This is a genomic window from Niveibacterium sp. 24ML, from assembly GCF_026586805.1.
Classification (GTDB): domain Bacteria; phylum Pseudomonadota; class Gammaproteobacteria; order Burkholderiales; family Rhodocyclaceae; genus Niveibacterium.
This window is the reverse complement of sequence record NZ_JAPFHA010000006.1, coordinates 1-56457: the sequence shown is the minus strand read 5'-3', so window position 1 is coordinate 56457 and position 56457 is coordinate 1. Positions and strand designations below refer to the sequence as shown.

General features: G+C 65.2%; 49 protein-coding genes (1 of these 49 only partly in view). 16 read left to right on the top strand and 33 right to left on the bottom strand.

What is annotated here, in order from left to right:
* Window positions 1–455 carry the 3' portion of a hypothetical protein gene (locus tag OPU71_RS07000; RefSeq protein ID WP_267726604.1) on the top strand. It extends 298 nt beyond the left edge of the window, so only the last 455 of its 753 coding nucleotides appear in the window; its start codon lies off the left edge, out of view; its stop codon occupies window positions 453–455.
* 583 nt (window positions 456–1038) lie between these two features.
* Here OPU71_RS07000 and OPU71_RS06995 read toward each other — a convergent pair.
* Window positions 1039–1791 (bottom strand): DUF3800 domain-containing protein, encoded by a 753-nt coding sequence (locus OPU71_RS06995; RefSeq protein ID WP_267726603.1) that lies wholly within the window; start codon window positions 1789–1791, stop codon window positions 1039–1041.
* 323 nt (window positions 1792–2114) lie between these two features.
* Here OPU71_RS06995 and yacG point away from each other — a divergent pair, with 323 nt between their 5' ends.
* The gene (yacG, locus tag OPU71_RS06990) at window positions 2115–2318 is read left to right on the top strand and encodes a DNA gyrase inhibitor YacG (protein WP_267726601.1); all 204 of its coding nucleotides are present in this window, start codon (window positions 2115–2117) and stop codon (window positions 2316–2318) included.
* A 5-nt stretch (window positions 2319–2323) separates the two neighbouring features.
* Here the strand turns inward: yacG and OPU71_RS06985 are convergent, their stop codons facing one another.
* From OPU71_RS06985 to OPU71_RS06960, 6 genes are read right to left on the bottom strand one after another with little or no spacing between them, the layout of a single operon-like run.
* Window positions 2324–3139, bottom strand: coding sequence for an SDR family oxidoreductase (locus tag OPU71_RS06985; protein ID WP_267726598.1), 816 nt, complete (start codon window positions 3137–3139; stop codon window positions 2324–2326).
* The gene (locus OPU71_RS06980) at window positions 3136–4083 is read right to left on the bottom strand and encodes a Nudix family hydrolase (RefSeq protein WP_267726594.1); all 948 of its coding nucleotides are present in this window, start codon (window positions 4081–4083) and stop codon (window positions 3136–3138) included. The genes OPU71_RS06985 and OPU71_RS06980 overlap by 4 nt, the downstream gene beginning before the upstream one ends.
* Window positions 4067–4489 (bottom strand): DUF6691 family protein, encoded by a 423-nt coding sequence (locus OPU71_RS06975; protein WP_267726589.1) that lies wholly within the window; start codon window positions 4487–4489, stop codon window positions 4067–4069. The genes OPU71_RS06980 and OPU71_RS06975 overlap by 17 nt, the downstream gene beginning before the upstream one ends.
* Window positions 4486–4986 carry a YeeE/YedE family protein gene (locus OPU71_RS06970; RefSeq protein ID WP_267726953.1) on the bottom strand — a complete coding sequence of 167 codons (501 nt, stop codon included), beginning with the start codon at window positions 4984–4986 and terminating at the stop codon, window positions 4486–4488. Before OPU71_RS06970 ends, OPU71_RS06975 begins: the two co-directional genes overlap by 4 nt.
* A gap of 9 nt (window positions 4987–4995) precedes the next feature.
* On the bottom strand, window positions 4996–5862 hold the full coding sequence (locus tag OPU71_RS06965; RefSeq protein ID WP_267726585.1) for an ATP-binding protein: 867 nt from the start codon (window positions 5860–5862) through the stop codon (window positions 4996–4998).
* Window positions 5849–5986: a hypothetical protein gene (locus tag OPU71_RS06960; RefSeq protein WP_267726581.1), complete on the bottom strand. Its 138-nt coding sequence runs from the start codon at window positions 5984–5986 to the stop codon at window positions 5849–5851. Before OPU71_RS06960 ends, OPU71_RS06965 begins: the two co-directional genes overlap by 14 nt.
* 75 nt (window positions 5987–6061) lie before the next feature.
* On the opposite strand from OPU71_RS06960, the gene OPU71_RS06955 reads away from it, so the two are divergent.
* The gene (locus OPU71_RS06955; RefSeq protein WP_267726578.1) at window positions 6062–7300 is read left to right on the top strand and encodes a murein transglycosylase A; all 1239 of its coding nucleotides are present in this window, start codon (window positions 6062–6064) and stop codon (window positions 7298–7300) included.
* Between the two features lie 169 nt (window positions 7301–7469).
* Complete coding sequence (locus OPU71_RS06950; protein ID WP_267726574.1) at window positions 7470–8672, top strand: ammonium transporter; 1203 nt, start codon at window positions 7470–7472, stop codon at window positions 8670–8672.
* Window positions 8673–8806: 134 nt separating this feature from the next.
* Here OPU71_RS06950 and arsC read toward each other — a convergent pair whose 3' ends face one another.
* From arsC to OPU71_RS06935, 3 genes are read right to left on the bottom strand one after another with little or no spacing between them, the layout of a single operon-like run.
* Window positions 8807–9238 carry an arsenate reductase (glutaredoxin) gene (arsC, locus tag OPU71_RS06945; protein WP_267726570.1) on the bottom strand — a complete coding sequence of 144 codons (432 nt, stop codon included), beginning with the start codon at window positions 9236–9238 and terminating at the stop codon, window positions 8807–8809.
* Window positions 9239–9253: 15 nt separating this feature from the next.
* On the bottom strand, window positions 9254–10327 hold the full coding sequence (gene arsB / locus OPU71_RS06940) for an ACR3 family arsenite efflux transporter (protein WP_267726567.1): 1074 nt from the start codon (window positions 10325–10327) through the stop codon (window positions 9254–9256).
* 37 nt (window positions 10328–10364) lie between these two features.
* Window positions 10365–10730 carry an ArsR/SmtB family transcription factor gene (locus OPU71_RS06935; RefSeq protein WP_267726562.1) on the bottom strand — a complete coding sequence of 122 codons (366 nt, stop codon included), beginning with the start codon at window positions 10728–10730 and terminating at the stop codon, window positions 10365–10367.
* A gap of 125 nt (window positions 10731–10855) precedes the next feature.
* On the opposite strand from OPU71_RS06935, the gene OPU71_RS06930 reads away from it, so the two are divergent.
* Complete coding sequence (locus OPU71_RS06930) at window positions 10856–11140, top strand: hypothetical protein (RefSeq protein WP_267726560.1); 285 nt, start codon at window positions 10856–10858, stop codon at window positions 11138–11140.
* An 18-nt stretch (window positions 11141–11158) separates the two neighbouring features.
* Here the strand turns inward: OPU71_RS06930 and OPU71_RS06925 are convergent, their stop codons facing one another.
* The 3 genes from OPU71_RS06925 to OPU71_RS06915 all read right to left on the bottom strand — a co-directional run bounded on the left by OPU71_RS06925 (window position 11159) and on the right by OPU71_RS06915 (window position 14817).
* Window positions 11159–12799: a sensor histidine kinase gene (locus OPU71_RS06925; protein ID WP_267726558.1), complete on the bottom strand. Its 1641-nt coding sequence runs from the start codon at window positions 12797–12799 to the stop codon at window positions 11159–11161.
* Between the two features lie 105 nt (window positions 12800–12904).
* Window positions 12905–13639, bottom strand: coding sequence for a DsbC family protein (locus OPU71_RS06920; RefSeq protein WP_267726556.1), 735 nt, complete (start codon window positions 13637–13639; stop codon window positions 12905–12907).
* Between the two features lie 17 nt (window positions 13640–13656).
* Window positions 13657–14817, bottom strand: coding sequence for a UbiH/UbiF family hydroxylase (locus tag OPU71_RS06915; RefSeq protein WP_267726553.1), 1161 nt, complete (start codon window positions 14815–14817; stop codon window positions 13657–13659).
* 180 nt (window positions 14818–14997) lie between these two features.
* Between OPU71_RS06915 and OPU71_RS06910 the strand changes: the two genes are divergently transcribed.
* A complete protein-coding gene (locus OPU71_RS06910) occupies window positions 14998–16698 on the top strand; it encodes an alpha-amylase family glycosyl hydrolase (RefSeq protein WP_267726551.1) in 1701 nt (566 codons plus the stop codon).
* Between the two features lie 62 nt (window positions 16699–16760).
* Here OPU71_RS06910 and OPU71_RS06905 read toward each other — a convergent pair whose 3' ends face one another.
* On the bottom strand, window positions 16761–17663 hold the full coding sequence (locus OPU71_RS06905; protein ID WP_267726549.1) for a LysR family transcriptional regulator: 903 nt from the start codon (window positions 17661–17663) through the stop codon (window positions 16761–16763).
* A 158-nt stretch (window positions 17664–17821) separates the two neighbouring features.
* On the opposite strand from OPU71_RS06905, the gene OPU71_RS06900 reads away from it, so the two are divergent.
* Window positions 17822–18418: an FMN-dependent NADH-azoreductase gene (locus OPU71_RS06900; protein WP_267726547.1), complete on the top strand. Its 597-nt coding sequence runs from the start codon at window positions 17822–17824 to the stop codon at window positions 18416–18418.
* Between the two features lie 60 nt (window positions 18419–18478).
* Window positions 18479–19375, top strand: coding sequence for a pirin family protein (locus OPU71_RS06895; protein ID WP_267726544.1), 897 nt, complete (start codon window positions 18479–18481; stop codon window positions 19373–19375).
* Between the two features lie 18 nt (window positions 19376–19393).
* On the opposite strand, the gene OPU71_RS06890 is transcribed toward OPU71_RS06895, so the two are convergent.
* The 7 genes from OPU71_RS06890 to OPU71_RS06860 all read right to left on the bottom strand — a co-directional run bounded on the left by OPU71_RS06890 (window position 19394) and on the right by OPU71_RS06860 (window position 29202).
* Window positions 19394–21574 (bottom strand): TonB-dependent receptor plug domain-containing protein, encoded by a 2181-nt coding sequence (locus OPU71_RS06890; protein ID WP_267726541.1) that lies wholly within the window; start codon window positions 21572–21574, stop codon window positions 19394–19396.
* Window positions 21575–21662: 88 nt separating this feature from the next.
* The gene (locus OPU71_RS06885) at window positions 21663–22658 is read right to left on the bottom strand and encodes an L-threonylcarbamoyladenylate synthase (RefSeq protein ID WP_267726539.1); all 996 of its coding nucleotides are present in this window, start codon (window positions 22656–22658) and stop codon (window positions 21663–21665) included.
* A 176-nt stretch (window positions 22659–22834) separates the two neighbouring features.
* Window positions 22835–24010 (bottom strand): 5-(carboxyamino)imidazole ribonucleotide synthase, encoded by a 1176-nt coding sequence (locus OPU71_RS06880; RefSeq protein ID WP_267726536.1) that lies wholly within the window; start codon window positions 24008–24010, stop codon window positions 22835–22837.
* Between the two features lie 123 nt (window positions 24011–24133).
* Window positions 24134–24628, bottom strand: coding sequence for a 5-(carboxyamino)imidazole ribonucleotide mutase (purE, locus tag OPU71_RS06875; RefSeq protein ID WP_267726534.1), 495 nt, complete (start codon window positions 24626–24628; stop codon window positions 24134–24136).
* Between the two features lie 78 nt (window positions 24629–24706).
* Window positions 24707–25567, bottom strand: coding sequence for a bifunctional methylenetetrahydrofolate dehydrogenase/methenyltetrahydrofolate cyclohydrolase FolD (gene folD / locus OPU71_RS06870; protein ID WP_267726532.1), 861 nt, complete (start codon window positions 25565–25567; stop codon window positions 24707–24709).
* A gap of 310 nt (window positions 25568–25877) precedes the next feature.
* The gene (locus OPU71_RS06865) at window positions 25878–26510 is read right to left on the bottom strand and encodes a response regulator transcription factor (RefSeq protein WP_267726530.1); all 633 of its coding nucleotides are present in this window, start codon (window positions 26508–26510) and stop codon (window positions 25878–25880) included.
* Window positions 26485–29202, bottom strand: coding sequence for a PAS domain S-box protein (locus tag OPU71_RS06860; RefSeq protein ID WP_267726528.1), 2718 nt, complete (start codon window positions 29200–29202; stop codon window positions 26485–26487). The genes OPU71_RS06865 and OPU71_RS06860 overlap by 26 nt, the downstream gene beginning before the upstream one ends.
* A gap of 109 nt (window positions 29203–29311) precedes the next feature.
* Here OPU71_RS06860 and OPU71_RS06855 point away from each other — a divergent pair, with 109 nt between their 5' ends.
* The 4 genes from OPU71_RS06855 (at window position 29312) to lpdA (ending at window position 37127) form a co-directional block, all read left to right on the top strand.
* Window positions 29312–30496, top strand: coding sequence for an ABC transporter substrate-binding protein (locus OPU71_RS06855; protein ID WP_267726526.1), 1185 nt, complete (start codon window positions 29312–29314; stop codon window positions 30494–30496).
* A gap of 385 nt (window positions 30497–30881) precedes the next feature.
* Complete coding sequence (gene aceE, locus OPU71_RS06850; protein WP_267726523.1) at window positions 30882–33560, top strand: pyruvate dehydrogenase (acetyl-transferring), homodimeric type; 2679 nt, start codon at window positions 30882–30884, stop codon at window positions 33558–33560.
* A gap of 89 nt (window positions 33561–33649) precedes the next feature.
* Window positions 33650–35326 (top strand): dihydrolipoyllysine-residue acetyltransferase, encoded by a 1677-nt coding sequence (aceF, locus tag OPU71_RS06845; protein WP_267726521.1) that lies wholly within the window; start codon window positions 33650–33652, stop codon window positions 35324–35326.
* A 16-nt stretch (window positions 35327–35342) separates the two neighbouring features.
* The gene (gene lpdA / locus OPU71_RS06840; protein WP_267726519.1) at window positions 35343–37127 is read left to right on the top strand and encodes a dihydrolipoyl dehydrogenase; all 1785 of its coding nucleotides are present in this window, start codon (window positions 35343–35345) and stop codon (window positions 37125–37127) included.
* A 409-nt stretch (window positions 37128–37536) separates the two neighbouring features.
* Here lpdA and holA read toward each other — a convergent pair whose 3' ends face one another.
* The 5 genes from holA to OPU71_RS06815 all read right to left on the bottom strand — a co-directional run bounded on the left by holA (window position 37537) and on the right by OPU71_RS06815 (window position 42844).
* The gene (holA, locus tag OPU71_RS06835) at window positions 37537–38565 is read right to left on the bottom strand and encodes a DNA polymerase III subunit delta (RefSeq protein ID WP_267726517.1); all 1029 of its coding nucleotides are present in this window, start codon (window positions 38563–38565) and stop codon (window positions 37537–37539) included.
* Window positions 38566–38570: 5 nt separating this feature from the next.
* Window positions 38571–39101: an LPS assembly lipoprotein LptE gene (lptE, locus tag OPU71_RS06830; RefSeq protein ID WP_267726515.1), complete on the bottom strand. Its 531-nt coding sequence runs from the start codon at window positions 39099–39101 to the stop codon at window positions 38571–38573.
* Window positions 39098–39628: a GNAT family N-acetyltransferase gene (locus OPU71_RS06825; protein WP_267726514.1), complete on the bottom strand. Its 531-nt coding sequence runs from the start codon at window positions 39626–39628 to the stop codon at window positions 39098–39100. The genes lptE and OPU71_RS06825 overlap by 4 nt, the downstream gene beginning before the upstream one ends.
* 1 nt (window position 39629) lies before the next feature.
* A complete protein-coding gene (leuS, locus tag OPU71_RS06820; RefSeq protein WP_267726512.1) occupies window positions 39630–42344 on the bottom strand; it encodes a leucine--tRNA ligase in 2715 nt (904 codons plus the stop codon).
* 194 nt (window positions 42345–42538) lie between these two features.
* Window positions 42539–42844, bottom strand: coding sequence for a hypothetical protein (locus tag OPU71_RS06815; RefSeq protein WP_267726510.1), 306 nt, complete (start codon window positions 42842–42844; stop codon window positions 42539–42541).
* 254 nt (window positions 42845–43098) lie between these two features.
* On the opposite strand from OPU71_RS06815, the gene OPU71_RS06810 reads away from it, so the two are divergent.
* The 3 genes from OPU71_RS06810 to OPU71_RS06800 are packed head-to-tail and all read left to right on the top strand — an operon-like array spanning window position 43099 to window position 45532.
* Window positions 43099–44148 carry an oxidoreductase gene (locus tag OPU71_RS06810; RefSeq protein WP_267726508.1) on the top strand — a complete coding sequence of 350 codons (1050 nt, stop codon included), beginning with the start codon at window positions 43099–43101 and terminating at the stop codon, window positions 44146–44148.
* An 8-nt stretch (window positions 44149–44156) separates the two neighbouring features.
* Entirely contained in the window at window positions 44157–44648 is a 492-nt protein-coding gene (locus OPU71_RS06805; protein WP_267726506.1) for a heme-degrading domain-containing protein, read from the top strand.
* A gap of 56 nt (window positions 44649–44704) precedes the next feature.
* A complete protein-coding gene (locus OPU71_RS06800; RefSeq protein WP_267726504.1) occupies window positions 44705–45532 on the top strand; it encodes a MipA/OmpV family protein in 828 nt (275 codons plus the stop codon).
* A gap of 64 nt (window positions 45533–45596) precedes the next feature.
* Here OPU71_RS06800 and OPU71_RS06795 read toward each other — a convergent pair whose 3' ends face one another.
* The 7 genes from OPU71_RS06795 to OPU71_RS06765 form a co-directional block, all read right to left on the bottom strand.
* Complete coding sequence (locus OPU71_RS06795; protein WP_267726502.1) at window positions 45597–45812, bottom strand: hypothetical protein; 216 nt, start codon at window positions 45810–45812, stop codon at window positions 45597–45599.
* A 509-nt stretch (window positions 45813–46321) separates the two neighbouring features.
* The gene (locus OPU71_RS06790) at window positions 46322–47725 is read right to left on the bottom strand and encodes an efflux transporter outer membrane subunit (protein WP_267726500.1); all 1404 of its coding nucleotides are present in this window, start codon (window positions 47723–47725) and stop codon (window positions 46322–46324) included.
* Entirely contained in the window at window positions 47718–50849 is a 3132-nt protein-coding gene (locus OPU71_RS06785; RefSeq protein WP_267726498.1) for an efflux RND transporter permease subunit, read from the bottom strand. The genes OPU71_RS06790 and OPU71_RS06785 overlap by 8 nt, the downstream gene beginning before the upstream one ends.
* Window positions 50850–50859: 10 nt before the next feature.
* Window positions 50860–52008: an efflux RND transporter periplasmic adaptor subunit gene (locus OPU71_RS06780; RefSeq protein ID WP_267726496.1), complete on the bottom strand. Its 1149-nt coding sequence runs from the start codon at window positions 52006–52008 to the stop codon at window positions 50860–50862.
* A 125-nt stretch (window positions 52009–52133) separates the two neighbouring features.
* Window positions 52134–52787, bottom strand: a complete 654-nt coding sequence (locus OPU71_RS06775) for a DUF3313 family protein (protein WP_267726494.1) — start codon at window positions 52785–52787, stop codon at window positions 52134–52136.
* A gap of 128 nt (window positions 52788–52915) precedes the next feature.
* Window positions 52916–53485: a glycine zipper 2TM domain-containing protein gene (locus tag OPU71_RS06770; protein ID WP_267726492.1), complete on the bottom strand. Its 570-nt coding sequence runs from the start codon at window positions 53483–53485 to the stop codon at window positions 52916–52918.
* Window positions 53486–53522: 37 nt separating this feature from the next.
* Complete coding sequence (locus OPU71_RS06765; protein ID WP_267726489.1) at window positions 53523–54356, bottom strand: hypothetical protein; 834 nt, start codon at window positions 54354–54356, stop codon at window positions 53523–53525.
* Between the two features lie 169 nt (window positions 54357–54525).
* Between OPU71_RS06765 and OPU71_RS06760 the strand changes: the two genes are divergently transcribed.
* Entirely contained in the window at window positions 54526–56067 is a 1542-nt protein-coding gene (locus OPU71_RS06760; protein ID WP_267726487.1) for a tetratricopeptide repeat protein, read from the top strand.
* Window positions 56068–56457: the final 390 nt, after the last annotated feature.

The following is a 56457-nucleotide window of genomic DNA, read 5'->3' as shown; positions in this document are numbered from 1 at the left end:
CCGGGGGTGAGGCAGCAAGTTCTTTTCGCGCCGTTTTTTCCGAAGCTGATCGCTGCGACCTTCGCCATGAGTTCAACCCTGCCGCTTTGGTGATGTGCTTTCACCTAATGAACAGAGAGGGCGTCAGCAATGAGGCGCTTGGCGGTGCGTTGCGCGCACTGTCGCTTCTCCGCCCGATTGAACAGCAGGTGACGTTGTCGCGGCGTTGTGCAGCGGCCGGTTTGGATGGCTGGCGCTTGCTGTCCTTTGATGCTCCAGGAGAAGAACGCGACTGCATGGGATGCGCCAACCTCAGGAGCGTGTCGGGGCGTCTTACTGATGATGACCGGCGAATGTTCCGATGGGGCTGTGCCTTGGGGTATCCGGTGCGAGAGGTAGCTCGAGCGTCTGAACGAATCATTACAGCACCACCAGACTGCACAAGCTGGGTGCGCTACAAACCGCTGCCAAGGTGAGCTTCGCGGGTCCTTCTGGCGACCGCCATTACGGGACGTGACGAGCCCGAACTTTAGCCAGTTCTGGCGGCGCGTCGGAGGTAAGTAAGTTGCGATGGTGTGGGGAGCAAGGGAAGGGCGTAGCCGGTGTGCGTTGGATCTACAAATAGTCTAGATGCTCTGCGTGATAGATCGCCTGGCACGTTGGTTGTTCACGCCGGGGTCTCTGGCGGGGTTGTCCGGCTCGGAGGCAGCGCCCCTTTGCGGGTCCTCCTGGCAAATCGCAAATACGGGTAATGCGAACCCCGATCTTTCGCTACTCACTGGCCTCGCCTAAGGGGGTTATGTGATATGCACTATGGGTGATGGGGCTTGCGGAATCCGGAATCCCAGGGTGGGCGTATTTTGTCTAGCTGGCGGTGATCCGCGTGTGATCGCTACTGCTGTTGGCTTGTTGCGCCAGTGACCGGAAAAGCCCGATTACCTGCTGAAACGATTTCTAGACACGGAAGTTTAGATATCGGATACACTCAAACCGTGGTCTAAACCCGACCCTGTGGTCGGGCTAGGACTGCCCCAGCCCGCCCTTCCAGGCGGGCTTTTCTTATTCAGGAGGCCAAACGACAACGCCGGGGAGCCCTCCGCGAACCTTGTTTACTTCAAGCAAGCGCGCGTCGCCAAGCGTATCCCAGACGCTTGTATCGAAGTTGGCGCCTGGAAACGCTCTCCGGAAGGCTGCGTAAGCGTTCAAGTCGGCGAACTGAGTGAAGAAAGAGTCCTGCGATCGGCGATCGGACGGGTCCTCCACAATATTCTCCGCCTTGCGATCGAGTGCTCCGTCACCCCATGCGGACGGAACTCGACTAAAACGGCGCATTGCGCGGATCTTCTTTACGATGAAGTCCTTGTGCCCCTCATCCGGAAGAACGTGAACGTTGTCCTTTTGTGCCGTTCCGAAGCGTTCCAGTCTCTGAAGGGCATACTTCCACGCCACCTCACGGACGTCTGTGGATCGCAGCTGAATCTGCCTTTTGTTGACGACCACAGCGAACACCTTAACGAAGCCGACCTTCCGCTGAAATCGCATCGCAGCGTTGAATACAGCCATGCGAGCTTGAAAGGAAAGCCCGAGTTTTCGGATTGGCCCCTTGTTATTCACCAGCCAAGACGCCTTGAGCTCAAGGCGGGGCGAGATGCCGAACTGATCTTTCAGGTAGCGCCTAAAGGCTACCGTCTGATCCAGTGCTTCTAGCCAATGCTTGTCATGGATGAGCAGGCAGGCTAGCGTGAATGTTCCGGTAGGCGAAGTATCATCCATACCGGTGTCACCGGACTCATCGAAGTATGCGAAATACATCGCGCGTTCCTTGTGGTTTGTCGTTCCTTTGGCCGAAATCGCATTGTATGACTCAGTACATCCTCGGTGTCTCGCGGTCAGCCTGCAGCTGTTCCATGGCAAAAACCGGCTGGTGCCCCTCGTGTGGTAATTTGAGTAGCTAGATGAGTAGCTAGACCATTTTTTAATTAGGGTGGATGGCGTATTTAGGCGCTTTTGGCGACTATTTGCCCTTACTTTCTGCAATCTTTGATTGGCTACGGGCGCATCGCGCGCCCGGCAATCAGCACTTCATTTCAGGTGGCCTGTCTGGTAGGACGGGCGCCCGGTCGAGTCCCTGCCCCATGAGTACGCCCAGTCCCCGCATCGTCAAATGCCCGACCTGCAGCAAGCCCGTCGAATGGCTGCCCGAGAATCGCTGGCGGCCGTTCTGCTCCGAACGCTGCAAGCTGATCGATCTGGGCGCCTGGGCGGATGAGACCTATCGCGTGCCGGGGCAGGCGCCCCTGGCAGATGACTTGCCGCCGGGTAGCGATCCGCGGAGCTGAGTCGCTCAGCCCCGTCGCCGCGTTCTTGCCAGCTTGCGGCGGGCCAGCGCATCGACCAGATCGGGGAGCAGTTGCTTGAGCCACAGCCCCAGCTTGCCTTCGGCGGTCATCACGCAATTGCGGCTACGTCGGCTCATCGCCCGCAGGATGAGGTTGGCGCAGGTCTCCACTGACATCGCCTTGCCTTCGTCCAGGCCGCTTGCCCCTGCGGGCCGCCCGTCCGGCCCGAAACCCCGATGGCGGATTTGTGTTGCAACCACGCCGGGATAGGCAATCGTCACGCCAATGCCCTGCGGTGCCAGTTCGATGCGCAGCGCTTGGAGGAAGCCGGTCATCGCGAACTTGCTGGCGCAGTAGGCGGTCCGGCCGGGCACGCCGAACAGCCCGGCGAGGCTGGAGACGCCGACGATCTGGCCACGGCGCGCAAGCAGATGCGGGAGTGCGTGGCGCACGCACCAGAGCGTACCGAAGTGGTTCACCCGCATCATCTCTTCATACCAGCCGAAGTCACTCACTTCACTGAACATGGCGTGGCCCGATACGCCGGCGTTGGCCACCAGCACATCGATGCCGCCGAAGCGTTCGACCGCTTGGCGCGCGAGGGCGGCGCAATCGGCTTCGACGCTCACATCGGTCGGCACGCAGAGCACCAGTGCGCCTTGCACGCTGCACTGCTTGGCCACTTTGGCGAGCGCATCGGCATTGCGCGCCGCGAGCACCAGCTTTGGCCTTTGCGATGCGAGCTGGCGCGCCAGTTCAGCACCGATGCCGTCGCTGGCGCCGGTGATGACGACGACCTTGTCGGTGTAGCGCGGTTTCATGCCTTGCCCGGGCCCCACACGCTGCGGATTGCGGCAATACCATGCGCACCGTAGCCGCGCGCGGTATCCATGTCGGCGGCGCGCAAACCGCCAATCGCAAAGACCGGCATTGGCAGATCGCGGCTGAGCATGTGGAAGGCGCCCCAACCGATGCCGCTGGCGCCGGGGTGCGTGGCGGTCGGAAGCACCGGGCCGAGCAGGGCGTAGTCCAGTTCGAGACGGGCGGCGGTTTCAAGGTCCGCGCGCGTGTGGCAGGACGCGCCGACCCACTCGAAATCGGGGCGAGCAGTCAGGCCGGCAAGCTGGCCGGCGCGCAGATGCAGCCCGTTGGCGCTGACGGCCGCTGCCAGTGCGGCATCGCCATTTACCACCGCGATGGCGCCATGTGCATGGCAGCGCGCCACGGTTTCACGCGCAAGCTGTGTGCGGGCGTCTGCGGCGAGGTTTGCATCGCGGATCTGCACCAGGCGCAAGCCGGCGCCGAGCGTGGCATCCAGTGCGGTGAGCTGGGCGTCGACGCCGATTTCTGCCGCATGGGTGATGCCCATCGTGCGCGGCAGGCGCAGCGATTTGAGGATCGGCCCGTTGGCCGGCAACATCGGCGAGACGCTGGGGGCATCGCCCTGTTGCCATTCGAGCGCCGAGTGCACATGGTCGTTCGGTGTGCCGGACCAGTCGCAGACCTCGAAGAAGTGCAGCCGCACATGCGCGTGCTCGTACAGGTGCTCGCGCGTGATCCACGGGTGGGCGCGATGCACCGTGATGCCGAGTTCTTCTTGCAGCTCGCGCACCAGCGCGGCATGGGCGGATTCGCCCGCTTCCACCTTGCCGCCCGGGAATTCCCAGTAACCGGCATAGAAGGTGTCCGGCGCGCGCTGGCCGAGCAGGAAACTGCCATCGGGCCGTGTGATGACGGCGGCGGCCACTTCAACGCGTTTGCGCATCGCTACTCCCGAAAAAACGCGCCTGCAGCCAGGCGCCGATGAAGATGCCGGCGAGCGCCCACAGCAGATCGAGGTTGCCGAGCCCGAGGCCGGCGATCGCGGGGCCGGGGCACACGCCACACAGGCCCCAGCCGGCGCCGAAAATCGCAGCGCCGATCACGGTGCGGCGTGAGAACGGCGTCTGCCGCTTTTCGAAGACCGCGCCGGCGAGCGGGCGGGCCAGCAAGCGCGGGCCGACTTGGTAGGCAAGCAGGGCGACAATCACCGCACCGCCGAGCACCAGCAGCAAGCCGAAATCCTGGAAGCGCAGGAAGGCGAGCACGACTTCGGGCTGCGTCATGGTCGCGAGCGACAGGCCAAAGCCGAACAGCGCGCCGCAGCCCAGTGCAATCAGCAGGCGCTTCATGAAATCACCCCGAAGTGGGCGGCGAGTTGGGCGACGACGATTGCGGTGGTGAGGAAGGTGACGACCGCGATGAGAGAGGGCCAGCGCAGCGCGGCAAGCCCGCAGATGCCGTGGCCGGCGGTGCAGCCATCGCCCAGGCGCGCACCAAAGCCGATCAGCACACCGCCGACGAGCAGCAGCCAGGGCGGTACGCGGGTGCTGGCGCCGAAGTCACCCAGCGTCAGGGCGAAGACTGCGCCGCCGAGTACCAGCCCGGCCGCGTAGGCGAGGCGCCAGCCGCGGCTCTCGATCAGTTTGGCCTGTTGCAGGCTGCTCAGGCGCGAGGCCCACGACAGCGTGCTGCTGAAAAACGTCGACAGCCCGCCGACGAGGCCGGCCAGCAGGTAGAGCGCGCCGATAGCGCTGCCGATCAGCAAGCCACCGGCGAGGTAGTGCCAGGGGCCGTGCGGGAAGAGGGTTTCTATCATGGGGTGATGCGGCTTTCGGGTTGGAGTGATGGTTGGGGCTCAGGGCGCGATGCGGCCAGCGACGTCGCGCGCGAACTGCCACGCCACGCGGCCACTGCGTGATCCTCGCATCAGCGCCCACTGCAGTGCTTCGGTGCGCATGGCGTCGCTCGCGATCTGCTGATCCGGCACGCCGAAGGCGCGCAGCCAGTGGCAGACCACCGAGAGGTACTCGTTCTGGCCAAACGGGTAGAAGGAAATCCACAGGCCGAAGCGCTCGGAGAGCGAGACTTTCTCTTCCACCGCCTCGCCCGGATGCAACTCGTCGCCGACCTTGTGTGTCAGCAGGTTTTCGGCGAAGTACTCGGGCATCAGGTGGCGGCGGTTGCTGGTGGCGTAGATCAGCAGGTTGTCTGGCGGGGCGGAGAGGCTGCCGTCCAGCACGCTCTTGAGCGCCTTGTAGCCGGGCTCGGAATCCTCGAAGGAGAGGTCGTCGCAGAAGACGATGAAGCGCTCGCGCCGCCCGGCGACCAGGTCAACGATCTCGGGCAGATGCAGCAGATCGCTCTTGTCGACTTCGATCACGCGCAGGCCTTCGTCGGCGTACTCGGTCAGCATCGCTTTCACCAACGAACTTTTGCCGGTGCCGCGCGCGCCGGTGAGCAGCACATTGTTGGCACGGCCGCCGCGCACGAACTGGCGGGTGTTGGCGTCGCAGCGCGCCTTCTGGTCGTCGATGTCTTGCAGGTCGGCGAGGCGAATGCGGTGCGGATGCGGAATCGCTTCGAGCCAGCCGCGCCCCTGGCGGCTGCGCCAGCGGTGCGCGGGGGCCGACCAGTCCGGTGGCGGTGCGCTGGCCGGCAGCGCTGCTTCAAGCCGGTCGATCAGGGACTCGGCGCGTGCGATCAGGTGTTCAAGCTTGTCCATCGTGCGGCGTCTCGGGTGGTTTGGGGGCTTCGATCCGTGCCGGATCCTTCTTCGGCCAGGTGGCCCACACGATGATCAGCAGCAGGCTCAAGGCAACGCCCGCTTCCAGCAACAGGATCCACATCTCGAATGCCTCGCAGCGAATGGGGATGAGCCACGGTTATACTGCCCCGCGCCACCAACCCGGAAGTTTAGCCGAATGATGTATTGCACCCGCCGCGCCCTTCGTTGCCTGCCCGCCCTGATCAGTGTCCTGCTTGCCGCGTGCGCGACAGCGCCGCAGGACGGGGTGCCCGAAGCGCCGGAGCCCGTGGTTTGCCCGTCATGCCCGGCGTGTCCGCCGGTTGCCGAGAAGCCGGCCGACAAGCCCAAGGCCGATCCCTTGCAGGCGGCCGAGTGGACGGACTTGCCCGGTTGGGCGGCAGATGATGCGGCGCAAGCCTGGGGGGCGATCTTGTCGTCTTGCCGCGTGATGAAAGCGCCGGCATGGCAGGCAAGCTGCGAGGCCGCCCGCGCGCTGGGCGAGAAGCCCGCCACGGCCGCCGTGCGCGCGTTTGCCGAGCGGGAATGGCAGCCTTGGCGCGTGGTCAATGCGGACCACAGCACCGAAGGCCTGGTCACCGGCTACTACGAGCCCCTGATTCGCGGCAGCCGCACCCGCAGCAAGCAGTTTGATACGCCGGTCTATGCGGTGCCGGACGACCTGCTGGTGATCGACCTGGGCGAGCAATACCCCGAACTGAAGAACATGCGGCTGCGCGGGCGCGTTGAAGGGCGCAAGGTGGTGCCTTACTACTCGCGCTCGCAGATCGAGGCGCGCAGCGACAAACTGGGCGACAAGGTGCTGCTGTGGGCGGCAGACCCGATCGACTTCTTCTTCCTGCAGGTGCAGGGCTCGGGCCAGGTGCAACTGCCAGACGGCAGCCGCGTGCGGATCGCCTACGCCGACCAGAACGGGCACCCCTATCAGTCAATTGGACGCTGGTTGGTTGATAAGGGCGAACTCAAGGTTGATCAGGCCGGGATGGAGGGCATCAAGGCTTGGGCACGGGCCAATCCGCAGCGGCTGGATGAAATGCTCAACGCCAACCCGAGTTTCGTGTTCTTTCGCGAGCAGGCGGCCAATGGTCAGGGCCCGAATGGCTCGCAGGGTGTGCCGCTGACGGCGGGGCGCTCGATCGCGGTGGACCCGCGCAGCGTGCCGCTCGGTGCGCCGGTGTTTCTGGCGACAAGCATGCCGGCAAGCGATCGGCCCCTGCAGCGTCTGGTGGTGGCGCAAGACACCGGTGGCGCGATCAAGGGCGGCGTGCGGGCGGACTTCTACTGGGGCTTCGGGGCCGAGGCGGGCGCCCAGGCGGGCAAGATGCGCAGCCGTGGTCAGATGTGGGTGTTGTGGCCGAAGGGGCACACACCGCCGGGCGCCAAGCCTGGTGCATGAGCTGCTTTTGATGTTCAAGCCCGGTGCATCGGGCGTGCTGGCGCACCAACTTTGAGCGCATTGGCTATGCGTTCCGAGGGAATGTCCGCGTAAGTCATTGATCTAGCTGTTAGGTCCATATTGGTGCGGTTGTTGCTTGTTGGTGCGCCATCTCGTTATGGAGCCCCTCATGGAGCAACTCAAGACTTCCGGCGACGTTCTTTTCGTCCTGCTGGGCGCCATCATGGTGCTCGCCATGCATGCCGGCTTTGCATTTCTCGAAGTTGGCACCGTTCGCAAGAAGAACCAGGTCAATGCGCTGGTGAAGATCCTCACCGATTTCGCAGTGTCTGCCATCGCGTATTTCTTCATCGGCTACGGAATTGCCTACGGCATCCACTTCTTCACAGGCGCTGAAACCTTCGTGCAGCGCGGCGGCTACGATCTGGTGAAGTTCTTCTTCCTGCTGACGTTCGCCGCCGCGATTCCGGCCATCATCTCTGGCGGGATTGCAGAGCGCGCGCGCTTCTGGCCGCAACTGGCTGCGACCTTCCTGATCGTGGGTTTCGTGTACCCCTTCTTTGAAGGTGTGGTCTGGAATGGCAACTTCGGCGTGCAGCAGTGGATCGAGTCGGCATTCGGCTTCCCGTTCCACGACTTCGCCGGCAGCGTGGTTGTGCATGCGGTGGGGGGCTGGGTTGCGCTGGCTGCCGTTGTGCTGCTCGGCGCGCGGCGCGGGCGCTACAACAAGGACGGTGGCATCTCGGCGCATCCGCCTTCAAACATTCCCTTCCTTGCCTTGGGCGCCTGGATTCTTGCGGTTGGCTGGTTTGGCTTCAACGTGATGAGTGCCCAAACGATCGATAGGATTTCTGGACTGGTTGCGGTCAATTCCTTGATGGCGATGGTGGGCGGCACGCTGGCGGCCCTGGCGGCCGGGCGTAACGACCCGGGCTTCGTGCACAACGGCCCGCTCGCCGGTCTCGTTGCCGTCTGTGCCGGGTCCGACTTGATGCACCCGATCGGTGCGCTGCTGGTCGGGCTGGTGGCGGGGGCGCTCTTCGTGTGGATGTTCACGCTGACCCAGAACCGCTGGAAGATCGACGACGTGCTCGGCGTGTGGCCCTTGCACGGTCTGTGCGGCGCCTGGGGTGGCATCGCTGCCGGCATATTCGGCAGCAAGATGCTGGGCGGGCTGGGCGGTGTCAGCATCCTGTCGCAATTGGTCGGCACGCTCGGCGGCATTGCCGTTGCGCTGATCGGCGGCGCACTTGTTTATGGTGTGCTCAAGACGCTGGTGGGCATCCGCATGGACGCCGAAGACGAGTTCAACGGTGCGGACTTGTCCATCCACAAGATCTCCGCGACGGCTGAACGCGAAACGTTGTGGTGATGGCTCGCTAAGGCCTGCCGGGGCCGGTCAGGCTCAGCGCCGGCCGCGCAAAGAAAACGCCCGCACTTGCCTGCGGGCGTTTTCTTTTTGGCGGACGAGGCGCGCGGCCCGTGCTGCAGCGGCCGGCTTGGCTATCAGGATGCACTCGGGCGCTGGCCCTGGGCGTCGATTACCACTTCACCGTCCTCCTTGCTGAAGGCGCCCTGCTGTGGCTTTGGCAGGATCTCCAGCACCACCTCAGACGGGCGGCACAGGCGTGTGCCTAGCGGCGTGACGACGAATGGCCGGTTGATCAGGATCGGGTGCGCGAGCATGAAGTCGATCAGCTGATCGTCGTTCCATTTCGGGTCGCCCAGCCCCAGTTCCTCGTACGGCGTGCCTTTCTTGCGCAGCACCTCGCGCACGCTCAGGCCGCTGGCCTGGATCAGCGCCACAAGCGTTGCGCGCTTGGGTGGTGTTTCGAGGTAGAGGATGACTTGGGGCGTTTCACCTGAATTGCGGATCATCGCCAAGGTGTTGCGTGAGGTGCCGCAGTCAGGGTTGTGGTAGATCGTGATTTCGCTCATCGGGGTTCTCTCGGTTCAGGATGTTTGCCGTTCGTACCATGGCTTGCTGGCGTTGACGATGCGTACCACCAGCAGCATGACCGGCACTTCGATCAGGACGCCGACAACGGTTGCCAGTGCTGCGCCGGACTGAAAACCAAACAGGCTGATCGCCGCCGCGACAGCCAGTTCAAAGAAGTTCGACGCGCCGATCAGTGCCGACGGGCACGCGACCGAGTGCTTTTCGCCCAGTTTGCGGTTAAGCCCGTAGGCAAGCGCGGAGTTGAAGAAGACCTGGATCAGGATCGGCACCGCGAGCAGCGCAATGATCAGTGGCTGCGCGATGATCGCTTCGCCCTGAAACGCGAACAGCAGCACCAAGGTTGCCAGCAGGGCGGTTATCGACCAAGGGCCGATGCGCGCAATTGCCGCGTCGAATGCCGCCTGCCCCTTGCGCAGCAAAGCGCGGCGCCACCATTGGGCAAGGCAGACCGGGATCACGATGTAGAGCAGCACCGAGGTCAGCAAGGTTGCCCAAGGCACGGTAATCGCAGAGATGCCCAGCAGCAGGCCGACCAGCGGCGCGAAGGCGAACACCATGATCGTGTCGTTGAGCGCCACTTGCGACAAGGTGAAGAGCGGGTCGCCGTTGGTGAGCCGGCTCCACACGAACACCATGGCGGTGCAGGGGGCCGCCGCCAGCAGGATCAGCCCGGCGATGTAACTGTTGATCTGCGCGGCCGGCAGCAGGGGGGCAAAGAGATTGCGTATGAACAGCCAGGCCAGCAGTGCCATCGAGAAGGGCTTGACCAGCCAATTCACGAACAGGGTGACGCCGATGCCGCGCACATGGCTGCGGACCTCGTGCAGTGCACTGAAGTCCACCTTCATCAGCATCGGGATGATCATGATCCAGATCAGCAGGCCGACCGGCAGGTTGACCCGCGCCACTTCAAGGCCACCGACGGCGCGGAAAAATGCCGGGAAAACCTGGCCGAGCGCGATGCCGGCAAGGATGCAAAGCATCACCCAGACGCTCAGATAGCGCTCGAAAAGGTTCATCGACGCATTGGCCGACTGTTTGATCGCGACTTCACACTGCACGGACATCGAATGGCTCCAGTTTTCGGCGGGGGCGGGTGCGGCTTCAGTTCTTGACGGGGCGATCCGTCTGCGCTGGGCTTGGGGGGCAGCAGGGCGGCGCGGGAAGTTCGGGGCATTGTTCGGTTTGCCCGGCGCAGCATTCTTCGGTGAGGTAGCTCACCAGTTCGGCCATCAGCGCGAGATTGGCGCGATAGCGCAAAAATCGGCCTTCCGGCGTCACCGTTACCAGCTGCGCATGGCTCAGCGCCTTCAGATGGAAGGAGAGTTTGGTTGGCGCAATGCCAAGTGTGGCGCCGATTTCGCCGGCCACCATGCCCGCATGGCCCTGCCGGACGAGCAGACGGAAGACATCCAGGCGCAGCCCGGAAGCCAGGGATTCGAATACCGAAATGGCGGTCTGTTGCTCCATACTTCTATCGTACAAGAAATATTGAAATAACGTTCAAGGGAAAGCTTGTCCTGCCGCGCTTGGGCGTGATCGCAATGCGAGCGGGGCGTGCGCGAACTTGGTGCCGCTGCCGTCCGATCTGGTGCATGACGGTTGACGATTGTCAGTTTGGCGCCGCGCAGGCCGGCCTAAGCTGGGTGCCGTATCCACTCCCTGGCACGTCCAGCAGGCGGTTCATCATGCCATTCGGTCCGGCAGCGATTTTTTACTGTGAATTGGCGCGGCTTTCAGACGAGGTGCCGCAACGCGAGAGCAGAACACTCCCGCCAATTTCCCCTTCGGTGAAGGCCGGCGCGCTGGCAGCGGCCGGCGCGCAAAGCGTGAGCGGCGCGCGCACCCAAGGCGTGAAGAAGCCCGCAGCGATCCCGTGACCCTGGCCGCGCCCCGCCTCAGTCGGGCGTGCGGCGCGGAATCTCGATCGTCAGCAAGGTCCCGGTGCCGACTTCGCTGCTGACCGCGACTTCACCATCGAGCACGCCCGTGACGATGTTGTAGACCGAGTGCAATCCCAGCCCGCTGCCACCTTGCCCCAGCGCGGTGGTGAAGAAGGGGTCGAAGATGCGCTCCAGGTGCTCGGGTGAAATGCCACAACCGTTGTCCTGAATGCGGATCGTGATGCGCTGTTTGTCGGCGTCGGCGCTGATTCGGATCTTGCCGCCGCTGTGGCCGGCAAAGGCATGCTGGTAACAGTTCGCCAGGCAGTTGAGCAGCATGCGCTCCCACATTGCCGGATAGCTATCCACCATGATCGTGCCGTCGGCGATCACCTCGGTTTCGATATCGCTGCGTTCCGCGCGGATGCGTGCGAGCACCGCAACGTCTTTCAGTGCCTCAACCGCATCGAAGCTGCGGCGTTCGGCTTCGCGCCGATCGGCCGCGCTTTCGCGGAAACGCACCACCAGTTCGGCCGCACGGTCCAGGTTGGCGACCAGCAGGCGCGCACTTTCTTCGGTGCCTTCGAGGTAACTGCTCAGTTCCGATCGTTTCAGGCCCAGCGCAAGCGCGTTGCGCATCTGATCGGTGCGGCCTTCGAGCGCCGAGGCGATGACCTTGGCGTTGCCGATCGGCGTGTTCAATTCGTGCGCAACGCCGACGACGACCTTGCCCAGGCCGGCGAGCTTTTCTGTGCGGACCAGGCGCTGACGGGTGTGGTTGAGGGTTTCGATCGTTTCTGAAAGTTGGGTGTTGCGCTCGGCAAGTTCATGTGTGCGCTCGGTAACGCGCTGTTCGAGATGTTCGTTCAGCTCGCTGACCTCGCGCTGCGAGCGTTCGAGCGCTTCGATGCGCTCATCGATCGCCAAGGCCATGGTGTTGAACGCCAGCGCCAGTTCGGCGTATTCATCATGCCCGCCCACTACAACACGTTTGCTGTAGTTGCCACCCGAGATGGCTTGCGCAGCGGTGACCAGGCGCGAGAGCCGTCGCGAGAGCCGGTACCCGGTCAGACCGAAGAACACGGCGGCAAACAGAAAGCTTAGCGTCAGGATCAGCAGCCCATCGCGCAACAGGCCGTTGAGCAGTTGCTTGAAGCCGCCGATGCCCAGACCGTACTGGAGCGAGCCGACATCGTTTGAAGAAAGCAGCACCGGCTGGCGTACGTGCATGACGCCCTCACGCATTGCGTCTGCAATATCGCGGCTTGGGGGCGGCAGCGCGCCGCGGGCCAAGCTGCCGGCGCTCACCAGCTGTTTGTTGTGCGAATCGATCACAACAAGATAGACCAGGCCGGTATCCGACTTGCCTTCCGAGAGCAGTTCGCGCACGTAGTCCTGCAACAGGTCGAGTTGGCCTTCCGCCGCGTAGGGCGCAATCGTCAGGTTGATCAGCCGCGACATCTGGCTCGTCTGCTTGCCCATGTCGTGATCAAGTGCCGCGCGGATCAGGCGGCTTGAATTGAAGGCCAGCGCAACCGCGAAGACCAGCAGCACGCCCAGGCTGGCGAGCGTGAGCTTGAAGCCGGACGAGCGCCACCAGCGGACACGTGCGGGTCCGCTGGCGTCAGCTTCACTTGGCTTGGGCAGCACGCCCATCGGAAGTCCTTGGCGGTTATCAGAGCCCGGTTCAGGGGCTTGTAAACGACTACGGACCGGGGGGCGGATTCTTTAGGGGGCATCGTGCCCCCTGCCTCTCCTGACTTACTTGGTGGCCGGTTTGGCTTTGGTTTTCTCTTTCTCGGCCTGATTAATGGCTTCGTCCAGCTCGGCGCGCGGCTTGTAGCCACCAATGCGGCTGCCGTCGGCGAGAAAGAGGGTGGGGGTGCCGTTGATGCGCAGCTTGCGGCCTAGCTCAACGTTCTTCGCAATCGGGTCGGCACAGTCTTCGCTCTTGGCAGCTTTGCCATCGACCATCCAGCCCTGCCAGGCGGCAACGCGGTCCTTGCTGCACCAGATGTCCTTGGATTTCTCCAGCGAGTCCGGCGACAGGATCGGGTAGAGGAAGGTGTAGATCGTCACATCCTTGAGCTGCGCGGTTTCCGCGACGAAGCGCTTGCAGTAGCCGCAGTTCGGGTCTTCAAAGGTAATCAGCGTGCGCTTGCCGTTGCCGCGTACGGTCTTGATCGCCTGATCGAGCGGCAGATCCTTGATGTTGACCCGGTTGATCACGTTCAGGCGGTCGCGGGTAACGTTGGTTTTGCGCTTCAGGTCGATCAGCTGTCCGTCGATCAGGTAGCTTCCCTTGTCGTCGGTGTAGACCAGTTCGCCACTGTCGAGCACGACTTCATACAGGCCGCCGTAACTGGTCTTCGTCACCGATTGAATCGCGTCTTGCCCGACGAATTCGACAATGGATTTGCGGATCTCCGCTTCGCCAGCCATGGCCGACGTGCCGAAGGTGAGGGCCAGTGCAGCCGCGGCGAGGTGATGCTTCATCAAGAAACTCCAGTGGATCAGATCAGGCCGGCGGCGTAGCGCACCATTGCGCTACGTACCACCGGAAGGCGGTTGGTCAAATGCATGCCTTGATTGCGCAAGGCCGCAAGGATGGGGTTGCGCGGGCGGAAGAGCCGGTTGAGCGCGTGCGTCACGCCTTGCATCAGCCGTACTTCTTCGTTGCGCGCGCGGGCATAGCGTCGCAGCACTGCCAGATCGCCGCAATCGCGGTGAGCCGGCAACTCGCAGAGCTGTTCGGCCAGCACGCGTGCGTCCTGGAAACCCAGGTTGATGCCATGTCCCGACAGCGGGTGGATCGCGTGCGCGGCATCGCCGATCAAGGCCACGCGCGGTGCCACCACTTGCGGAACCTGCATCAGCCTGAGCGGGAACCCCGCCGGCGGCGTCAGCAGGGTCATCGCGCCCAGCCGGCTTTCGCCGGCCCCTGCCACGCGCGCGACGAAGGCTTCGGGCGGCATTTCGAGCAAGCTTTCGGCGTGCGACGTTGGGGTGGACCACACGATCGAGATTCGGTTCTCGGGCAGAGGGAGCCAGGCCAGGATGCCGTCGTCGCGAAACCACTGAAACGCGGTGTCGCGATGCGGCTTCTCGCACTGGAAATTAGCAACCACACCGAGCTCGTCGTAGGCCGTGGTGCGTACCGCCAGATTGGCGGCGGTGCGCACCCAGGAATCGGCTCCATCGGCGGCCACCAGCAGGCGGGCCCGGATGCTGCGGCCATCCTCAAGACGGAGGGTGGCTGCATCGGCATCGATGCTCAGGGCGCTGGGCCGGGCAGGGCACAAGACCGTGATGTTGGGCTGCCGGCGCAAGGTTTCCCAAAGCTCCAGCGCCAGCGGAGAGGCTTCGAGGATCCACGCCAGCGCATCAAGCCCCGCGTCGTAAGCGGAAAACCGGGTTTCGCCGCCGCGATCACCGAACACCTGCATGGCTTCAACGCGATTGATGCGGCCATGATCCAGATGCGGCCATGCGCGAATCTGCTCCAGAAACGCCACATTCGCCGGGCTCACGGCGTAGACACGGGCATCCCAGCCCTCGGCGCGGCGAGGCGGGCGAGCGTCGAGCACCCCGATCCTGAGCGGGCTGGCGGCCAGTGCGCAGGCCAGGCTTCCGCCGGCAAGGCCGGCGCCGACAATCAGGACATCCAGATCCATCTTCAAACCAGTGGGGCGCGCGTGCAGAGCGCGCCATTCTGCCCGACCCGCCCTTTTGCTCAAAGCGCCTTCGGATTGGCGCAAACAGCAAAAACGGTCGAGTCCCGCAGGTGAAGGGAACCTAGAATCCCCAATTGGGCCTTATGGCCACCAAAGTGATTTTTATGAGGGTGATCACAGATGAGATTTGAACTCAAGCATCGCGTACTCGCTGCGTGTCTGGCTTTTGGCAGCACCGCATTTGCGGCGGACGCCGTGCAGCCAGCATCGATCACACAAGCCGGGGCAGTGGCGTTTGCGGCAGGCGCGGTGGCGGTGCCGGCAACCGTGCCGGGGCTGACCGATGTCGGCCCGGTGCCGTTTGAGCCGGTTGATAGCGGTTTGCCGGCCGACTGGCATCGCAACGCGGTGTTCCAGGAAATCCTAGTGCGAGCGTACCAGGACAGCAATGGCGATGGCATTGGCGACATCAACGGTTTGATCTCGCGCCTCGACTACCTCAAGTCGCTGGGCATTACCGGCTTGTGGCTGATGCCGGTGTTCCGCAGCAGCGACCGCGATCACGGCTACGCGGTCGAGAACTACCGCGAAATCGAGCCAGATTACGGCACGCTGGAAGACTTCGATCGCCTGATCGCCGAAGCGCACAAGCGTGGCATCGGCATCATCGTCGACTATGTGATGAACCACAGTTCATCCGACCACAAGATGTTCGAGGCTTCGATGAAGCCCAACTCGCCCTATCGCGACATGTACATCTGGGCCAAGCCGCACCCCGAGGGCTGGACCACTTTCTCGGGCGATCCGTGGCGCGAGCAGGGCGATTCCTGGTACTACGCCGCTTTCGACACCAGCATGCCGGATTTCAACCTGCGCAACCCGCAGGCGGTTGAGTTCCACATGAACAACCTGCGCTTCTGGCTCAACCGCGGCGTCGATGGCTTCCGCTTTGATGCGGTGGGCGTGCTGTACGAGAACGGCTCGATCGCGTGGGACAACCAGCCGGAAAACCATGTGCTGATGGGGCAGGTGCGCAAGCTGCTTGATCAGTACGGCAAACGCCACATGGTGTGCGAAGCCCCGAGTGATCCGGTGCCGTTTGCCGAGAACGGCTCCTGCGGCAGCGCATTCGCGTTTGGCCTGCAAAAGCACATCGTGCACAGCGTGAAGATGGGTCGCGTGATGCCCGATCTGCTCTACACGCTCAAGACCTTCCCGGTCGAGCGCATGGGCACGATCCTGTCGAACCACGACTGGTTCGCCGGCGCGCGCCCGTGGCGCCAGTTCAACGGCGACGTCAAGACCTACAAGATGGCGGCCGCAACGCTGCTGACGCTGCCCGGCATCCCCTTCATCTACTACGGTGAGGAGATCGGTCTGGGTTTGTCGGAAGAGAGCTACCACGACGACCAGAAGATCCGTGGCCCGATGGCGTGGGACGGCAGCAAGCCGCACGGCGGCTTCACTGATTCGGACTCCACCTTCCGCCCGGTGGTGCAGAACTGGAAGACCAACAACGTCGCCGCCGAAGACAAGAACCCGGATTCACTGCTGAACTGGTATCGCAACCTGATTCATCTGCGCAATACTGAGCATGCCTTGTCGGTGGGCACGATGAAGCCGATTTCGGCCGAGGATGCGCAGATCTTTGCCTTCGAGCGCGAGCACGAAGGCACCCGCATGCTAGTGCTGCTCAACTACGCCTACCGCGAAGGCGTGATTGATCTGCCGGCCGGCTTCAAGGCCGAGCAATGGCAGCCGGTATTCCCGGCCAACGGCAAGCTCAACGTGCAGCCGAAAACGGTGAAGAAGGGCGAGGCGCCGGTGCTGCAACTGCACATGCCGACCCAGGAAGTGCTGATCCTCAAGGCCGTCAAGTAAGCGACTGCCCGCCACGGCGGGCACAAGGCTAGCCTGAACGCCCCGTTTCGACGGGGCGTTTTTCATGGCGCGGCCGATTCCAGGTGATCGGTAATCATCTGCAGAAAGGCGCGCGTCTTGGCCGGCACCAACCGGCGGCTGGGCATCACGGCCCAGGCGGTGATGGCTTGGGCGGCCCAGTCCGGCAGCACGCGGACCAATTCACCGCGGGCCAGCATGGGCGCGACGAACTGCTGCGACACCAGTGCAATGCCTGCGCCGCGCACGGCAAAGCCGATCAGCGCACTGACCGAATTCGTGCCGATCCGGCCCGGCGGCGTGCCTTCCCAAACGGCTTGTCCGTTCTGCAGACGCCAGGGCGCTGGGTCTCCGTTTTGCTGCAGCAGTTGCAGCGTTTCGTGGTCGGCCAGCGCGGCCGGGGTTGCCGGTGCCGGGTGTTGCGCGAGGTAAGCGGGCGATGCGTACAAGCCCGCGCGCACATCAAACAGGCGGCGGGCAACCAGCGTGGCATCGTCCGGCAAGTTGCCGACGCGGATCGCCAGGTCGAAGTTTTCGCCAATCAGGTCCACCCGCCGTGGCGACAGATCCAGATCCAGCCGCACGCTGCGGTAGCGTGTCGAAAACGCAAGTAGCACCTCACCCAGCAGCATGGTTGCCAGGTCGGCTGGCATCGACACCCGCAGCCGCCCGCTCGGCTCGCTTTGCCGGTGTTGCGCCAGCGCTGACGCGGCATCCACTTCCTCAGCGAGCCGGCGCGCATGTTCGAGCAGGCTCTGGCCGAAGTCGGTCAGCGTCAGGCGGCGCGTGGTGCGCGTCAGCACCCGCTCGCCCAGCAGGGTTTCAAGTGCCGCGATGCGGCGCGAAACGGTGGACTTGGGCAGCCCAACGCGCTCGGCCGCACGGCTGAAGCTGCCGCATTCCGCTACGCGGGCGAAGAGCAGCAGGTCATTGGCGTCTGCTTGCATGCGGGAGTCCAATTCAAAAGCTTCGGTTCATTGTCTCATTGATGGAACGATGTTGTGCTTTTGTCGGGCTTCTGGTGCAAATTGATCCGCAATACAGTGCCTCCACACCTCAGCGCTTGCAGCCCCCCGGCTCGGCGCCCAAGCAAACGGAGATCCAAATGAACATCCTGCAGATCAATACCAGCGCCAAGCGCAACGCATCGGAATCCACCCGCCTGGCCAATCGCATTACCGAAAGCCTGCTCGCCAAGCACCCCGATGCCACGGTGACGGTACGCGATCTCGCGGTGAACCCGCTGCCGGCGATCGACGAAACGACCCTCGGCGCGCTGTTCACGCCGGCCGACGCTCGCTCTGCGGCGCAAAACGAGATCGTCGCCGCGAGCGACGCCCTGGTTGCCGAACTGCAGGCCGCCGACGTGCTGGTGCTGGGCGTGCCGATGTACAACCTGGGCATCCCGGCGCAAGCCAAGCACTGGATCGACGCCATCGCCCGCGCCGGCGTGACCTTCCGCTACACCGCCAACGGACCGGAAGGCCTGGTCAAAGGCAAGACGGTCTACCTTGCACTGACCCGCGGCGGCATCTACCGTGACACGCCGACCGACACGCTGCTGCCCTACCTGCGCACGGTGCTCGGCTTCCTCGGCATGACTGACGTACGGCCGGTGTTCGCCGAAGGCCTCGCGATGGGGGCGGATGCCGCCGCCAAGGCCTTTGCCGACGCAGAACGCGAAATCGAAGCACTGGTCTGATCCAGACATAGCCGGAAAGGCCGCGCCATGCGGCCCGCTGTAACCAGGAAAGGAAGCACCATGAACGCGCCTGAAACCGTCACCCTGATCCGCTCCCGCAAGGTCGAACGCCTCGTTGCCGGCGTGCCGACCTCCGATGGGGCCGGCGTGAAGCTGACCCGCGTGCTGACGCAGCCGCTGCAGCGCCGGCTCGACCCCTTCCTGATGCTCGATGCCTTCGGCAGCGAGTCGGCGTCCGACTACATCGCCGGCTTCCCGCCGCATCCACACCGTGGTTTCGAGACCATCACCTACATGCTCACCGGCCGCATGCGCCACCGCGACAGCGCCGGCCACGAGGGCCTCATCGAAGATGGCGGCGTGCAGTGGATGAGCGCGGCGCGCGGCGTGATCCACTCCGAAATGCCGGAGCAGACCGAGGGCCGCATGGAAGGCTTCCAGCTCTGGCTCAACCTGCCGGGTGCGACCAAGATGGCCGACCCCTGGTACCGCGACATTCCATCGGCCGGTGTGCCGAGTTTCGTGACTGATGCGGGCGTCACGGTGCGGGTGATCGCAGGCGAAAGCCATGGCCACGCCGGCGCGATGCAACGGCCGGATACCGAGCCACTCTACCTCGACGTGCATCTGCCGGCGGGCAGCCGCTTCGAGCAGGCGATACCGCCGGGCCACAACGCCTTCATCTACGTCTATCGCGGCGAAGTGGCGATTGGCGGCGATCAGGAAGGCGTGGGCGAGCGCCGCATGGCGATCCTGGCCAACGACGCGGCAGCCGACGGCATCGCCGTGCAGGCCTGCAAGGATGCGCGCCTGATCATCGTGGCCGGCAAGCCGCTGGGCGAGCCGATCGTGCAGTACGGCCCCTTCGTGATGAACACCCGCGAAGAGATCGAGGCGACCTTGCAGGAATTCCGCGACGGTCGCTTTGAGGCCATGGCAGGCAGTCTGCCCGGCTGAACGTCCGTCGGCGCTGGATCAGAACTTGAGTTCCAGCGCCAGCTGCCAGGTCGGCAGGCCGGCGACTTCGGTGCTTTCGTCGCTCACCGGTGTGTTGTTTGCGCTCGCCTGTGTCCGGCTCTCGCCGCCCCAACCGGTGAGGTTGTTGGCAGACAGCCGCAGTAGCGCGTCGCGGTTTAGCGTCCAGGCGGCAAAAGCATCGAAGGTGGTCTTCGCGCTGGCCCAGCGTGTTTGCCCGTCCGAAAGCTTCACCTCGTAGGCCGGCGCCCAGTTGAGGTTGCCGCCCAGCTTCAAGGGCGATTCGGCTGGCTGCCATTCCAGGCCGATGTTCGCGGTCTGCCCCGGTTGGTCGTCGATCTTCGCGCCGCTCGAATCGCGCGTGCGGCTGGCGGTGTAGTTGCCGTTCAGTTGCAGCGCATGGCCGGGCGGCAGCAGATTGGCGAGCGAGAGCTTCCACTCCAGTTCGATGCCGCTCACGCGGGCGCTGCCTTCGTTGATGGGTTTCGATAGCCAGCGCCCGTCGCTGCCCTGGCTCAGCTCACGGCGGATCAGATCGCTGACCCAGCGGTAGAACAGGTTGGCCGAAACCAGGCCGGTCTTGTCGAGGTAGCGCTCGACGGCCCACTCCAGGCCCCATGCGGTCTCGGGGTCGAGCGCCGGGTTGCCGGCGCGGTCGGGGCGGCTGATGCTGTTATCCAGCGAAGGCGTGACCAGCCCGCTCAGTTCGCTCAGGCTCGGGGCGCGGAAGGTACGCGCGAGGCCGGTGCGCATCACGGTTTCGCCGCTCTCGCCCATCTTGTGGGCCAGCTGCAGCGAGGGCGCGAGCACGTCGAAGTCGCTGCGCAGCGGCGCGCCGCTGCTGTCTTGCGTGTGAATGTGCAGCAACTCCCAGCGCAGGCCGCTGGTCAGCGTGGTGAGCGGGCGCACGCGCCACTCATCCTGCAGGTAGAGCGCGCCGGTGATCTCGCGCTGGGCTTGCGTGCTGCCGTCCGCGCCGCTCACCGGATTGCCGTTTTCACGGGTGCTTTGCGCTTCGCTGCGTCGCGAATCGGTCCATTCGATGCCGGTGCCCGGCGTGTGGGATTCGCCTTGGGCGCCGGTCCAGCGCAGCGAGGCGCTGCTGCCCGCTTCGCGCGTGCGGCTGTCACTGTCGACGCTGCGGGTGGCCGCGCCGCCGCCATCGTATTCCTGCCGCTGGCTTGCGGATTCATCTTGCGTGCCGTTGAAGCCCAGGCGCAGGTTCAGTGTGTCGCCGCCTTCGCGGCGCAGGCGCCAGCCGCCGTTGAGCCGCCAAAGGTCGCGCTCGCGGCTTGTTGTTTCATGCGCGCGTGCCGCTTGCGGCACCCCGAACAGGGTTTGCGTGCTCTCGTCGCCGGCGGCCTCGCTCTCAGTGTGGGTGGCAAATAGTTGCAGGTTCAGCTGGTTCTGTTTGTCGAGCCGCCAGGTCAGCCGCGGCGCAAGGCTGGCGTCGCGGGTTTGCTGGGTAACTTCGCGGTGCGTGCGCGTTTGCGATTCGAGCGCCCCGGCCGCGTCGTACTCAAGGCTGCTGCGCATCTGGTCGGCGATCTGGTCGCGCTGGTTGGCATTGGCCGCGACGATCCACGACCAGCCCTCGGCGCGGCCGGTGTTCTGCACGCCGAGCTGCGGCGACACATGGCCATCCACTTCAGCGAGCACTGGCCGCACGCGGGTCTGCGCCTTGCCGGCATCGTCACGCAGCACGATGTTGATGGTGCCGGCCACCGCTTGCGCGCTGAATTCGGCGACGCTGCTGCGCACGATCTCGATGCGCTCGATCATCTCGGCCGGGATCATGTCGATCGGCGCGCCGCGGCCACGCCGGCCGCCCATGCGTTCGCCATCGACGAGCACTTGCGTGTAGCCGGCGCCCATGCCGCGCATCTTCACCTCGCCGGCCGTGCCGGGCGCGCCGGTGACGGTCACCCCCGGCAGGCGGCGCAGCAACTCACCGACCGTGGTCTCGCCGTACTTTTCGATTTCGTCGCGGCCAATGATGACCTTGGCGGTGGGCGATTCCCGGCGGTCGGCGAGCGGGTCGCTCGCGTCACGCGCGCCAGTCACGGTGATTTTCTGCGCCGGTGTCTCAGCGGCCGGGCGTTCCGCTTCCTGCGAATCGGCGGCCCGTGCGGTGGCGTGGGCGAGGGTGAGGCTGGCAATCAGGGCGATACGAAGTGGCATGAAATGAGTGAGCAGGGCAGGCGAAGGTGCTGCGGGTTTCATCCTGACCGCGGCATGTGTCGCAAGTTCAAGCGCGCGGATGCGGCTTTCAGGTTTCGTCGTCTTCGCCGGAGCCGACCGCGGCGCGGCCGAGTCGGTCGATCACCGCTTCCCAGCCGGCTTCGGCGGGCGGCGCTTCGACGAGGATCTCGCTGGCACCGAGCGTGTCGAGTGCGCGCAGGTTGGCGTAAAGGTCGTGGGCAAAGCCAGCGGCGCTGTCGGGTGCCTGAATCCAGGTGTGGTGCGGCGTGGCGCTTGCGGCGCGACGTGCGATGACTGCCACGCCGAGCCCGGCGCGGGCGAGTTCGGTTTCGAGCACGTCGCCGGCGACCAGGCGCAGCGGCGTGCGCGGCGCGTAGTGCGCGGCCAGCGAGCCGGACACGCGTGGCCCGTCGCCGGTATGCGCTGCCGCTGGCGCGCGCATCGCCGGGCGGCGGCCGATCACGGCCGCAATCGCATCCGGCCCGATCGCGCCGGGGCGCAGGATCGTCGGCATGCCGCCTGAGAGATCGAGGATCGTCGACTCGATGCCGACGTTGCAGGCGCCACCGTCGAGAATCATTGCGACCCGTTCGCCCAGTTCATCGAACACATGCTGCGCGGTGGTCGGGCTGATGCGGCCGAAGCGGTTGGCCGAGGGGGCCGCGATGCCACCGCCGAAGGCGCGCAGCAGCGCGAGCGCGACAGGGTGATCCGGCACGCGCAGGCCGACCGTGTCCTGCCCGCCGGTGACCACGTCCGGCACATCCGCTTCCTTCTTCAGGATCAGCGTCAGCGGGCCGGGCCAGAAGGCGCGGGCGAGCGCGATTGCTTCCTTCGGAATCTCGCGCGCCCAGTCGGTCAGCGCTTCGGCATCGGCGAGGTGTACGATCAGCGGATGGTCAGCCGGCCGGCCCTTGGCGGCAAAGATCTTCGCCGCCGCCTTCGGATTGGCGGCGTCCGCACCCAGCCCGTACACCGTCTCGGTCGGCAGCGCGACCAGCTCGCCCGCGCGCAGCAGGGCGGCGGCGCGGGTGAGTGATTCGGGTGTGGGGGCGTGGATCACGGTTGCGTTTTACCGCAGAGGCGCAGAGGGCCGCTGAGAAAGGACTTGGCTGAGCGGGGTCCTTAATTCAGGCGTTGCGGCGTCGAGGGTAGATCTCGCCGTCGCACAATGCCTACGCCGGTTTGTCTCTGCGTTTCTCTGCGCCTCTGCGCCTCTGTGGTGAACACGCACGTCAATCACTCGTCGCGGATGCCGATGGCTGAACGCGCCGCCATCGCGGTTTCAACCGCCTTGGCCGGGTCGGCGTCGATCACCGTGAAGTGGCCCATCTTGCGGCCGGGGCGGGCGTGGTGCTTGCCGTACAGGTGCAGCTTCAGGTTCGGGATCGCGAGCAGCTTTGACCAGTCCGGCTCGCGGTAGTGGCCGTGCGAATCCGGGCCGGGTTGGCTCGGGTCGTACCAGATGTCGCCGAGCAGGTTCACCATCACCGCGGCGCTGTGCGCGCGGGCCTCGCCCAGCGGCAGGCCAACCAGTGCGCGCACTTGCTGCTCGAACTGGTCCGTTACACAGGCATCGATCGTGTAGTGGCCGCTGTTGTGCGGGCGTGGCGCCATCTCGTTCACATACAGTTCGCCGCGCGAAACGAAGAATTCGACCGCCATGGTGCCGATGTAGTCGAGCTGCTCGGCGATGCGTTCGGCCAGCTCTTCAGCGGTATCACGCTGGCAGCCCGAGGCACGCGCCGGTGCGATCGACACGTCGAGGATGCCGCGCGCGTGCGCGTTCTCGGCGGTCGGGAAGCATTTGACCTTGCCATGCTCGTCGCGCGCCAGAACCACCGACACTTCGTAGTCGAGCTTGAGCATCTGCTCCAGCACGCAGGCTTCGCCCTTGAAGGCCTGGAATGCAGCCAGCGCCTCGTCGTGGTTGGCGACGCGCGCCTGGCCCTTGCCGTCGTAGCCGAAGCGGGCCACCTTGAGGATGCCGGGGAACAGCGTGGCCGGCGCGTTGCGCACGTCGGCCTCCGTGTTGATCGGCGCGAAGGGGGCGTGCGGGATGCCGTTGTTCGCGAGGAAGGTTTTCTCTGCGACGCGGTTCTGGCAGATCGCCACCGCGTCCGCCGAGGGGCGCACCGGCACGAACTTGGCGAGGTAATCGAGGGTGCCGGCCGGCACATTCTCGAATTCGGTGGTGATCGCGGCACAGCCTGCGGCCAGTTGATCCAGCGCGGCGTAGTCGTCGAAAGCGGCTTTCAGGTGGCGGTCGGCGGCGACGCCGGCAGGGCTGTTCGGATCCGGGTCGAGCACCCAGACCTTGTAACCGAGTTCATGCGCGGCCAGCACAAAGAAGCGGCCGAGTTGGCCGCCACCGAGCATGCCAAGGGTGGCGGGCGGGAGGATTGTGTTCGTCATGGGCTTAGCCTGTCGTTCACCACAAAGCGCACAAAGGCGCACGAAGGGCCACGAAGGCAAATGCGAAACGCTTCGTGGCCCTTTGCGACCCTTTGTGCCTTTGTGGTGAAAGCCTTTCGTTCTTCACACTTCGTCGAGTTTCATGTCCAGCACGCTTTGAGTCTGCTTGGCGCGGAAGGCGTCGAGCATGAGCGCCAAGCGGCTGTTCTCGTTGGCCAGCATCGCAACCGCGAAGAGGCCGGCGTTGGCGGCACCCGCTTCGCCGATCGCGAAGGTGGCGACCGGGATGCCCTTGGGCATCTGCACGATCGAGTGCAGTGAATCGACGCCCGAGAGCGCCTTGCTCTGCACCGGCACGCCGAGCACCGGCACGGTGGTCTTGGCGGCCAGCATGCCCGGCAGGTGGGCGGCGCCGCCGGCGCCGGCGATGATCGCCAGCAGGCCGCGGTCGCGCGCGCTTTCGGCGTACTCGAACATCAGATCCGGCGTGCGGTGCGCCGAGACGACACGGGCTTCGAAGGGCACGCCGAATTCCTTGAGGACGCGGGCGGCGGCCTGCATCGTCGGCCAGTCCGAATTGGAGCCCATCACGATGCCAACAACGGGTTGTTCGTTCATTTTTCTATCCAGAAAAGCATGGTCGCGGATGACTGCGCGCGTGGCCGCGCTTCATCCGCGTGTCCGCGGGGGCGGGTTTCAGGCCTTGGCGGCTGCCGCGCGCTGGGCGGCGAGCAGGGTGTTGCCGAGCAGCATCGTGATCGTCATCGGGCCGACGCCGCCGGGCACCGGTGTGATCAGCGAGGCGACCTCGCTGGCCGAGGCGAAGTCGACGTCGCCGCACAGCTTGCCATCGGGCAAGCGATTGATGCCGACGTCGATGACGACGGCGCCGGGCTTGAGCATGTCGCCGGTGACGAAGTTCGGGCGGCCTACCGCAGCGACGACGATGTCGGCGCGCTTCACATGACCGGCGAGGTCCTTGGTTTTGGAGTGGCAGACGGTGACGGTGGCGCCAGCGGATAGCAGCATCACCGCCATCGGTTTGCCGACGATGTTGCTTCGGCCGATCACGACGGCGTCGGCGCCCTGCACCTGAACGCCGCCGACTTCCAGCATCTTCATCACACCCCAGGGGGTGCAGGGGTAGAAGCTCTCGCGGCCCTGCAGCAGCATGCCGAAGTTCTCGGCGTGGAAACCATCCACATCTTTCTCGGGACGGATCGCTTCGAGGACGGCGTCCTCGTCGAACTGCGGCGGCAGCGGCAGCTGCACCAGGATGCCGTGCACGCTGGCATCGGCATTGAGTTCGGCGATCTTGGCCAGCACCGTTTCCGGCGCCGCGTCGGCGGCGTATTCGTACTTGAGCGAACGCACGCCCGCCTTCTCGCAGGCGGCCACCTTGTTGCGCACGTACACCGCCGAAGCGGGGTCGCCACCCACCAGAATCACGGCGAGGCAAGGCTGGGTGCCTTGCGCGGTGAGAGCGGCGGCCTTCTGTGCGATGTCGCTGCGGACGCTTTCGGCGATTGCCTTGCCGTCGAGAATGCGGGCTGTCATGGGCTAAGTCCCGGAATATTCAGGAAAACCGGGCAGTTTACCACTCGCCTCCCAGCGCGGCGAGTGCTTTGTCAGGCTCAGGTGTGGGCTTCGACGCGGCCTTCGTCTGGCGCGGGTGAGTCGCTTGCGTTGCAGATGTTCGCAATGCGCGCAGATCCTGGGCCGACGTAGGGCTTTACGGCTTCCGGGCGCGGGTCGCACTGCGTATCCGGCGGGCGTGTGAGCGGCCTGGCAGTTCGTGGCCGAGGCCCGGCGGACGGGAATGTGTCCTGCCGGGTCGAGATCGCCGCTGGCGTAATTCGAGTCGCGCTCAGCGACGCGGGGCGTCTGCGCTCATCACCATTTGCACCAGTTCGGCGAGTGAGGAGACATCCATCTTCTCCATCACGCGGGCGCGGTGCACTTCCACCGTCTTGATGCTGATGCCCAGGTCGTCGGCGATCTGCTTGTTGAGCCGGCCGGCGACGATGAGGTCGAGCACTTCGCGTTCGCGGCTGGTGAGCTGGTCGAGCTTGCGTGCGGTTTCGGCATCCTGGCGGCGCTGGGTGCGTTCGGTGCGCTCGGTTTCGAGGCACTGGCTGATCAGGCGCAGCATGTCCTGGTCGTTGAAGGGCTTTTCGATGAAGTCGACCGCGCCTTTCTTGAGCGCAGAGACCGCCATCGGCACATCGCCGTGGCCGGTGATGAAGATCACCGGCAGCGTCGAGTGTTGGCCGACAAGTTTTTCGTATAGCTCCAGCCCGCTCATGCCGGGCATGCGTACGTCGAGCAACAGGCAGCCGGCGAGCGAGGGACTCCAGGCGGCGAGGAAGTCTTCCGCCGACGCGTAGGTGGCAACCGTGTGGCCTTCCGATTCGAGCAGCCAGATCAACGAATCGCGCAGGGCCTCGTCATCGTCGACGATGTGGACGGTCTGTTCAGACTGGTTCGCTGAGGTGTTCAAGGGCGTTCTCCGTCGGGAGTGTGAATCGGAAAATGGAGCCGCCTTCCGGGTTGTTGTCGACCCAGAGCCGGCCATTGTGGAACTCGATGATCGAGCGGCAGATGTTCAGGCCCATCCCCATGCCGTCGCTCTTGGTCGTGTAGAAGGCGTTGAAGAGTTTCTCGCGATCCTCGGCGCTGATGCCATGGCCGTGGTCGATGACCGAGACTTCGATCATGGACTCGGCGACACGGGCGCTGACCGTCAGGATGCGGCGATCCTCGTCGCTGTCCTTCATCGCCTCGATGCCGTTCTTGACGAGGTTCAGCACGACCTGCTCGACCATGATGCGGTCGGCGTAGATCGGTGGCAGATCGGCGGTGACGCGGTTGTCGATGCGTGCGCCATGCTTGCGGGCGTCGATCTCGGCAAAGCCGAGAGCGTCTTCCACCACATCGAACAGGCGAACGGCGCTGCGCCGTGGCTCGCTCTTGCGGACGAAGTCGCGCACGCGGCGGATGATCTTGCCGGCGCGGTCCGCCTGGTGGGCGGCCTTCTGCATCGCCACGAGCAGCTCTTCGGGCTTGTATCGTCCGCTCTGCAGACGATTGACGCAGCCCGAGCTGTAGTTGGCGATGGCGGAGAGTGGCTGGTTCAGCTCGTGTGCCAGCGTCGAGGCCATCTCGCCCATCGTGATCAGGCGAGAGGTGCGTTGCAGGCGTTCTTCCTGCTGGCGGTTGAGTTCTTCCACCGTTTTGCGGTCGGTGATGTTGGTGGCGACCGCCATGCGTACGACGCGGCCATCGACCCAGCGGGTGGCGCGTTCGCGCACATGGAACCAGCGCGCCGAGAGCGGGTGATGCAGCTCGCCGTCGAAGAGTTCGCGCGGCAACTGCTCGGGCGTGAGGCGGCGCGGGTCGACCGGATAGTCGCCCAGTTCCGGTTGCGGTAGCGCGAGGCTGTGTGTCGTGCGGCCAACCGCATCGAGGCCGAAATCGGAGAGGAAGGCGTGGTTGGCGTAGAGGATCGCGTCGCTCTGCACATCGGCCACGAACACCGCGGTGTCGAGCCCGTCGAGCACCGCCACGAAGCGTTCGTGTGCGGCTTCAAGTTCGGCGTGGATGCGCTTGGATTCGGTGATGTCGTTCATCGCCGCCATCCAGCCGGTTTGCTGCCCGGCGGCATCGACCAGCGGCGACACCATCAGGCGGACGAAGCCGATGTTGCCGTCCTTGCGCTTGATGCGCAGCTCGAAGCCGTCGACCGGCGCTTCGCCGGCCAGCGAGAGCGCGAGGTTGTGCTCGTTGCGGTCGATTTCGTCGTCCGGCCAGTAGGGGAAGGGCGAGTCGATGCCGACCAGTTCGGATTCTGAATAGCCGGTGAGTTCGCAGAAGGCGCGGTTCACATAAATGATGCGGCCCTTCATGTCGGTGGCGCGCAGGCCGGTGAGCACCGACTCTTCCATCGCGCGGCGGAAGGCGGACTCGGCGCGCCAGGCGTCTTCGGCGGCCTTGCGGTCGGTGACGTTGTGGGCGACCGCGTAGATCACGCGCTCGTCCGGCACCGGGTTGGCGCTCCACACCAGCCATTTGTAGCGGCCGTCGGCGCAGCGCATGCGGGCTTCGAAGGTGGCCGGGCGGCCGCGTGCGAGCAGTTGCATCTGTTCGCTGGCGCCTTCGAGATCCTCCGGGTGGACCAGATCGAGCAGCGGGCGGCCGATCATGCTTTCGGCCGGGTAGCCCAGGATGCGCTCGATGGCCGGGTTCAGGCGCCGGTAGTTGCCGTTCAGGTTCAAGGTGCACAGCACATCGAGCGACAGGTTGAAGATGCGGTCGCGTTCCTTTTCCACCTTGATCCGTCGCAGCATGTGGCCGCGCTGCGCCCACAGGCTCCAGAACACCAGCACCGAGAGGCCGATGATCAGCGATACCGGCAGTTCGTTGGGCAACTGGGTGTCGCCGCGATAGGCGGTGGCGCGCAGTGCGAGCCCGTTGCCGGGCGGGTCGAAGACAATCAAGGACGAGAGGCCCGGATCGGTGGCGTTGGTCGAGATTGCGTTGGACGCCAGCGTCTCGGCGTTACCGTCGGTCAACGTGAGGCGGTACTTCTCCGAAAACCAAGACGGCACCAGATGCAGCAGCAGGCCGTCGACCGAGTAGACCGCGGCGATCATTCCCCAGGGCGCACGGCCGCGTTGCACGGGAATGAACACCTCCACCAGCGCGCTGCCACTGTGGCCACGGTAGGGCTGGCCGTAGGCGGCGCGGCCGATTTCGCGCGCGTGGCGCGCGACCTGCCCCTGTGTGGCACTGAGCGTATCGCCCGGCAACCAGTCGGTGGTATCGAACGGCGCACTCCAGCGGACCTTGCCGGACGCGTCGATCCACACAACGTTAATCAGTTCTGGGTTGTTGGCGAGGTACTGATTGGTGCGCAGCTGGAAGGCGTCGCTGTCCAGTGTGTCGGACGCGATCTCGCGCGCCAGCTCGTTGAGAAATTCTTCGTTGGCGAGAAAGTGGGTCCGCATGGTGCGCTCGGCCCACTGCACATCACGCCCCAGCGCGCTGCGCTCGACCACCTCTTCCTGCGATTGCAGCATCCACACAATGGTCAGCATGGCGAGCGCGAACACCACCACGGCAACATAGGGGGCAGTGGTAAAGAGTTCGAGGCGACTTGCGCCTTCCTTGCCGGATCGGGCCAGAATGGTCATTGTTGAGTCTGCACGCCGGGGCGATTGTCCGGCTTTGTCAGCGCGCGGCGATAGGGGTTTGCCCCGGCACCGCATTGCCTGACCACAAGAATAACGGAGGAGGGCGTCCTTGATCGCATCCTTGCTGCGGCTTTTCTTGCTTTGTTTGTGCGCCACCCCCTGCTGGGCGGCTGATCCGATCCGGATCGGCATGTCGGGGCCGTTCACCGGCGCCGCCAGCGCGGTGGGCGTATCGATGCGCGACGGCGTGCGTACCGCGGTGGCGGAAATCAATGCCGCCGGCGGCGTGCTCGGGCGCCCGATTGAAGTCATCGAGCGTGACGACGCCTCGCGGAATGACCGCGGCGCAGCGGTGGCGCAGCAACTGATTGCCCGCGACAAAGTGGTGGCGACGATCGGCATCGCCAACACCAGCGTCGCGCTGGCCAGCCAGCACTACTACCAGAACGCCCGCATCCCGGTGGTGACGGCGGCCGCGACCGGTTCGCTGATCACCCGCCAGTTCCTTCCGCCTGCCTACAGCGACAACTATGTTTTTCGCGTCGCCTGCCCGGATGCGCTGCAGGCCTTGATGATCGTTGATGAAGCGGTTGAGCGGCGCCGCCTGAAGCGGCTCGCGATCCTGCACGATGCCACCAATTACGGCCAGCTCGGGCGCGCGGACCTGGTCACCGCGCTGGACAAACGCGGGCTGCATCCGGTGAGTGTGGAGCGCTTCAACCCGGGGCTTGCCGATTTGTCCGCGCAAGTGCTGCGCGCCCGTCGTGCCGGGGCCGAGGCAATCTTGACCTACGGCGTCGGGCCGGATCTGACGAAGATCGCGAACGCCGCTGCCAAGCTCGGCTGGAAAGTGCCGCTGATCGGTAGCTGGACCTTGTCGATGCCCGAGTTTCTTGATGGCGCCGGCCCCAACGCCGAAGGCGCCCGGATGCCGCAGACCTTTGTGCTTGAGAGCGCGCACCCGCGCGCTCAGGCGTTTCGCGATGCCTGGGCGCAGACTGTCGGGGTCGAGCGGATGCCGTCGCCGGCGGCCGCCGCGCAGGGCTACGACGCAATGCTCATTCTTGCCGCAGCGATCCGCCAGGCCGGCAGCACCGAAGGCCCCAAGCTGCGCGATGCGCTGGAACACCTGATCGAGCCGGTCGACGGTGCCCTGATGACCTATGTCCGGCCGTTCTCGCCCAACGATCACGAAGCCATCAAGAGCACCCGCATGGTGTACTTGGCCGAGGTGCGCGACGGGCGCATCGTCTTCGCCTATGACGAAGACCGCAAACGGGCCGGCGCGCGCTGAGCCCTGCCCGCTTCCCCTGCCTGCAGGGCTTTAGGTGCCTGATTGGCGAATTTTCCTTCGGCGGTGCCTTGCCTGAAGTCGCTGGGCCGGGCGGCGTTTGAATCCCGGAAGCGAAAAATGTTGCGTTGCGTCAAAGGCTTGCAAACGATTGTTTGAATGCGGCGCGCTTCCTGTTCAAGCAATTTTCTATTGCACAATGCGGTAGGCTGTTTTATCTTCTGAAAAACCCCGTTTTTTACCGCTGGCCGATGCTCTCGCCGCGGATTAAGCTAGGCCCCCCGCAGCAGCTTGCTTTCTGCCGCGCAGGTCTGGATGCCGACCGCCGCCCAATCGGGCGGCGGGCTTTTTGATTGTCCGAATCGAATCGAGGAAGGAGATCGCACCGATGGCCTCTTTGCCCAACGTGCTGCTGCAGTCCGATAGCGACGCGCAGGAGACGCAGGAGTGGCTGGAAGCGCTGGCTGGCGTGCTTGCCCAGGAAGGGCCGGAACGCGCCCACTATCTGATCGAGCGCTTGATTGAGGTCGCGCGCGAAGATGGCGCAGACATTCCGTACAGCGCCAACACCGGCTATATCAACACCATTCCGGCCGACAAGCAGCCGAAATACCCCGGTGACCCCACGATCGAAAGCCGCATCCAGGCCTTCCTCCGCTGGAACGCCATGGCCATGGTGGTGCGCGCAAACAAGGACACCAACGTTGGCGGCCACATCGCCTCGTATGCGTCCGCCGCGACGCTGTACGACGTCGGCTTCAACTGGTTCTGGAAATCGCCTTCCAACCCGGACGGTGGCGACCTGATTTTCTTCCAGGGGCACTCGATCCCCGGCGTGTATGCGCGTGCGCACATGCTCGGCCGCCTGACCGACGAGCAGCTCGACAACTTCCGCCAGGAAACCTCGGGCAAGGGCGTGTCGTCCTACCCGCACCCCTGGCTGATGCCCGACTTCTGGCAGTTCCCGACCGTGTCGATGGGTCTCGGCCCGCTGCAGGCCATCTATCAGGCCCGCTTCATGAAGTACCTCGACAACCGCGGCCTCGCCAAGACCGAAGGCCGCAAGGTCTGGGCCTTCCTCGGCGACGGCGAAATGGACGAGGTCGACTCGATGGGCGCGATCGGCGTGGCCGGCCGCGAACAGCTCGACAACCTGGTCTTCGTCGTGAACTGCAACCTGCAGCGCCTCGACGGCCCGGTGCGCGGCAACGCCAAGATCATCCAGGAACTCGAAGCGGAATTCCGCGGCGCCGGCTGGAACGTCATCAAGGTCATCTGGGGCACGCACTGGGATACGCTGCTGCAGCGTGACAAGGCGGGCATCCTCAAGAAGCGCATGATGGAAGCGGTCGACGGCGAATATCAGACCTTCAAGTCGAAGGACGGCGCCTATGTTCGCGAGCACTTCTTCAATACGCCCGAACTCAAGGCACTGGTGGCCGACTGGACCGATGACGACATCTGGCGCCTGAACCGTGGCGGCCACGATCTCTTCAAGGTGTTCGCGGCCTACAAGGCGGCCACCGAGCACAAGGGCCAGCCGACGCTCATCCTCGCCAAGACCATCAAGGGCTTCGGCATGGGCTCTTCGGGTGAAGCGCAGAACATCACCCACCAGCAGAAGAAGATGAATCACGACTCGCTGCTGCGCTTCCGTGACCGCTTCGAGATCCCGGTGCCGGACGACAAGGTCGACGAGATGCCGCTGGTCAAGTTCGACGAAGGCTCGCCAGAGCTGAACTACATGCGCCAGCGCCGCATGGATCTGGGTGGCTATCTGCCGACTCGCCGCGTCAAGGGCGAGCAGCTCACGGTGCCGGAACTCACCGCGTTCGACGCGCAGCTCAAGGCGTCAGGCGAAGGCCGCGAATTCTCGACCACGATGGCCTTTGTCCGCATCCTCAACACGATGCTCAAGGACAAGAACATCGGCCGCCATGTTGTGCCGATCGTGCCGGACGAGTCGCGTACCTTCGGCATGGAAGGCATGTTCCGCCAGTTCGGCATCTGGAACCAGTTCGGCCAGAAGTACGTGCCGCAGGATCACGATCAGTTGATGTTCTACAAGGAAAGCCGCGAAGGGCAGATCCTGCAGGAGGGCATCAACGAGGCCGGTGCAATGAGTTCCTGGATCGCCGCGGCGACCTCGTACTCGGTGCACAACGTGCCGATGATCCCGGTCTACATCTACTACTCGATGTTCGGCCACCAGCGCGTGATGGATCTCTGCTGGGCGGCGGGTGACTCGCGTGCCCGCGGCTTCCTGATCGGCGGCACCGCCGGCCGTACCACGCTGAACGGCGAAGGCTTGCAGCACGAAGACGGCCACTCGCAGATCCTCGCGAACCTGGTGCCCAACTGCGTCACCTACGACCCGACCTTCTCTTACGAGCTGGCGGTGATCGTTCAGGACGGCCTGCGCCGCATGTATGGCGAGCAGGAAGATGTGTACTACTACATCACCGTGATGAACGAGAACTACGAGCATCCGGCGATGCCCGAGGGCGCGGAAGCGAACATCCTCAAGGGCATGTACAAGTTCCGCGATGGCGCCAAGGGCAAGGCCAAGCAGCCTCGCGTGCAGCTGCTCGGTTCCGGCACGATCTTCCGTGAAGTCATCGCCGCGGCCGATCTGCTGCGTGAGGACTGGGGCGTCGAGTCGGACATCTGGGGTTGCACCAGCATGAACGAACTGGCCCGCGACGGCCTCGATGCAACGCGCTGGAACCTGCTGCACCCGCTGGAAACCCCGCGCGTCTCGCATGTCGAAGCCATGCTGAAGGATTCGACCGGCCCGGTGATCGCTGCGACCGACTACGTCAAGCTGTTCTCCGAGCAGATCCGCCCCTTCGTGCCGCGCCGCTATGTGACGCTGGGTACCGATGGTTATGGCCGCTCCGACACCCGCGAAGCCTTGCGCAACCACTTCGAAGTGGATCGTCGCTGGGTCACCCTCGCTGCCCTCAAGGCCCTGGCAGACGAAGGCACGATCGATCGCGAGAAGGTCGCCGAGGCGATCACCAAGTACGGCATCGACATCAACAAGTCGAACCCCATCACCGTCTGATGCAGGCCCCACGCAGCACGCCGCCCTGATGCGGTGTGCCGCGCCGGCGCTCAGGCGCCGCCCGGGCTGCGTCTCTCAGAGGAACGCACATGAGCCAACTCATTGAAGTGAAGGTTCCCGACATCGGCGATTTCAAGGATGTGCCGGTGATCGAGGTGGCAGTCAAGCCGGGCGATACGGTTCAAGCCGAATCGACCCTGCTGACGCTCGAATCCGATAAAGCCACGATGGATGTGCCGAGCCCGGCCGCCGGTGTGGTCAAGGAAGTCAAAGTGCTTGTGGGTGACCGCGTTGCCGAAGGCACGCTGGTTGTCATCCTCGAAGCCGGCGCCGTGGCGGCAGCCGCTGCGCCCGCGCCCGCCGTTGCAGCGCCTGCGCCGGTTGCTGCGGCCCCCGCACCCGCTCCCGCTCCCGCACCTGCCGCAGCCCCTGCGCCCTCCGCCGGCGGTGGCTTGGTCGAGGTGATCGTGCCGGACATCGGCGACTTCGCCGATGTGCCCGTCATCGAAGTGGCGGTCAAGGTGGGCGACACGGTTGCAGCCGACGCGCCGGTCGTGACGCTCGAATCCGACAAGGCCACGATGGATGTGCCGACGCCGGTGGCCGGTGTCGTCAAGGAACTCAAGGTCAAGGTCGGTGATCGCGTGTCGCAGGGTGCGCTGATCCTGGTGATCGAAGCCGCTGGCGGCGCGGCCGTCCCGGCGGTTGCCGCTGCGCCGGCGCCCGCACCTGCTGCCGCCGTTCCCGCACCGGCTGCAGCGGCACCTGCTCCGGCAGTCGCCGCGCCAGTGGCTGCTGCGTCTGCAATCACCGCGCCGGCCGGCAAGGCCCACGCCAGCCCCTCGGTGCGCCGCTTTGCGCGCGAGCTCGGTGTGGATATTGCCCGCGTGCCCGGCACCGGCCCGAAGGGGCGCGTGCTGCACGAAGACGTGCAGAACTTCATCAAGGGCGTGTTCAGCCAGATCGCTACCGGCGCGCTGGTGCCGGCCGGTTCGGCGGGCGTCGCAGGCGGTGGTGTCACTGGTGGTGGCGAGCTGAACCTGCTGCCCTGGCCCAAGGTCGACTTCAGCAAGTTCGGCCCGGTCGACGCCAAGCCGCTGTCGCGCATCAAGAAGATCTCCGGCGCCAACCTGCACCGCAACTGGGTCCAGATTCCGCACGTCACCAACCATGACGACGCGGACATCACCGATCTGGAAGCCTTCCGCGTGCAGATGAACAAGGAGTTCGAGAAGAGCGGCGTCAAGCTGACCATGCTCGCATTCATGATCAAGGCAGCGGTCGCGGCACTGAAGAAGTTCCCGACCTTCAACGCCTCGCTCGACGGCGACAACCTGGTGCTCAAGCAGTACTACCACATCGGTTTCGCTGCCGACACGCCGAACGGGCTGGTCGTGCCGGTGATCCGCGATGCGGACAAGAAGGGCGTCTCCGCCATCGCGCAAGAGATGGGCGAACTGGCCAAGCTCGGGCGCGACGGCAAGCTCAAGCCCGATCAGATGCAGGGTGGCTGCTTCACGATCAGCTCGCTCGGTGGCATTGGCGGCGTGTACTTCACGCCGATCATCAATGCGCCGGAAGTCGCGATCATGGGCGTCTGCAAGTCGCAGATCCGCCCGGTGTGGGACGGCTCGGCTTTCGTGCCGCGCCTGATGCTGCCCTTGTCCCTGTCCTGGGATCACCGTGTGATCGATGGCGCCGAGGCTGCCCGTTTCAATGCCTACTTCGCCGGCGTGCTGCAAGACTTCCGCCGCGTGCTGCTCTGAGCCGGAGACCTCAAGGATGAGCCAGATTATCGAAGTGAAGGTGCCGGACATCGGCGACTTCAAGGATGTGCCGATCATCGAGATCGCGGTCAAGCCGGGTGATACCGTCAAAGCCGAAGACGCCTTGCTGACGCTCGAATCCGACAAGGCGACGATGGACGTCCCCAGCCCGGCCGCAGGCGTGATCAAGGAACTCAAGGTCAAGGTGGGCGACCGCGTGGGCGAGGGCGCCGTGGTGCTGACGCTTGAAGCCGCAGGTGCTGCCGCCCCGGCTGAAGCGCCGAAGCCCGCCGCGGCACCGGCTGCCCCGGCCCCGGCGGCGGCCCCTGCCGCCCCGTTGCCAGCCGGCAGCTACAGCGGCCCGGTCGACATCGAGTGCGAAATGCTGGTGCTTGGCGCTGGCCCGGGCGGCTACTCCGCCGCCTTCCGTTCGGCCGACCTCGGCATGAAGACGGTGATGGTCGAGCGTTACGCGACCCTCGGTGGCGTGTGCCTGAACGTCGGCTGTATTCCGTCCAAGGCGCTGCTGCATGTGGCGAACGTGATCGAGGAAGCCTCGCACTTCGCCGACGTGGGCGTGGCCTTCGACAAGCCGACCGTCGACCTCGACCGCCTGCGCGCACACAAGGAAAAGGTCATTGGCAAGCTGACCGGCGGCCTCGCCGGCATGGCCAAGGCACGTAAGGTGGACATCGTGCGTGGCTACGGCCAGTTCCTCGATGCCAACCACGTCGAAGTGTCGCTTACGGTTGGCAGCGGCTCGGAAACCAGTGGCGAGAAGAAGATCGTGCGCTTCCAGAAGGCGATCATCGCCGCTGGTTCGCAAGCGGTGAAGCTGCCCTTCCTGCCGGAGGACCCGCGCATCGTGGATTCCACCGGCGCGCTCGAACTGCGTCAGGTGCCCAAGCGCATGCTGGTCATTGGCGGCGGCATCATCGGCCTCGAAATGGCGACGGTGTACTCCGCGCTGGGCGCGAAGATCGACGTCGTCGAAGCGCTCGACGGCCTGATGACCGGTGCCGACCGTGATGCGGTCAAGGTGTGGGAGAAGCAGAACCTGCACCGCTTCGATAAGGTGATGCTCAAGACCCGCACGGTGGGCGTGACCTGTCGCCCGGACGGCATCCTCGTCAAGTTTGAAGGCGAAGACGCGCCGGCCGACGACCAGAAGTACGACCTGATCCTCTCCGCCGTGGGCCGCAGCCCGAACGGCAAGAAGATCGGCGCGGAAAAGGCGGGCGTGCATGTCACCGACCGCGGCTTCATCCCGGTCGACAAGCAGCAGCGCACCAATGTGCCGCACATCTTCGGCATTGGCGACATCGTCGGCCAGCCGATGCTGGCGCACAAAGGCGTGCATGAAGCCCACGTTGCGGCGGAAGTCGCGGCGGGTCAGAAGTCCTACTTCGACGCGACGATCATTCCGTCGGTGGCTTACACCGAGCCGGAAGTGGCCTGGGTCGGTGTGACCGAAATCGAGGCCAAAGCCACCGGCCGCAAGATCAGCATTGCCAAGTTCCCGTGGGCGGCCTCCGGCCGTGCGATCGCGAACGGCTGCGACTACGGCTTCACCAAGATGATCTTCGACGAGGAGACCCATCGCGTGGTCGGCGGCTGCATCGTCGGCCCCAACGCGGGCGACATGATCGGCGAGATCGCGCTGGCGATCGAAATGGGCTGCGACGCGGTGGATATCGGCAAGACGATCCACCCGCACCCGACGCTGGGCGAATCGATCGGCATGACGGCGGAGGTGTTCGAGGGCACCTGTACCGACTTGCCGCCGATGCGCAAAAAGTAAGGAAGTCTCGGGGGAGACTGAAGGATGGCGGCGGCTCTTCGGAGTCGCCGCTTTTCCTTTTTGGGTGGCGAATAGGGCGCAATCGCGGCGGCATAAAAATCTTGAATGGGCGTTTGCTTGCATTTGTTCGGGCGCTGACTTAGGGTTAACCCCGACAGACGCCCGGGCTGCACACAAAACACCTCGTGTCTCCCCTCCCCCGCACGGGGCGCGCATGGTTCCTCCCCCTTCCATGACGCACGGTGCAACCGGGCTGTTTCTGTCGCTCAGAGGCGAGCGCGAGAAATCGCAAGAACCGAAAACAACGGATTGCGCGTAATGAACCCGAGCGGCTTTTTCCGCGAGGCAAAAAAATAGATACCCGGCGACCACAAGGTCGCCATTTTTTTGCCTGCTGCGGATGGGGGGCTCAGGCGCGGCGGCGCTTGGGCATGTTGGCGAGTCGCAGCGCGAGTTGCAGGAACTCGTTCCACAGTTCGCCCTCGCCGACGCCCTTGATCACCCGGTCGACCCGTGCGGCGTGCATCAGCGCGGCGCGCAGTGTGCCAAGCGGCAGACGGGGCAGGGCGCGCTGGATCAGGGCCTGCTTCTCGCGATCGAATACCCGCTCGCGTTTGAACAGCGCCGGCAGCGGCTGTCCGGCGTCCTGCCCGGCGCGCAGCAAGCTCAAGGTGCGGATCTCGGTTGCCATCGCCCACAGCACCAGCGGTGGTGCCGCGCCTTCGCCCTGCAGCCCTTCGATCAAGCGCGTCAGGCGTGCCGGGTCACCTTCCAGTAGCGCGAGGCGCAGCTTTTCGGTGTCGTACCGCGCGACGTTGAGCACTGAATCCTGCACCTGCTCAAGCGTCAGTTCGCCCGGCTCGAACAGCAGGCCGAGCTTCTGCAATTCCTGATGCGCGGCGAGCAGGTTGCCTTCGACATGCTGCGCGATGAATTCCAGCGCTTCACGCGGCGCTCGCTGCTGCTGGCGCGCGAGGCGGCCGGCGAGCCAGTCCGGCAGTTGCGCCAGCGCCGGGGCGTTGCATTCCACTTCAACCGCCGCCTCGGTCAGCGCCACGAACCAGGCCGCCTTGCGCGCCGCCCAGTCCAGTTGCGGCAGCGTGATCAGCGTGATGACGCCCTGCGGGTCGAGCTTCTTGACGTAGCGGCCGAGCGCGTCGCCCCCTTCACGGCCCGGCTTGCCGGTGGGGATGCGCAGGTCGATCAGCTTCGCGCTGCCGAACAGCGAGAGGTTGCCGGCCGCCATCTCCAGCGTGTTCCACTTGAAGCCTTGGGTGACCACCAGCACTTCGCGCTCGTCAATGCCACGGGTCCGTGCGGCGGCGCGGATCGCGTCGGTGGCTTCGAGCACCAGCAATGGCTCGTCGCCATGCACGACGTAGAGCGGCGCAAGGCCGCGCTCGAGCTCCTTGGCCAGCTGCTCAGGGCGCATGGCCATGCCGCTCAGCGCGCCGGGGCGGATTGCGTGGCTGGCGCATCCGGCAGCGGCCACTGGGCCACCGACATGCGGCGCAGCACGCGTTGCACGAGGTCGTTCTCCATCTCGCGGTAGATCTGCGCTTCTTCCTGTTCCTTCGCCAGTACTTGCGCGTCGTTGAAGGTCATTTCGCGCTTGGTGTTGAGTTCGGTCGCCGGGATCACCTCGCGGCCGCCGCGATCGACCACCTTGAACACGATTTTCTGGCGCAGCTCGTACTCGCGCACCCGGCCCTTGGTGTCGAGGCTCAGAATCACCTTTTCCTTGGCGTCGCCCACGATCAGCAGCTTGACCTCGGCGTCCTCGGGTTTGTCGACGATGCGCGTGGTTCCGTTCGCCGCGATCTGCCGGCGCAACTGGGCGCCAGCCTCGCTGTAGGCGGATACGCTCAGGTAGATGGACTGAAAGGGCAGCGGCTGCGCGCCGCGCAGATGAAAACCGCAGGCGCCGATCAGCAGGCTGAGGGCCAGCGCAAAAATTGTGCGACTGAGGGTCAAGGGCGGATCTCCGGCCGTTGCAGCGGCGGGTTTGGGTGGAGGCGGGCCATCACGGCGGTGTCCGGGAACTCGCCATTGCGCAGACCGTCGCCGCGCAGCAGCGCTTCGTGCACAAAGCCCATCGATTCGTAGAGCCGGATCGCCGCCACATTGTCGGCAAACACGCGCAGTTCGATCCGGTGCAGCGCAAGCCAGTTGTCGGCCAGGTCGATCAGCGCGGCCAGCAACTTGCGCCCGACGCCACGGCCCTGCCAGGCCGCGTCAACGCCGATGCCGATCTCGCCGGCATGCGCGCGGCGCGGCTCACTGTTGCGGCGCAGGCTGGCACAGGCGACCAGCAGACCATCAACCTCGGCCACCAACTGATGCAGGTCCGGCGCATTTTCGGTGAGGCGCGCTGTCCACATCGCCGCAGACGGGTAAGGCAGTTGCAGCGTGTTCGCCTGCGCGGCAGGCTGCGCGAAGATCCGGGCGAACGCCGCTGCGTCGCCCGGTGTTGCGCGGCGGATGAGGGCGTTGACGCTCACCTTAGAAAACGATGTTCACCAGACGGCCTGGCACGACGATCACCTTCTTCGCCGGCTTGCCTTCCATGAACTTCTGCGCGATGTCCGACGCCACAGCGGCCGCTTCGATCGCTGCCTTGTCGGCGGAGGCCGGCACCGTGATGCTGCCGCGCGTCTTGCCCAGCAGCTGCAGTACAAGCTCCACCTCGTCCTGCACCAGCGCGTCTTCCTGCGGTTCGGGCCAGGCGGCGTCAAGGATGTCCTTGCCGTAGCCCAGCTCACGCCACAGCGCGTGCGCGATGTGCGGGGTGATCGGCGAGAGCACGCGCAGCAGGATGCCGAAGGCTTCTTCGATCACCTCTGCGGCGAGCGCGGTGTCACGTGGCGCCTTCTCGATGGCGTTAAGCATCTTCATCGTGGCCGACGCCACGGTGTTGAACTGCTGTTTGCCGAGGTCGTAGTTGGCTTGCTTGAGCAGCAGGTGGATCTCGCGGCGCAGTGCGGCCAGTTCGCCGGGCAACTTGGTCGCAGCCAGTTCGCGTGCGGCCGGCAGCTTGGCCTTGAGCTCTGTCGCAAAGACATGGCCAAAGGCCCATACGCGCTTGAGGAAGCGGTAGGAGCCCTCAAAGCCGGCATCCGACCATTCCAGGGTCTGCTCGGGCGGCGCGGCAAACATGACGAAGAAGCGCGCCGTGTCCGCCCCGTACTGTTCGATCATCGCCTGCGGGTCGACGCCGTTGTTCTTCGACTTCGACATCGTGGTCATCTCGAAGTCCAGCGGTGTGCCGTCCTTCTTGAGTTTGGCGCCGGTGATCTGGCCTTGGGGGCCGCGCTCGATCTCGACTTCCTCTTCCCAGTAGTAGTTCTTGCCGCCGCCTTCGGGCTTGTGCGAGAACGCGGTCTTCAGGACCATGCCTTGCGTGAGCAGGCGGGCGAAGGGTTCGCGGTAGTTCACCAGGCCGCAGTCGCGCATCACCTTGGTCCAGAAGCGCGAGTAGAGCAGGTGCAGGATCGCGTGTTCGATGCCGCCGATGTACTGGTCCACCGTCATCCAGTAGTTGGTCTCGGCGTCCACCATTGCGCTGTCGCTGAAGCTGCTGCCGTAGCGCGCGTAGTACCAGGACGAATCGACGAAGGTGTCCATCGTGTCGGTTTCGCGGCGCGCCGGCTTGCCGCACTTCGGGCAGGCGCAGGCGAGGAAGCTTTCGAGCTTGTTGAGCGGGTTGCCGGAGCCGTCCGGTACGCAGTCTTCCGGCAGCACGACCGGCAGTTGATCGTCGGGTACCGGCACCGAGCCACAGTCATCGCAGTGGATGATAGGAATCGGGCAGCCCCAGTAGCGCTGGCGCGAGATGCCCCAGTCGCGCAGGCGCCACTGCACCTTCTTCTCGCCAATGCCCTTCGCGGCGAGCAGCTCAGCGACCTTGTTCACCGCCGCTTCGTAGGCGAGGCCGTCGAGCACGCCGGAGTTCACGCAGACGCCGCACTCCTTGTCGCCGTACCAGGGCTTCCAAGTCTTGGTACTGAACTCGAGTTCAAACAGACGTGCAACCAGTTCTGCTTGTTTCGCGACTGTGTCCGGCGTCATCGGCAGCGCCGCATGTTCACGCTTGATGTCATGCGCGGTAGGCAGTTCGATAACTTGTTTAATTTCAATGCCGTATTTCTTCGCGAACGCGAAATCGCGCTCGTCGTGCGCCGGCACGCCCATCACCGCGCCGTCGCCGTAGCTCATCAGCACATAGTTGCCGACCCAGACTTCGACTTGCTTGCCGGTCAGCGGATGGGTGACGAAGAGGCCGGTCGGCAGGCCTTCCTTCTCCATCGTCGCCATGTCGGCTTCCATCACCGAGCCGTGCTTGCACTTGTCGATGAAGGCGGCGAGCTCGGGGTTGTTCTTGGCTGCGTGCGTCGCCAGCGGGTGCTCGGCCGCCACAGCGCAGAAGGTGACGCCCATGATGGTGTCGGCGCGGGTGGTGAATACCCACAGCTTGCCGTCGCCGATCAGGCCGGCTTCGTCCGCAATCTCGTGCGGGAAGGCGAAGCGCACGCCGATGCTCTTGCCGATCCAGTTGGCCTGCATCAGCTTCACGCGTTCCGGCCAGCCGGTCAGCTCATCGAGGTCGCCCAGCAGTTCTTCCGCGTACTGCGTGATGCCGAGGTAGTAGCCGGGGATCTCACGCTTCTCGACCACCGCGCCGGTGCGCCAGCCGCGGCCGTCGATCACCTGCTCGTTGGCGAGCACGGTCTGGTCGACCGGGTCCCAGTTCACGACCTGGGTCTTCTTGTAGGCGATGCCCTTTTCGAGCATGCGCAGGAAGAGCCACTGGTTCCACTTGTAGTAGCTGGCGTCGCAGGTCGCGAGCTCGCGGCTCCAGTCGATCGCGAAACCAAGCGACTTGAGCTGCTTCTTCATATAGGCGATGTTCTCGCGGGTCCACTTGGCCGGCGGCACGCCATTCTTGATCGCCGCGTTCTCGGCCGGCAGGCCGAAGGCATCCCAGCCCATCGGCTGCAGCACGTTGTAGCCGCGCATCTTGTGCGAGCGCGACAGCACGTCGCCGATCGTGTAGTTGCGCACATGCCCCATGTGCAGCTTGCCCGACGGATACGGGAACATCGAGAGGCAGTAGTACTTCGGGAGCGAATCGTCCCGGGAGACTTCGAAGGCCTGGGTGGAGTCCCAGTGTTCTTGGGCGGCGGACTCGATCTCGGCCGGCGTGTATTTGTCCTGCATGGGCGCGTGCTCGCTACGAAATGGCGAAAACGCGCATTCTACCGCCCGCGCGCTGCAGCGCGGAATGTGACGGCTGCGCGATCGCCGCGAAGGCGTGCCGGTGAGGCGGCAGCAAAGGAGAAACCGCCCCGCCTCAGGGGCGTCTGCTGCCCGCGGCGGCGGCCGGCTGATTGCGCCGCCAACGCGGCGCAGCCTCAGGCGGCGCGGCGGTTGTTGCCGGCGCGCCAGGCGCCGAGCAGGTCTTCGATGGCTTGCAGTGGCAGTTGCAGCAGGCGCTTCTGGTGCCGTGCCATGCGCACCAAGCGTGGCGACATCTGCCGGCGTTCGATGTCGGTCAGTTCGAGCAGGCGCGCATTTGCGGCTGCCCAGTATTCGGGGCCGCCAACCCAGCCGCTGGTATCGGTGGCATGGCAGAGGGCTTCGCGCCAGAGTTCCTGCGCGCGTTCGTCGCTGATGCCGGCTTTGCGGGCCAGCCAGGGGAGGTACATCGGGGTGTTCATGGGGGGCTTTCTCGCGGCGCACCCCTGAGGGAGGGCGGGATGGTGCGCTGCAAAAAATCAGGGTAAACCGCGAGCGCAATTCTAAATTCGATGGACGATCAAAGTTAGGGGCGTGTGTCAGTTTATTGCGTTGAAACAAGCTTCTGCCGGCCCCGGCGGAAGGTCATTCGTTGGGCCGCTGCCGCGCCTGGCTGGTGCCGCGCCGGCCCCACGCTCATACTGCGGCGGCTACCCGGTCTTGAAGGAGTATTCGGATGCGTTCCACCTTGCGCGTTGGCGTCGTCGGCTATGGTTTCGCCACGGCGACCTTTCATGCCCCCTTGATTGCGTCGGTGCCGGGGCTGGCGCTGCTTGCGATGTCAAGCAGCGATCCAGCCAAGGTGCGCGCGGCTTGGCCAGCGGTTGAGGTTTGCGATTCGCCCGACGCCTTGTTCGCGCGGCCGGACATCGACCTCGTCGTGATCCCGACGCCCAACGAAACGCACTATCCGCTTGCACTCAAAGCCCTGGCGGCGGGCAAGCATGTGGTGGTGGATAAGCCCTTCACGCTCGATGCCGCTCAAGCGCGCGATCTGATCCTGCGCGCGGAGACTGCCGGGCGCTTGCTCTCGGTGTTCCACAATCGCCGCTGGGATGCCGATTTCCTGACGGTGAAGCAGATCCTCGCTGCGGGCGCGCTGGGCAGGCTCACCCACTTCGAATCGCATTTCGATCGTTACCGGCCGCAGGTGCGCACGCGCTGGCGCGAATCGGGCGCGCCGGGCAGCGGGCTGTGGTACGACCTCGGTTCGCATTTGCTGGATCAGACGCTGCAGTTGTTCGGTACGCCGCAAACCATTTCGCTGGATCTGGCGCAGCAACGCGACGGCGCCGCGGCCGACGACTGGTTCCACGCTGTGCTGCGCTACGACGCGCTGCGCGTGATCCTGCATGGCAGCGCGCTGGTGCCGGCGCTCGGGCCGCGCTTTGCGCTGCATGGCACGCGGGGCAGCTTCACCAAGTACGGGCTGGATCCGCAGGAAGACGCGCTGAAGCTGGGTGGGCGGCCGGGCAGCGCCGACTGGGGCGTCGACCCGCGCCCCGGCACGCTCACCTTGAGCGAGGCCGATGCGCTGACGCAGCGCGAACATGCCGGCGAGCGGGGCGACTACAGCCGTTACTACGCCGCGGTGCGCGACGCAATCCTGCTGGGTGCGCCGAACCCGGTGCCGGCGAGCGATGCGCTCAGAGTCATGCAACTCATCGACCTGGGGCTTGCCAGCTACCGCGAAGGCCGCGTGGCGACCCTCGATGGTCTGGGCTGAGGTGAACCATGGATTTCGAACACGAACTGGAAAAGATCGCGCGGCAGGAAGCGGCGCTCCTCTTCACGGCTTTTGACGAAGACATTGCATGGCGCCTGGGTGAGGCGCTGAGGGCGCGGGCGAAGGCGGCCGGCCAGGCGGTGACAATCGTCATCCGCCGTGGCGAGGACATCGTCTTCCTGCACGCCATGCCTGGCACCACGCCGGCCAATGCCGACTGGGCGCGGCGCAAGCACAACGTGGTCACGCTGATGCAGCGCAGTTCCTACGCCGTATCGCTGGAATGCCGGCGCGACGGCAAAGGGCTGGATGAAAAGATGGGCCTGCCGCTGCGTGACTATGCCTGGCACGGCGGCTGTTTCCCGATCCGCGTTGCGGCCGCCGGAATGATCGGCACCGTTACGGTATCGGGCCTGCCGCAGCGGGCGGATCACGAGTTGGTGGTCGCGGGCCTCGCGCAACTGCTCGGTCACGACGAGGCAGCGCTGGCGCTCGATTGAGCGGCGCGGTGCGGCGAACTGGCCCTAGAATCACGCCCTTTGCGGAGCCGCCGCGCATGAAATCGTTCCCCCTGCGGGCGTCGCTCGCCGTACTTTTTGCCCTGCCTGCGCACGCCGCCGACCTGCCCAAGTGGGAGCTTGGCCTTGGCGCCGGGGCGATGACGCTGCCCGATTACCGTGGCTCGGATGAACAGCACGCCTACCTGCTGCCGGTGCCCTTTGTGGTCTACCGCGGCGACCGCCTTCGCGCCGATCGCGACGGCCTGCGCGGCAAGCTGTTCGATTCCGACCGGCTGGAGCTGGACATCAGCCTGTCGGCCGGCGTGCCGGTGCGCAGCAACAGCAACGAAGCGCGCGCCGGCATGCCGGACCTGAAGCCGACCATCGAGATCGGTCCGCAACTGGTGTGGCGCATCGCCGGCAGTTGGGAGGACGGCTATCGCCTGATGGCGCGGCTGCCGATCCGCAAGGTGCTTGCGATCGGCACGTCGCAAGACGCCGGCTGGTCGACCACCCCCACGCTGTCCTTCGACCTGTTCGACCAGCCCGATCCGGGCTGGCGCTTTGCCGTGTCCGGCGGGCCGTACTTCGGCGACCGCGCCGCCCATGCCTATGTGTACGACGTCGCTTCCGAATTTGCGACGCCGGATCGCCCCGCCTATGCGGCCAAGTCTGGCTACGGTGGTGCGCAGCTCACGCTGACCTTGTCGCGCCGCATGGGCCGGGCGTGGTTCGGCAGTTTCGTGAGCGGCAGCACGGTGGCCGACTCGGCGTTTGAAGACAGCCCCCTGGTGCGCCAGCGCAACAACCTCACTGCCGGCATTTCCTTCGCCTGGTCGCTGTGGGAATCGGCGGAGCGGGTCGATCGGCCGATCGACGAATAGTGATCGGCGAGCCCCGCCTTGCACGGCTGTTGCGGCGGGTGTGCGGGGCGGTGCGCAGGCCGGCCTAGAAGGGCAGTCGCCGCCGCGCCGGTTTTGCGGTTTGCTCGTCCGGTGTTGACACGGCTTCGGCGCGAACCGGCTTGCGCGGCAGGTTCATCTGCTCGTTCGCAAAGCGCACCCGCCCGGCCAGCACGCAGCCGCGCATGCCCGGCTCGCAGCTCGCACCTTGTACGCGCTGGCAGATGTTGTCGATATCGTGGGGACAGCTCCAGGCACTCACGAATCATTCTCCAGAAAATCCGTTTCCGGCGACCCGGTTTGCGGGCGGCGATTATCGCATCCCCGCCGTGCCCAAGGTCATTGCCCGCTCTGGCGGCATGGCGGCGCTGCTGATAAGCCGACGCGGAGATCAAGAGCTTGGCTTAGGCAATCACTGAGCAAGTCGTGAACGACTCTTCTCGTCAGCCGGTCAGAGCCGCCTCGTTCAAACCGGATCCTGGCCCATGAAACAGCGCCGGACGAAACCTCGGTGTGCAAGCTCCGCCACCTGCAGGAGGGTCACGGATTGGGCGCACGGCTCATTGAACCCTTTCAACCGCGTCTTCAAGGGCAGGGCTCAGGGATTGCACGCGGCAAGCACTCAGCTTTCTTGAAACGGGTGTTGAACCGACGTTCCCTAACGCTCCCAGCGCCGTGGTGTGACTGCCCAAGGTGAGAGCGAACATTCTTTCCGCGGGCTGAGTCTTGCCGGCGAATGGCCTTGAGCGACCTGCTCACCTGCTCGCAGCCCTAAGGCTGTTGTGCCCACCCCCCGCCGAGCGCCGCGAAAAGGCTCACGGTGTAGGCGAGCTGCTGGTTCTGCAGGTTGACCACGTCCAGCTCGGCTTGCAGCTGGTTGCGCTCGGCGTCGAGCACGTCCATGAAGCTGGTGAGGCCTTCCTGATAGCGCAGGAATGAGATGTGCTGGGCTTCTGCCAGGGCGGCGGCGCGCTGGCGTTTGCCGTCGATCTGCTCGCGCGTCTTGCGCAGATTGACGAGCCCGTCTTCGGTTTCGCGGAAGGCCGTCTGAACGGTCTTCTGGTAGTTCGCCACCATCTCGCGTTCGCTCGCCTCGGCTTGCCGTAGCTGGTTCTTCAGCTGGCCGCCGGTGAAGATCGGCTGGGCGAGGCCCGCCGCCAGGCTCCATACCGCGCTACCCGGATCGCCCAGCGTGTGCAGTGCGCTGCTCTCGTAGCCGGCGGCGCCGGTGAGCGAGATTTTCGGGAAGAATGCGGCGCGTGCGGCGCCGATGTTGGCGTTGGCGGCGCGCAGCTGCGCTTCGGCAGAGAGGATGTCCGGGCGGCGTTCGAGCAGTTGCGAGGGCAGACCGGCCGGCACTTCGAAATCGCCGCTCAGGGTGTCGATGCTGCGGCCACGCGTGATTGGCCCCGGGTTGCGCCCGAGCAGGATGCTCAGCGCGTTCTGTTGCAGCGTGATCTGGCGTTCCAGATCGGGGATCGTGGTGCGCGTCTGCTGCGTCTGGGCGCGCGCTTGCGCATAGTCGTAGCCCGACGCGACACCGCCTTCGAAGCGCCGCTGCGTCATGTGCAGCGTCTCTTCCTGCGTGGCGAGGTTGATGCGCGCGATTTCGAGCTGGCGATCGAGCGCGAGCAGCTTGAAGTACGCGGTCGCGACCTGCGATTCGAGCGAGATGCGCAGCGCTTGCTGGCTGTATTCGCTGGACAGCAGTTTTTCGCGCGCCGCATCGCTGGCATTGCGCAGGCGGCCCCACAGATCCAGTTCGTAGGACACACCCAGCATCGCCTTGGCGTCTTCGCTGTGGCGATCTCCCGGCAGTCTGGGCGCCGCTTCGGTGCTGCGCATGCTGTGCTGGTCGCTGGCGTTGCCGCTGATCTGCGGGTAGCGCTGCGTATCGGTGATGCCGAGCTGGGCGCGCGCCTGTTCGATGCGGGCGTAGGCGACCTTCATGTCCTTGTTCTCCGCGAGCGCGGTGTCGATCAGCTGGTTCAGCACCTCGTCGCCGAAGAGCTTCCACCATTCGCTGGCGACGGCTGCCTCGCTGCGGGCGCTGGCCGGTTCCGCCTGGCCCCACTGCGGCGGCGCTTCCACATCGGGCCGTACATACACCGGGGCCATGTTGCAGGCCGAGAGCATCAGCACCAGGGGCAGGATGGCGAATGGGGTCTTAGGCATGGTCACGCTCCTCCGTCGCGGCGGCGGCTTGTTTGGCCTCGCCCTTGCCGGACACCAGGGAATAGAACATCGGAACAAACAGCACGGCGAGGAAGGTGGCGGCGAGCATGCCGCCGATGACGCCGGTGCCGATCGAGTGCTGGCTGTTGGCGCCGGCGCCGAAGCTGATCGCCAGCGGTACCACGCCGAGGATGAAGGCCATCGAGGTCATCACGATCGGGCGGAAGCGCAGGCGTGCGGCTTCCAGCGCGGCATCGCGTGCGCTGCGGCCCTGCTGGTGGAGCTGGTGCGCGAACTCGACGATCAGGATCGCGTTCTTCGCCGCCAGCCCGATCAGCGTGACGAGGCCGATCTGGAAGTAGATGTCGCAGTTCAAGCCGCGCAGCCACACTGCGGCGAAGGCGCCGAAGATGGCGAAGGGCACCGCGGTCACCACCACCAGCGGCAGCTTCCAGCTTTCGTACTGCGCGGCGAGGATCAGGAAGACCACGATCAGGCCGAACGCGAAGGCCAGCGTCGAGGCGCTGCCGGCGCGTTTCTCCTGGAACGCGGTGCCGGTCCAGGCGAGTGCATAGCCATCGGGCAGCACGTCTTTCGCCACGCGCTCGATTGCGGCGATCGCCTCGCCCGAGCTGTGACCCGTCGCCGGGTTGGCCATGATCTTCGCGCCCATGAAACCGTTGAAGCGGTTGATGATTTCGGGGCCGCTGATGCGGCGTACCTCGGCCACCGAACCCAGCGGGATCATCTGGCCACCGCTCGAACGCACATACACCTTGCCCACGTCTTCCGGCCGCATGCGGGCATCGGCTTCGGACTGCAGCAGCACGCGGTAGGTCTGGCCGAACTTGTTGAAGTCGTTCACATAGAGGCTGCCGAAGGTGGCCTGCAGCGCATCGAAGATGCTGTTGATCGGCACGCCCAGCGCCTTGGCGCGGTCGCGATTCACATCCACGTAGATCTGCGGAACGTTGGCGCGCATCAGCGTCGTCACGCCGGTGAGTTCCGGCTGCTGGCCGGCCTTGGTGATGAAGTCCTGCGTGATCTTGGCGAGCTGCTGGATGTCACCGTCGCCACGGTTCTGGATGTAGAACTCGGCGCCGCCGGTAGTGCCCAGGCCGGGGATCGGCGGTGGGTTGAAGGCGAAGATCATGGCCTCGCGGTTGTGTGCGTTGCCGCCCATGAAGTCGTAGATCGCGGCGCGGATGTTGAGCGCGATGCCGCGTTCCTCCCACGGCTTCATCACCGAAAAGATGGTCGCTGCCGAGGTCTTCAGGTTGCCGGTGAGCATGTCGTAGCCGCCGAGCACCAGCACATCCTGATTGCCTTCGAACTTCTTGGCGACCTCGCCGGCTTCTGCCGCCACCGCCTTGGTGCGGGCCAGCGACGACGCATCCGGCAGTTGCACGCTGCCGAAGTAGTAGCCCTGGTCTTCCGGCGGGATCAGCGCGGTGGGCACCGCCTTGACGAGGCCGCCGAGCATCAGCACCACGCCGCCCGCGCACAGCAGCGCCAGCGCCCAGCGGCGGATGATGGCCGCCACGGCAGTGCCGAAGCGTTCGGTGGCCTTTTCGAAAACGCGGTTGAACCAGCGGAAGAATGCTGGCGCCTCTTTGTGGCCGGGTTTGAGCAGCAGGGCGCACAGCGCGGGGGTGAGGGTCAGCGCGACGAAACCGGAAATCGTCACCGACACGGCGATCGTGATCGCGAACTGTTTGTAGAGCTGACCGGTGAGGCCGCCGAGGAAGCCCACCGGCACGAACACCGCACACAGCACCAGCACGATGGCAACCACCGGGCCGGTGACTTCCTGCATTGCGCGCAGCGTTGCCTCACGCGGGGGCAGGTGTTCGTCGCGCATGATCCGTTCGACGTTCTCCAGCACCACGATGGCGTCGTCCACTACGATGCCGATCGCCAGCACCAGGCCGAACAGCGTCAGCGTGTTGATCGAGAAGCCGAGCAGGTACATGCCGGCGAAGGTGCCCACGAGCGACACCGGCACTGCGATACACGGGATCAGCGTGGCGCGGAAGCTCTGCAGGAACAGGAAGACGACGAGGAACACCAGCACGATGGCTTCGAGCAGGGTCTTCACCACTTCGTGGATCGATACCTTCACGAAAGGCGTGGTGTCGTAGGGCACGCTGTACGAGACGCCCTCGGGGAAGTTCTTCGCCAGCGCTTCCATCGTCGTCTTGACGCTGGTCGCCACGTCGAGTGCGTTGGCGCCGGGCTGCAGGTAGGTCGCCACCATCACCCCCGGCTTGCCGTTGAGCGTGCCGGCGAAGGAGTAGTCGCGCGCGCCGAGTTCGACACGGGCCACGTCGCGGATGCGGATGCTGGAGCCGTCCGGATTCGCGCGCAGGATGATGTTCTCGAACTGGTCGGGGTCGACCATGCGGCCCTGCGTGCTCATCGTGTAGGTGAACTGCGGGCTGCCATCGTTGGGCGTGTCGCCGATCTTGCCAACCGCGAATTGCGCGTTCTGCTCCTTGATCGCCTGCACCACGTCGGTGGTGGTCATCTTCAGCTCGGCGAGGCGGTCCGGCTTGAGCCACACGCGCATGGCGTAGTCCTGCGCGCCAAGAATGGCAGCGTCGCCCACGCCGGGCAGTCGTTTGAGCGCGCTGACCACGTTCAGGTACGCATAGTTGGAGAGGAACACCGTGTCGTATTTGCCCTCGGGCGACGACAGGGTGACGATCTGCAGCATGCTCGTGGATTTCTTCTGCACGATCACGCCGTTCTGCTTCACGGTATCCGGCAGCACCGGCAGGGCTGTCTGCACCCGGTTGTTGACGTTGGTCGTCGCCTGGTCGGGGTCGGTGCCGATGTCGAAGTAGACGTTCAGGGTCATCGTGCCGTTGGCGGCACTGGTGGATTCCATGTAGATCATGTTTTCCACGCCGTTGACCTTGTCTTCGATCGGCGCGGCGACGGTCTTCTGCAAGGTGTCGGCATTGGCGCCGTTGTACTGCGCGGTGACCGAGACAACCGGCGGCGTGATGTCCGGGAACTGGGCGATCGGCAGATTGAAGATCGCCGCCGCGCCAGCCAGCATGATGATGATCGACAGCACCGATGCGAGGATCGGCCGGTCGATGAAGGTTCGAGAAATCATTGCGGCAACCTCACTGAGCCACGGGCGCCGGCGTGGCCGCCGACACGAGCTTCACCGGTTTGTCGGCGCGCACCTTGGCGAGCCCTTCGACGACGACCTTGTCGCCGGCCTCCAGCCCCTTGCTGATGAAGAAGCGATCGCCCTGCGTGCCGGCGGTTTCGACCGGGCGGCTGTGCGCCACGCCGTTTGCATCGATGACGTAAACGAACTGGCCGTGCGCCGATGAGCCAACCGCCTTCTGCGGGATCACGATCGCGTTCTTCGCCTCGATGCCCTTGAGCGTGACCTTCACGAACTGGCCCGGCAGCAACTGCGCCTTGGCGTTCGGCAACTCGGCGCGCAACTGCAGCGTGCCGGTCGAGGTCGAGATCAGCGTGTCGGAGAAGTTCAGGCGCCCGGCCACCGGATACACCGTGCCGTCGGCCAGCGTCAGCTGCACTTCGAGCGGTGCGCGTTGCGGCAGGTCGAGCAGGCCGGCCGCGCGCTTGCGCTCGAAGTAGAGCTTTTCGCGCTCGGGCAGGCTGAACATCACGTACATCGGGTCGATCTGCACGACCTTGGTCAGCAGCGAGTTCGGCCCATTCACCAGCGAACCTTCGGACATCAGCGACAGACTCGCGATACCCGACACCGGCGACGCGACGCGGGTGTAGTCGAGGTTCAGGCGCGCTTTGGTGACGTTGGCCTGCGCGGTGAGCAGGGCTGCCTCCGCTTGCTCCATCGCCGAGCGCGCGTCATCCACGTCCTTTTGCGCGACGGCTTTTTCCTTGAGCAGCGGCTCGACCCGCGCCAGATCACGTTTTGCCTTGTCGAGCACCGCCTTCTGCTGGGCGTACTGCGATTCGGCCTGGTCCAGCGCGGTCTTGAATTCCGCCGGGTCGATCTGGTAGAGCTGCTGCCCTTCGGTAACGGTGTGGCCCTCGCGATAGCTGCGCTTGAGCAGGACGCCGGTCAGCCGCGGGCGGACCTCGACTTCGCGCGAGCCCATCGTCTGGGCCGGGTAGGTGGCTTCGATGGCGACGTTGCGTCGGACGACTGTTTCGACCACGACTTCGGGAGTGCCGGTCTTGGGGGCTTCCTGCGCCTTGCAGCCGCCGAGCCCGGCGGCGATGACAGGAGCGGCAAGCAGTGCCGAGAGGAATGCGTTGGTGGCTTTCATGAGAGACCCTGAGTGATTTGTACTAGGTTCAGCTGCCGTGACACACCGCCGTGTAGCCTGACGTGGCTTGCCTGGCGCTGGTTTGTGCCAGCGCAAGCGCAGCGGGTTTCACGGGCCGGCGGGGCTCAGCCGGCAGCGGAGGGCGACACCATCAAGCGGCAGTCGGCGGTGCTGGGGTTTTCACCCTCGCGGGCCTTGCGCAGTGCCTTGCTGAAATCCGCGGCACTGCGTTTGATCGCGGCCTTCATCGCGGCGTCCTGGCTGAGGACGGCATCGAGGTCCATCGGGTCAGGGCTGGCCTGCGAGCGGAACGAGGCGACCAGGGCGCCGCTGCGTGCGTCGCGCAGTTCGCCGACGATCGTGACCGAGCCCATGCTGGGGGAGGCGCCGGTGCCCGCGACGCTCTTGCTCAGGTTGGCGGCAAGGCCGATCGGCATAAGGTGGTTGATCACCGAGCGGGTGGTGTTGGCGGGTCTGACGTCTTCCACCGTCAGGCTCAGGTGCAGGGTGCCGTTTGCCGACGACGCGGGCGGTATGGTGTTGCCGGAAGTGGCGCGGCCGAAGCTCTCGCGGGTCAGCGCCACGGCCTGCTGGCGCTGCGCTTCGCTGACGCCGTCCCAGCGGCCGTTTCCGGGCACCGTGATGTCGACCGTGTCGAGCTGCACGCGGCTGTAGTGGCTGAGGCCTTGCGCGGGGGGCGTCGTGGCGGCCATCGCTTCGTGTGCCATGACGGCCATGGCGATGACGGAGAGGATTGCCTTGAGGGTTTGCCGTTTCATGATGATTTCCTTTCTGGAAGTCAGGAGCCTTGGGGGGCGCCGCGACGCCTGCCGCGGCGGACTTGATGGACTGCATTCTGCGAAGCCCCCTGACGACGCGGCAGTGATTTACGGTAAGTGCGCCGGCATCACGCATGGCCGCCGAGCGCGGTCGTCACGCTCAGCTGCACGTCGTCGCCGGCGTGGAAGGTCGGCACATAGGGCAGGGTTTCGGTCATCGTGCGGCCGTGCCATGTGTAGGTGACGATCGCGCCGCTCTGGCGCTCGACCCAGCTATCGACGTAGTAGCACTGCGTCACCATGGTCGGCGCCTGGGCTTGCGCCTGCGCTGCGGCGGCCTGCTTCTGCATGTGTTCGCCGACCATCGCGCCGATCACCGCGCCACCTGCAGTGGCCGCGTCCTTGCCCGAGCCCTCACCCGCCGTATGCCCGATCAGGCCGCCAGCGACACCGCCGATTACCGCACCGCCATACGGGTGCTTGGGCTGCGCTTTGGCCTGCGCGGGCGCGCCCGGCACCTGGTTGCAGATCTGCTGGGGCTGATTGACCCGCTGGGTCAGGATGCGGATCTCGGTGATGTGGGCGGTGTCGCGATAGGTGCTGCCCTTGGCGGGCGGCTGGCTGCTGGCAGCTTGCGCGCTGGCGGCGGTCGAGATCAGCAGCAGGGTGATGATCGAGAGCTTGGCTTTGGTATGCATGACGGGGTCCTTCCTTATCGAGGGGGTTGTGCGTTGCTCATCCGTTGACGCTGGCGCGTTCAAGTTCGGCCAGCAGTGCAGGAAGCGGGGTGCGTGCTAGGGCTTCGGATTCGTGCCCGTTGGTTTGGCGGGGGAGCAGGTCGAGCAATCGGTACCACTGCGCCCAGTTGGGGCGGTGGTCCGCATTGCTGTGCGCAATCTGGTAGGCGCAGCGCCACAGCAGCCGCTCGCGGCCGTGCACCAAGCGCGGGTTGCTGTGACCTTTGAGGTAGGCGCGGCCGAGGCTGGCGAGGCGCTCAAGTTCCGGTGGTCGTTTGCCTACGCACATGAAGCGGCCGGTGAAGGCCAGCAGATAGCGTGTCGGCAGCACCTCAAGCCCGCTGGCAAGATCGCTCAGGCGCCTGCAGAGGTATTCGCCGCTGGTGAAAAGGAATTCGATCACGCGATCGCTGGGGCGGCGCTCCATCCACGCGATCTCGACCAGCGGCAGCAGTGGCGCGAAATACACGGCCGGCCCTGTGATCCCATGCTCGGTGCGCAGCGTTTCGAGGATTTGCGCCGGCATCTCGGCGGGCTGCGCCGAACACCTGTTGCGTGCGATGTCCCATTCGTCGCGCAGGTACGCGTGGATCTCCGATTCGAGTTCGCTGAGCGTCTGCAGGTATTCGAAGCGGCGCGATTCGGCCTTGGCGCTGTTGTCGCTGGTCCAGTATTTGAGGCCCAGCTGGGCCAGCACATAGTCATCCCACAGGGTGCGGAAGGCGGCGCTGTCCTGGTACAGCAGGGAAAGCTGATCGGCACTGACGCCGAGGCGTTGAGGGGTGCCGGCGAACACCAGCAGTTGCGTGGGGCGGGGAAGGGTGTCGTTCATCGCATGTCTTTCAGTCGGTGGCATGCGGTGCATTCTGGTCAGCGCGGCGCAGCCGCCAGAGTGATTTACGGTAAACCTCCCCCCGATCTGTTGATGTAGCCGGCTGGATCCGCCGCGGCGTTCGGGCATCATCGGCCGCAGAATTCGCCCGATCCACCGAGGGGACCGCATGGATTTCACGCCCGAGCAGATCCGCCAGCAGGTCGCAGCCATTACTGCCAGCGAGGGTTTTGTTGCGTCACAACGCAGCCGCCGCCTGCTTGAGTTCCTCACGAATGAAACGCTCGCCGGGCGCGGTGAGCGCCTGAAGGGCTTCTACATCGCCTGCGAGTTCCTCGGCCGCGGCGTCGACTTCGATCCGTTGGTCGATCCGATTGTGCGGATCGAGATGGGCAAGCTGCGGCGCGCGCTGGAGCACTACTACCTCACCGCCGGCCGCAAGGATGCGCTGCGGGTCGAGCTTGCCAAGGGCAACTACCAGCCCCAGTTCTGCGGCGCAATCGAAACGCCTGTCAGCGAAGACACCGTGCCTGCGCAAGATGGTCAGCCCCTGCTTGGGCGCGCGTCGGTGGTGATCCGCTGTACCGGCCAGCAGTCGGGCAGTGGGGCGGACGACTTCGCGGGCGGCCTCGCGCACCAGCTGGCGGCACTGTTGAATCGCCTCGACGATGTGTACGTGCTCTCGCCCGATCTCGAAGATGCGGCCAGCGCCCGCTTCTTGCTGACAGCGAGCGTACGCGGCGACAGCCAGCGACTTCGCGTCGCCGTGCAGCTTGAAGATCGCCTGCGGGGGCTGCAGGTGTGGGCCGACACCTACACCGAGGCCGCCATCGATCTGTTTGCACTCGAAGACGAACTGGCGCGGCGCATCGTCAACCGCATCGCCGATCCGAATGTCGGCGAAATGTTCCGTTCGCTCGGCGGGTCGGCAGACGGCGCGGAAGCACCGTCGCCCGAGGCGATCGTCGCGCGCTTCAACACCGAGCACATGCGGCGTCTGAACGATTCCGCCTGGCAGCGCGAAGCACGGGAATCGCTTGAGGCGCTGGTCGCTGCCCAACCGGATTTCGCGGCGGCGCGGGCGGCGCTGTCCAAAGCCCTGCACGACGCCTTCCTGCTCGGCGAAGCGGATCGCGATGCGATGCAGCGGGCGCTGGAACACGCCAGCGAGGCGGTGCGTCTGGAACCGGAAAGCCAGCACGCGCTGGCGGCGCTGACGAATGCCTGCATTGCGCTCGGGCAGAACGACCGCGCACTGCAGGCGATCGAGCGCAGCGTGCGCCTGAACCAGACCGGGCACTCCGCGCGGGCGATTGCCGCGGTTAAGCTGATCATGCTTGGCGAAGCCGAACGTGCCGAGGCCCTGCTCGCCGAATGCGCCAAATCGCCGAGCGACGCGTCACCCGTGATCGGCGTTGGCCTCGCCTTGCTCGCCTGGTTCCGTGGCGACTACGCAGGCGCCTTGGCGGCCGTGTCGCAAGACCTGCTGGCAAGCAACTTCTGGGGTGGCCTGGTGCTGACCGTCAGCCTCGCCGAGTGCGGCGAACTGGCTGCAGCGCGCCGTAGCCTGAACAGCACGCTCGCGATCAACCCGGCTTTCGCTCGCGCACCGGCGCGCTATCTCGCGGTGAGCCTCTATCGCCGCGATTGGCAGGCGCGGCTGCTGGCAGCGCTGGAAAAGGCCGGCCTGCCGCGCGAGGCGGCAGGCTAAGAAGCGCTAGGGAAATGCGGGGGCGTACGGCGCCCCGTTGCAGGCGAAGGGCGATAGCGCACGGGGCTCCCCTCGGCCCGCGCGGGCGCAGCGGGCGGTTGGGTGACGGGGAATTCGATGCGGCGGCCTACGAGATGGCGTGTCGCAATGACAGGACGCGCTACCGGGCTTGCGAACTGCGCTGCCGGTTTGCGCCGGCCTTCCCACTCAAGCCGGGTCCCGCCCCGGCGGGCGGGTTCCTTTCTTTGTGCGAACAAAGAAAGTACCCAAAGAAAGTCGCCCCGCTTCAACGCCCCTTGCAGCGCAAGGGGTCCCCTGCGCTGCTCGAAGCATCGGGTGGCTGCGGAACTCGGCCCTGCGGGCCTCAAACAGTCCTCGCCACCGCCGCTA

What these genes read in the sequence shown, in the direction of transcription:
- OPU71_RS06815 (WP_267726510.1), bottom strand. Translation starts at nt 42,844, where the DNA reads ATGAACACCCCGATGTACCTCCCCTGGCTGGCCCGCAAAGCCGGCATC.
- aceE (WP_267726523.1), top strand. Translation starts at nt 30,882, where the DNA reads ATGGCCTCTTTGCCCAACGTGCTGCTGCAGTCCGATAGCGACGCGCAG.
- OPU71_RS06760 (WP_267726487.1), top strand. Translation starts at nt 54,526, where the DNA reads ATGGATTTCACGCCCGAGCAGATCCGCCAGCAGGTCGCAGCCATTACT.
- OPU71_RS06790 (WP_267726500.1), bottom strand. Translation starts at nt 47,725, where the DNA reads ATGCCTAAGACCCCATTCGCCATCCTGCCCCTGGTGCTGATGCTCTCG.
- OPU71_RS06900 (WP_267726547.1), top strand. Translation starts at nt 17,822, where the DNA reads ATGAACATCCTGCAGATCAATACCAGCGCCAAGCGCAACGCATCGGAA.
- OPU71_RS06880 (WP_267726536.1), bottom strand. Translation starts at nt 24,010, where the DNA reads ATGACGAACACAATCCTCCCGCCCGCCACCCTTGGCATGCTCGGTGGC.
- lpdA (WP_267726519.1), top strand. Translation starts at nt 35,343, where the DNA reads ATGAGCCAGATTATCGAAGTGAAGGTGCCGGACATCGGCGACTTCAAG.
- OPU71_RS06920 (WP_267726556.1), bottom strand. Translation starts at nt 13,639, where the DNA reads ATGAAGCATCACCTCGCCGCGGCTGCACTGGCCCTCACCTTCGGCACG.
- holA (WP_267726517.1), bottom strand. Translation starts at nt 38,565, where the DNA reads ATGGCCATGCGCCCTGAGCAGCTGGCCAAGGAGCTCGAGCGCGGCCTT.
- OPU71_RS06930 (WP_267726560.1), top strand. Translation starts at nt 10,856, where the DNA reads ATGACGGTTGACGATTGTCAGTTTGGCGCCGCGCAGGCCGGCCTAAGC.
- OPU71_RS06805 (WP_267726506.1), top strand. Translation starts at nt 44,157, where the DNA reads ATGGATTTCGAACACGAACTGGAAAAGATCGCGCGGCAGGAAGCGGCG.
- yacG (WP_267726601.1), top strand. Translation starts at nt 2,115, where the DNA reads ATGAGTACGCCCAGTCCCCGCATCGTCAAATGCCCGACCTGCAGCAAG.
- OPU71_RS06780 (WP_267726496.1), bottom strand. Translation starts at nt 52,008, where the DNA reads ATGAAAGCCACCAACGCATTCCTCTCGGCACTGCTTGCCGCTCCTGTC.
- OPU71_RS06785 (WP_267726498.1), bottom strand. Translation starts at nt 50,849, where the DNA reads ATGATTTCTCGAACCTTCATCGACCGGCCGATCCTCGCATCGGTGCTG.
- purE (WP_267726534.1), bottom strand. Translation starts at nt 24,628, where the DNA reads ATGAACGAACAACCCGTTGTTGGCATCGTGATGGGCTCCAATTCGGAC.
- OPU71_RS06860 (WP_267726528.1), bottom strand. Translation starts at nt 29,202, where the DNA reads ATGACCATTCTGGCCCGATCCGGCAAGGAAGGCGCAAGTCGCCTCGAA.
- OPU71_RS06800 (WP_267726504.1), top strand. Translation starts at nt 44,705, where the DNA reads ATGAAATCGTTCCCCCTGCGGGCGTCGCTCGCCGTACTTTTTGCCCTG.
- arsB (WP_267726567.1), bottom strand. Translation starts at nt 10,327, where the DNA reads ATGTCCGTGCAGTGTGAAGTCGCGATCAAACAGTCGGCCAATGCGTCG.
- OPU71_RS06975 (WP_267726589.1), bottom strand. Translation starts at nt 4,489, where the DNA reads ATGAAGCGCCTGCTGATTGCACTGGGCTGCGGCGCGCTGTTCGGCTTT.
- OPU71_RS06950 (WP_267726574.1), top strand. Translation starts at nt 7,470, where the DNA reads ATGGAGCAACTCAAGACTTCCGGCGACGTTCTTTTCGTCCTGCTGGGC.
- OPU71_RS06925 (WP_267726558.1), bottom strand. Translation starts at nt 12,799, where the DNA reads ATGGGCGTGCTGCCCAAGCCAAGTGAAGCTGACGCCAGCGGACCCGCA.
- OPU71_RS06810 (WP_267726508.1), top strand. Translation starts at nt 43,099, where the DNA reads ATGCGTTCCACCTTGCGCGTTGGCGTCGTCGGCTATGGTTTCGCCACG.
- aceF (WP_267726521.1), top strand. Translation starts at nt 33,650, where the DNA reads ATGAGCCAACTCATTGAAGTGAAGGTTCCCGACATCGGCGATTTCAAG.
- OPU71_RS06770 (WP_267726492.1), bottom strand. Translation starts at nt 53,485, where the DNA reads ATGCATACCAAAGCCAAGCTCTCGATCATCACCCTGCTGCTGATCTCG.
- OPU71_RS06895 (WP_267726544.1), top strand. Translation starts at nt 18,479, where the DNA reads ATGAACGCGCCTGAAACCGTCACCCTGATCCGCTCCCGCAAGGTCGAA.
- OPU71_RS06985 (WP_267726598.1), bottom strand. Translation starts at nt 3,139, where the DNA reads ATGAAACCGCGCTACACCGACAAGGTCGTCGTCATCACCGGCGCCAGC.
- OPU71_RS06915 (WP_267726553.1), bottom strand. Translation starts at nt 14,817, where the DNA reads ATGGATCTGGATGTCCTGATTGTCGGCGCCGGCCTTGCCGGCGGAAGC.
- OPU71_RS06965 (WP_267726585.1), bottom strand. Translation starts at nt 5,862, where the DNA reads ATGGACAAGCTTGAACACCTGATCGCACGCGCCGAGTCCCTGATCGAC.
- OPU71_RS06995 (WP_267726603.1), bottom strand. Translation starts at nt 1,791, where the DNA reads ATGTATTTCGCATACTTCGATGAGTCCGGTGACACCGGTATGGATGAT.
- OPU71_RS06890 (WP_267726541.1), bottom strand. Translation starts at nt 21,574, where the DNA reads ATGCCACTTCGTATCGCCCTGATTGCCAGCCTCACCCTCGCCCACGCC.
- OPU71_RS06980 (WP_267726594.1), bottom strand. Translation starts at nt 4,083, where the DNA reads ATGCGCAAACGCGTTGAAGTGGCCGCCGCCGTCATCACACGGCCCGAT.
- OPU71_RS06960 (WP_267726581.1), bottom strand. Translation starts at nt 5,986, where the DNA reads ATGTGGATCCTGTTGCTGGAAGCGGGCGTTGCCTTGAGCCTGCTGCTG.
- OPU71_RS06765 (WP_267726489.1), bottom strand. Translation starts at nt 54,356, where the DNA reads ATGAACGACACCCTTCCCCGCCCCACGCAACTGCTGGTGTTCGCCGGC.
- leuS (WP_267726512.1), bottom strand. Translation starts at nt 42,344, where the DNA reads ATGCAGGACAAATACACGCCGGCCGAGATCGAGTCCGCCGCCCAAGAA.
- folD (WP_267726532.1), bottom strand. Translation starts at nt 25,567, where the DNA reads ATGACAGCCCGCATTCTCGACGGCAAGGCAATCGCCGAAAGCGTCCGC.
- OPU71_RS06775 (WP_267726494.1), bottom strand. Translation starts at nt 52,787, where the DNA reads ATGAAACGGCAAACCCTCAAGGCAATCCTCTCCGTCATCGCCATGGCC.
- OPU71_RS06905 (WP_267726549.1), bottom strand. Translation starts at nt 17,663, where the DNA reads ATGCAAGCAGACGCCAATGACCTGCTGCTCTTCGCCCGCGTAGCGGAA.
- OPU71_RS06910 (WP_267726551.1), top strand. Translation starts at nt 14,998, where the DNA reads ATGAGATTTGAACTCAAGCATCGCGTACTCGCTGCGTGTCTGGCTTTT.
- arsC (WP_267726570.1), bottom strand. Translation starts at nt 9,238, where the DNA reads ATGAGCGAAATCACGATCTACCACAACCCTGACTGCGGCACCTCACGC.
- OPU71_RS06955 (WP_267726578.1), top strand. Translation starts at nt 6,062, where the DNA reads ATGATGTATTGCACCCGCCGCGCCCTTCGTTGCCTGCCCGCCCTGATC.
- OPU71_RS06935 (WP_267726562.1), bottom strand. Translation starts at nt 10,730, where the DNA reads ATGGAGCAACAGACCGCCATTTCGGTATTCGAATCCCTGGCTTCCGGG.